Source organism: Rhodococcus sp. USK10 (genome assembly GCF_019378875.1).
Taxonomy (GTDB): Bacteria; Actinomycetota; Actinomycetes; order Mycobacteriales; family Mycobacteriaceae; genus Rhodococcus_F; species Rhodococcus_F pseudokoreensis.
Genome location: NZ_CP076048.1, coordinates 1803826 through 1861496, shown reverse-complemented (window position 1 = coordinate 1861496; position 57671 = coordinate 1803826). Strand labels below are relative to the sequence as shown.

Annotated in this window: 51 protein-coding genes and 2 pseudogenes (2 of these 53 only partly in view); 29 read left to right on the top strand and 24 right to left on the bottom strand. The window is 67.8% G+C overall.

Annotation, left to right across the window (positions count from 1 at the left end; translation table 11 throughout):
• Positions 1–780 carry the 3' portion of a M20 family metallopeptidase gene (locus I1A62_RS15630; RefSeq protein WP_219459080.1) on the top strand. 369 nt of this gene lie to the left of the window's left edge, so 780 of the gene's 1149 nt are visible here — the last part of the coding sequence; the start codon falls outside the window, past its left edge; it ends in the stop codon at positions 778–780.
• A 36-nt stretch (positions 781–816) separates the two neighbouring features.
• Positions 817–2217 (top strand): aspartate ammonia-lyase, encoded by a 1401-nt coding sequence (locus tag I1A62_RS15625; RefSeq protein ID WP_124389747.1) that lies wholly within the window; start codon positions 817–819, stop codon positions 2215–2217.
• A gap of 21 nt (positions 2218–2238) precedes the next feature.
• On the opposite strand, the gene I1A62_RS15620 is transcribed toward I1A62_RS15625, so the two are convergent.
• Complete coding sequence (locus I1A62_RS15620) at positions 2239–2652, bottom strand: VOC family protein (RefSeq protein WP_124389746.1); 414 nt, start codon at positions 2650–2652, stop codon at positions 2239–2241.
• 156 nt (positions 2653–2808) lie between these two features.
• Entirely contained in the window at positions 2809–4224 is a 1416-nt protein-coding gene (locus tag I1A62_RS15615; protein ID WP_219459079.1) for a cytosine permease, read from the bottom strand.
• Between the two features lie 215 nt (positions 4225–4439).
• Here I1A62_RS15615 and I1A62_RS15610 point away from each other — a divergent pair, with 215 nt between their 5' ends.
• The 3 genes from I1A62_RS15610 to I1A62_RS15600 all read left to right on the top strand — a co-directional run bounded on the left by I1A62_RS15610 (position 4440) and on the right by I1A62_RS15600 (position 6493).
• Positions 4440–5183, top strand: coding sequence for a DUF429 domain-containing protein (locus I1A62_RS15610; RefSeq protein WP_219459078.1), 744 nt, complete (start codon positions 4440–4442; stop codon positions 5181–5183).
• Between the two features lie 103 nt (positions 5184–5286).
• The gene (locus I1A62_RS15605; protein WP_219461214.1) at positions 5287–5931 is read left to right on the top strand and encodes a DNA alkylation repair protein; all 645 of its coding nucleotides are present in this window, start codon (positions 5287–5289) and stop codon (positions 5929–5931) included.
• Positions 5932–6037: 106 nt separating this feature from the next.
• Positions 6038–6493: a tellurite resistance TerB family protein gene (locus I1A62_RS15600; protein ID WP_072944086.1), complete on the top strand. Its 456-nt coding sequence runs from the start codon at positions 6038–6040 to the stop codon at positions 6491–6493.
• A 41-nt stretch (positions 6494–6534) separates the two neighbouring features.
• On the opposite strand, the gene I1A62_RS15595 is transcribed toward I1A62_RS15600, so the two are convergent.
• On the bottom strand, positions 6535–9807 hold the full coding sequence (locus tag I1A62_RS15595) for an arabinosyltransferase domain-containing protein (RefSeq protein WP_219461212.1): 3273 nt from the start codon (positions 9805–9807) through the stop codon (positions 6535–6537).
• A gap of 124 nt (positions 9808–9931) precedes the next feature.
• Between I1A62_RS15595 and I1A62_RS15590 the strand changes: the two genes are divergently transcribed.
• Entirely contained in the window at positions 9932–10102 is a 171-nt protein-coding gene (locus I1A62_RS15590; protein WP_192581710.1) for a hypothetical protein, read from the top strand.
• Positions 10103–10131: 29 nt separating this feature from the next.
• On the opposite strand, the gene I1A62_RS15585 is transcribed toward I1A62_RS15590, so the two are convergent.
• The gene (locus I1A62_RS15585) at positions 10132–10746 is read right to left on the bottom strand and encodes a DUF4232 domain-containing protein (protein ID WP_219459077.1); all 615 of its coding nucleotides are present in this window, start codon (positions 10744–10746) and stop codon (positions 10132–10134) included.
• Positions 10747–10908: 162 nt separating this feature from the next.
• Between I1A62_RS15585 and I1A62_RS15580 the strand changes: the two genes are divergently transcribed.
• The gene (locus tag I1A62_RS15580) at positions 10909–12333 is read left to right on the top strand and encodes an aldehyde dehydrogenase family protein (RefSeq protein ID WP_219459076.1); all 1425 of its coding nucleotides are present in this window, start codon (positions 10909–10911) and stop codon (positions 12331–12333) included.
• Positions 12334–12494: 161 nt separating this feature from the next.
• A complete protein-coding gene (locus I1A62_RS15575) occupies positions 12495–13292 on the top strand; it encodes an SDR family NAD(P)-dependent oxidoreductase (protein WP_206010293.1) in 798 nt (265 codons plus the stop codon).
• Here the strand turns inward: I1A62_RS15575 and I1A62_RS15570 are convergent.
• From I1A62_RS15570 to I1A62_RS15560, 3 genes are all read right to left on the bottom strand, one after another.
• The gene (locus tag I1A62_RS15570) at positions 13286–14668 is read right to left on the bottom strand and encodes an FAD-dependent oxidoreductase (protein ID WP_124389739.1); all 1383 of its coding nucleotides are present in this window, start codon (positions 14666–14668) and stop codon (positions 13286–13288) included. The two genes, I1A62_RS15575 and I1A62_RS15570, sit on opposite strands and share 7 nt — an antisense overlap.
• 76 nt (positions 14669–14744) lie before the next feature.
• Positions 14745–15815: an LLM class flavin-dependent oxidoreductase gene (locus I1A62_RS15565; RefSeq protein ID WP_219459075.1), complete on the bottom strand. Its 1071-nt coding sequence runs from the start codon at positions 15813–15815 to the stop codon at positions 14745–14747.
• A 1-nt stretch (position 15816) separates the two neighbouring features.
• Entirely contained in the window at positions 15817–17115 is a 1299-nt protein-coding gene (locus I1A62_RS15560) for an O-acetylhomoserine aminocarboxypropyltransferase/cysteine synthase family protein (protein WP_124389737.1), read from the bottom strand.
• A 197-nt stretch (positions 17116–17312) separates the two neighbouring features.
• On the opposite strand from I1A62_RS15560, the gene I1A62_RS15555 reads away from it, so the two are divergent.
• From I1A62_RS15555 to I1A62_RS15520, 8 genes are all read left to right on the top strand, one after another.
• Positions 17313–18011, top strand: a complete 699-nt coding sequence (locus I1A62_RS15555; RefSeq protein WP_219459074.1) for an alpha/beta hydrolase — start codon at positions 17313–17315, stop codon at positions 18009–18011.
• A 42-nt stretch (positions 18012–18053) separates the two neighbouring features.
• The gene (locus tag I1A62_RS15550; RefSeq protein ID WP_219459073.1) at positions 18054–19418 is read left to right on the top strand and encodes an aminotransferase class I/II-fold pyridoxal phosphate-dependent enzyme; all 1365 of its coding nucleotides are present in this window, start codon (positions 18054–18056) and stop codon (positions 19416–19418) included.
• Positions 19419–19568: 150 nt separating this feature from the next.
• Positions 19569–20960: an LLM class flavin-dependent oxidoreductase gene (locus I1A62_RS15545; RefSeq protein WP_124389734.1), complete on the top strand. Its 1392-nt coding sequence runs from the start codon at positions 19569–19571 to the stop codon at positions 20958–20960.
• 35 nt (positions 20961–20995) lie between these two features.
• Entirely contained in the window at positions 20996–22519 is a 1524-nt protein-coding gene (locus I1A62_RS15540) for an ABC transporter substrate-binding protein (protein ID WP_219459072.1), read from the top strand.
• Positions 22516–23541, top strand: coding sequence for an ABC transporter permease (locus I1A62_RS15535; RefSeq protein ID WP_219459071.1), 1026 nt, complete (start codon positions 22516–22518; stop codon positions 23539–23541). The genes I1A62_RS15540 and I1A62_RS15535 overlap by 4 nt, the downstream gene beginning before the upstream one ends.
• 6 nt (positions 23542–23547) lie before the next feature.
• Positions 23548–24405: an ABC transporter permease gene (locus I1A62_RS15530; protein WP_219459070.1), complete on the top strand. Its 858-nt coding sequence runs from the start codon at positions 23548–23550 to the stop codon at positions 24403–24405.
• Complete coding sequence (locus tag I1A62_RS15525) at positions 24395–25261, top strand: ABC transporter ATP-binding protein (protein WP_219459069.1); 867 nt, start codon at positions 24395–24397, stop codon at positions 25259–25261. The genes I1A62_RS15530 and I1A62_RS15525 overlap by 11 nt, the downstream gene beginning before the upstream one ends.
• A complete protein-coding gene (locus tag I1A62_RS15520; RefSeq protein ID WP_219459068.1) occupies positions 25254–26081 on the top strand; it encodes an ABC transporter ATP-binding protein in 828 nt (275 codons plus the stop codon). The genes I1A62_RS15525 and I1A62_RS15520 overlap by 8 nt, the downstream gene beginning before the upstream one ends.
• A gap of 41 nt (positions 26082–26122) precedes the next feature.
• On the opposite strand, the gene I1A62_RS15515 is transcribed toward I1A62_RS15520, so the two are convergent.
• The 3 genes and pseudogenes from I1A62_RS15515 to I1A62_RS15505 all read right to left on the bottom strand — a co-directional run.
• Positions 26123–26785 (bottom strand): methionine ABC transporter permease, encoded by a 663-nt coding sequence (locus I1A62_RS15515; protein ID WP_219459067.1) that lies wholly within the window; start codon positions 26783–26785, stop codon positions 26123–26125.
• Positions 26782–27804 carry a methionine ABC transporter ATP-binding protein gene (locus I1A62_RS15510; protein ID WP_219459066.1) on the bottom strand — a complete coding sequence of 341 codons (1023 nt, stop codon included), beginning with the start codon at positions 27802–27804 and terminating at the stop codon, positions 26782–26784. Before I1A62_RS15510 ends, I1A62_RS15515 begins: the two co-directional genes overlap by 4 nt.
• Positions 27805–28548 (bottom strand): annotated as a pseudogene (locus tag I1A62_RS15505) (MetQ/NlpA family ABC transporter substrate-binding protein); the annotation flags it as partial.
• A 184-nt stretch (positions 28549–28732) separates the two neighbouring features.
• Between I1A62_RS15505 and I1A62_RS15500 the strand changes: the two are divergent.
• Genes I1A62_RS15500 through I1A62_RS15490 form a run of 3 tightly spaced genes read left to right on the top strand, consistent with a single transcriptional unit; the run spans position 28733 to position 30486 of the window.
• Entirely contained in the window at positions 28733–29242 is a 510-nt protein-coding gene (locus tag I1A62_RS15500; protein WP_072944117.1) for an NADPH-dependent FMN reductase, read from the top strand.
• Complete coding sequence (locus I1A62_RS15495) at positions 29239–29739, top strand: flavin reductase family protein (protein ID WP_124389724.1); 501 nt, start codon at positions 29239–29241, stop codon at positions 29737–29739. Before I1A62_RS15500 ends, I1A62_RS15495 begins: the two co-directional genes overlap by 4 nt.
• A 9-nt stretch (positions 29740–29748) precedes the next feature.
• On the top strand, positions 29749–30486 hold the full coding sequence (locus I1A62_RS15490) for a GNAT family N-acetyltransferase (protein WP_219459065.1): 738 nt from the start codon (positions 29749–29751) through the stop codon (positions 30484–30486).
• 88 nt (positions 30487–30574) lie between these two features.
• Here the strand turns inward: I1A62_RS15490 and I1A62_RS15485 are convergent, their stop codons facing one another.
• Entirely contained in the window at positions 30575–31408 is an 834-nt protein-coding gene (locus I1A62_RS15485) for an LLM class flavin-dependent oxidoreductase (protein WP_219459064.1), read from the bottom strand.
• A 482-nt stretch (positions 31409–31890) separates the two neighbouring features.
• Here I1A62_RS15485 and I1A62_RS15480 point away from each other — a divergent pair, with 482 nt between their 5' ends.
• Both I1A62_RS15480 and I1A62_RS15475 read left to right on the top strand, forming a co-directional pair.
• Complete coding sequence (locus I1A62_RS15480) at positions 31891–32622, top strand: IclR family transcriptional regulator (RefSeq protein WP_124389714.1); 732 nt, start codon at positions 31891–31893, stop codon at positions 32620–32622.
• Between the two features lie 114 nt (positions 32623–32736).
• On the top strand, positions 32737–33693 hold the full coding sequence (locus tag I1A62_RS15475) for a TauD/TfdA family dioxygenase (protein ID WP_124389713.1): 957 nt from the start codon (positions 32737–32739) through the stop codon (positions 33691–33693).
• Between the two features lie 51 nt (positions 33694–33744).
• Here I1A62_RS15475 and I1A62_RS15470 read toward each other — a convergent pair whose 3' ends face one another.
• Entirely contained in the window at positions 33745–34572 is an 828-nt protein-coding gene (locus I1A62_RS15470) for an alpha/beta fold hydrolase (RefSeq protein WP_192581709.1), read from the bottom strand.
• Positions 34573–34814: 242 nt separating this feature from the next.
• Between I1A62_RS15470 and I1A62_RS15465 the strand changes: the two genes are divergently transcribed.
• Positions 34815–35408, top strand: a complete 594-nt coding sequence (locus tag I1A62_RS15465; protein ID WP_124389711.1) for a C40 family peptidase — start codon at positions 34815–34817, stop codon at positions 35406–35408.
• A gap of 70 nt (positions 35409–35478) precedes the next feature.
• On the opposite strand, the gene I1A62_RS15460 is transcribed toward I1A62_RS15465, so the two are convergent.
• Both I1A62_RS15460 and I1A62_RS15455 read right to left on the bottom strand, forming a co-directional pair.
• Positions 35479–37068: a GMC family oxidoreductase gene (locus I1A62_RS15460; protein ID WP_124389710.1), complete on the bottom strand. Its 1590-nt coding sequence runs from the start codon at positions 37066–37068 to the stop codon at positions 35479–35481.
• Between the two features lie 48 nt (positions 37069–37116).
• Positions 37117–38853, bottom strand: coding sequence for an aldehyde dehydrogenase family protein (locus I1A62_RS15455; RefSeq protein ID WP_124389709.1), 1737 nt, complete (start codon positions 38851–38853; stop codon positions 37117–37119).
• Between the two features lie 188 nt (positions 38854–39041).
• Between I1A62_RS15455 and I1A62_RS15450 the strand changes: the two genes are divergently transcribed.
• A complete protein-coding gene (locus I1A62_RS15450; RefSeq protein ID WP_124389708.1) occupies positions 39042–40223 on the top strand; it encodes a CdaR family transcriptional regulator in 1182 nt (393 codons plus the stop codon).
• 27 nt (positions 40224–40250) lie between these two features.
• On the opposite strand, the gene I1A62_RS15445 is transcribed toward I1A62_RS15450, so the two are convergent.
• A complete protein-coding gene (locus I1A62_RS15445; RefSeq protein WP_124389707.1) occupies positions 40251–41048 on the bottom strand; it encodes a carbon-nitrogen hydrolase family protein in 798 nt (265 codons plus the stop codon).
• A 43-nt stretch (positions 41049–41091) separates the two neighbouring features.
• Here I1A62_RS15445 and I1A62_RS15440 point away from each other — a divergent pair, with 43 nt between their 5' ends.
• Entirely contained in the window at positions 41092–41763 is a 672-nt protein-coding gene (locus I1A62_RS15440) for a GntR family transcriptional regulator (RefSeq protein ID WP_124389706.1), read from the top strand.
• On the opposite strand, the gene I1A62_RS15435 is transcribed toward I1A62_RS15440, so the two are convergent.
• Positions 41735–43105: an MFS transporter gene (locus I1A62_RS15435; protein WP_219459063.1), complete on the bottom strand. Its 1371-nt coding sequence runs from the start codon at positions 43103–43105 to the stop codon at positions 41735–41737. The genes I1A62_RS15440 and I1A62_RS15435 overlap by 29 nt on opposite strands.
• A 201-nt stretch (positions 43106–43306) precedes the next feature.
• Between I1A62_RS15435 and I1A62_RS15430 the strand changes: the two genes are divergently transcribed.
• Positions 43307–43996, top strand: a complete 690-nt coding sequence (locus tag I1A62_RS15430) for a DUF2848 domain-containing protein (protein ID WP_219459062.1) — start codon at positions 43307–43309, stop codon at positions 43994–43996.
• 102 nt (positions 43997–44098) lie between these two features.
• On the opposite strand, the gene I1A62_RS15425 is transcribed toward I1A62_RS15430, so the two are convergent.
• From I1A62_RS15425 to I1A62_RS15410, 4 genes are read right to left on the bottom strand one after another with little or no spacing between them, the layout of a single operon-like run.
• Positions 44099–45295 (bottom strand): acetyl-CoA C-acetyltransferase, encoded by a 1197-nt coding sequence (locus I1A62_RS15425; protein WP_219459061.1) that lies wholly within the window; start codon positions 45293–45295, stop codon positions 44099–44101.
• On the bottom strand, positions 45292–46086 hold the full coding sequence (locus I1A62_RS15420) for an enoyl-CoA hydratase/isomerase family protein (protein ID WP_219459060.1): 795 nt from the start codon (positions 46084–46086) through the stop codon (positions 45292–45294). Before I1A62_RS15420 ends, I1A62_RS15425 begins: the two co-directional genes overlap by 4 nt.
• Positions 46079–47473, bottom strand: coding sequence for an MFS transporter (locus I1A62_RS15415; protein WP_124389701.1), 1395 nt, complete (start codon positions 47471–47473; stop codon positions 46079–46081). The genes I1A62_RS15420 and I1A62_RS15415 overlap by 8 nt, the downstream gene beginning before the upstream one ends.
• A 58-nt stretch (positions 47474–47531) precedes the next feature.
• Positions 47532–49655, bottom strand: coding sequence for an acetate--CoA ligase family protein (locus I1A62_RS15410; protein WP_124389700.1), 2124 nt, complete (start codon positions 49653–49655; stop codon positions 47532–47534).
• A 130-nt stretch (positions 49656–49785) separates the two neighbouring features.
• Between I1A62_RS15410 and I1A62_RS15405 the strand changes: the two genes are divergently transcribed.
• The 3 genes and pseudogenes from I1A62_RS15405 to I1A62_RS15395 all read left to right on the top strand — a co-directional run bounded on the left by I1A62_RS15405 (position 49786) and on the right by I1A62_RS15395 (position 52347).
• Positions 49786–50676: a LysR substrate-binding domain-containing protein gene (locus I1A62_RS15405; RefSeq protein WP_124389699.1), complete on the top strand. Its 891-nt coding sequence runs from the start codon at positions 49786–49788 to the stop codon at positions 50674–50676.
• Positions 50677–50758: 82 nt separating this feature from the next.
• Positions 50759–50968 (top strand): annotated as a pseudogene (locus tag I1A62_RS46865) (acyl-CoA thioesterase); the annotation flags it as partial.
• 77 nt (positions 50969–51045) lie between these two features.
• On the top strand, positions 51046–52347 hold the full coding sequence (locus I1A62_RS15395; RefSeq protein WP_219459059.1) for a glutamine synthetase family protein: 1302 nt from the start codon (positions 51046–51048) through the stop codon (positions 52345–52347).
• A gap of 8 nt (positions 52348–52355) precedes the next feature.
• Here the strand turns inward: I1A62_RS15395 and I1A62_RS15390 are convergent, their stop codons facing one another.
• From I1A62_RS15390 to I1A62_RS15375, 4 genes are all read right to left on the bottom strand, one after another.
• A complete protein-coding gene (locus tag I1A62_RS15390; RefSeq protein WP_219459058.1) occupies positions 52356–53786 on the bottom strand; it encodes an NAD(P)(+) transhydrogenase (Re/Si-specific) subunit beta in 1431 nt (476 codons plus the stop codon).
• Complete coding sequence (locus tag I1A62_RS15385) at positions 53786–54109, bottom strand: NAD(P) transhydrogenase subunit alpha (RefSeq protein ID WP_072944158.1); 324 nt, start codon at positions 54107–54109, stop codon at positions 53786–53788. Before I1A62_RS15385 ends, I1A62_RS15390 begins: the two co-directional genes overlap by 1 nt.
• Positions 54109–55257, bottom strand: a complete 1149-nt coding sequence (locus tag I1A62_RS15380) for an NAD(P) transhydrogenase subunit alpha (protein ID WP_124389696.1) — start codon at positions 55255–55257, stop codon at positions 54109–54111. Before I1A62_RS15380 ends, I1A62_RS15385 begins: the two co-directional genes overlap by 1 nt.
• Positions 55258–55401: 144 nt before the next feature.
• Positions 55402–56232, bottom strand: a complete 831-nt coding sequence (locus I1A62_RS15375; RefSeq protein ID WP_219459057.1) for an SDR family NAD(P)-dependent oxidoreductase — start codon at positions 56230–56232, stop codon at positions 55402–55404.
• Positions 56233–56608: 376 nt separating this feature from the next.
• Between I1A62_RS15375 and I1A62_RS15370 the strand changes: the two genes are divergently transcribed.
• Positions 56609–57671, top strand: the 5' portion of a protein-coding gene (locus I1A62_RS15370) for an ABC transporter substrate-binding protein (protein ID WP_219459056.1). The gene runs 89 nt beyond the window's last position; only the first 1063 of its 1152 coding nucleotides appear in the window; the start codon lies at positions 56609–56611; its stop codon lies off the right edge, out of view.

Sequence of the window (57671 nt, the reverse complement as noted above, 5' to 3'; positions counted from 1 at the left end):
CCCGCCGAGGAGGGCGGGGGCGGCAAGATCGACATGCTGAAACGCGGGGCGTTCGAGGGCGTCCACGCCGCCGTCATGGCTCACCCCGGGCCGGTCGACGTCGCCCGCGCGGAGCCGTACGCGGTGTCCCACAGTCACATCCGATACGACGGCAAGGCCGCGCACGCCGCGGCCTATCCGGAGCGCGGCGTCAATGCGGCCGATGCGTTCACCGTCGCGCAGGTCGCCATCGGGCTGCTCCGGCAACAGCTTCCGGCGAGCACCCGCGTCCACGGGATGATGACCCGCGGGGGAGAAGCGCCCAACGCCATTCCCCAGCGCACCGAGGGCCGCTGGTACGTGCGCGCCGAGACCCTGGACGAACTGGCCCGCATAGAACCCCGGGTCGCCCGCTGCTTCGAGGCCGGCGCCGTCGCCACCGGCTGCGAACTGACCATCGCCCCGGAGAGCGAACCGTACTCGGAGTTCCGCACCGACGAAGCGCTGCTCGCGTCGTACGTCCGGAACGCGGAGGGACTGGGCCGGGTGTTCCGCACGGGCGCCGACTCGCTGATGAACCGCGCGTCCACCGACATGGGCAACGTCTCGCAGGTGCTTCCCGCGATCCACCCCTACATCGGCATCGACTCGGCGCCCGCCGTCAACCATCAGCCCGAGTTCGCCGCGGCCAGCGCCGCACCCGCCGCCGACCGAGCCGCCGTCGACGGCGCCCTCGCGCTGGCCCTGACCCTGTACGACGCGGCGACCGACCCCGGTCTCCGCATCCACCTGCTCGCCTAGCCACCCCGCTCGCCTAGCCACCTCGAAGGAAACCCGATGTCCCGCATCGCCCAGCCCGTCCGCACACGCGTCGAACACGACCTGCTGGGGGAGCGGGACGTCCCGCTCGACGCCCACTACGGCATCCACACCCTGCGGGCGCTGGAGAACTTCACCATCACCGGCACCCCGATCGGCCGCTACCCGGAGTTGGTGGCGGCCCTGGCGTGCGTCAAGCAGTCGGCCGCGGTCGCGAATCGGCGCCTCGGGTTGCTCGACGAGCGCCGCGCGGACGCCGTCGTCGCCGCCTGCGAGCAGATCCGCGGCGGCGCGCTGCACGACCAGTTCGTCGTCGACGTGATCCAGGGCGGGGCCGGAACGTCGACCAACATGAACGCCAACGAGGTGATCGCCAACCGCGGTCTCGAACTGCTCGGGCACCGGCCCGGCGACTACATGTTCCTGCATCCCCTCGAACACGTGAACCTGAGCCAGAGCACCAACGACGTATACCCCACCGCCCTGAAGGTGGCGCTGCAGTTCGCGATTCGCCGACTCCGTGTCGCGATGGACGGACTCGCGGAAGCGTTCTCCGCGAAGGCCGCCGAGTTCACCGACCACCTGAAGATGGGACGCACCCAGCTCCAGGACGCCGTCCCCATGACCCTCGGCCAGGAGTTCGGGGCGTTCGCGGTGATGGTCCGGGAAGACGCCGAACGGCTCGAGGAAGCCGCGCTGCTCGTCACCGAGATCAACCTCGGCGGCACCGCCATCGGCACCGGAATCAACGCCCACCCCGACTACGCCCGGCTCGTGTGCGAGGAACTACGCGCCGTCACCGGACTGCCGCTCGCGACCGCAACGGACCTCGTCGAGGCCACCCAGGACGTCGGGTCCTTCGTCCAGCTGTCGGGGGTGCTCAAACGCACCGCCGTGAAGCTGTCGAAGACGTGCAACGACCTGCGGCTGCTGTCGTCGGGACCCCGCGTCGGACTCGGCGAGATCAATCTCCCTGCGGTGCAGGCCGGGTCGTCCATCATGCCGGGCAAGGTCAACCCCGTCATCCCGGAGGTCGTCAACCAGGTGGCGTTCGAGGTCATCGGCAACGACGTCACCATCACCCTCGCCGCGGAAGGCGGCCAGTTGCAGCTGAACGCGTTCGAGCCGATCATCGCGCACAGCCTGTTCGCGTCGCTCAGCCACCTGACCGCGGCCTGCGAGGCCCTGTCGACCCGCTGCGTCGTCGGGATCACCGCCAACGTCGCGCACATGCGCGCCGGGGTGGAACGGTCGATCGGGCTGGTCACGGCGCTCAGCCCCCACATCGGCTACGAGGCGGCGACCCGGCTGGCTGCGGACGCCCTCGACTCGGACCGCAGCGTCACCGAACTGGTCCTCGAGCGCGGCCTCCTCAGCACGGAGGAGCTGGAAGGGATTATGCGGCTCCGCCGCCCGTGAGTACTTATCAACCGCCCGACGTTAAGAAGTACTCACGGGTGCCGGAGGCGCAAAGAACTCCAGCGCAATGTTGTCCGGGTCGCGGAACGAGATTCCGGACCCGTAGTGCGCCGTCTTGATGCCCCCGTGCGCGATGCCGAGTGCGTCGAGCCGCTCCACCCACCCGGGCAGTGCGTCGGGGGAACACTGGAACGCGATGTGGTCGAGCCCGACCTGCCGTTCGTCGAACCTGGCGGGGGCGCCGCTGTCGGGATGGGTGTGCAGTCCGAAGAGCATGCCCCCGTCGAGCGCGAACACCGTGTGGTGGAACGTCCCCGATTCCTCGTCCTCGTCCAGGACGGGTGCCGAACCGAACAATGTTGTGTACCAGGCGGTGCTGGCCGCCAGGTCGGACACGGTGATCGCGACGTGGGTGAGGCCCGGGAAACTGGACATCTGCGACTACTCTCTGCTCCGGTGAACGCGGGTGTGCCTCGACCCTAACGAGCCGCCGCCGTCCCGCGGTGGACAACGGCGAAACCCTGCCCGATCGGCCGGCACACGCAGACCGCCCGATCCTGTAACAGGATCGGGCGGTCTGCCGTTCGTGGTCTAGAGCCGTGCGGGCTCACGCGTACCGGGGGCGTACGCGCCGACGGAGCGGCCGGGACCGCGACGCGCCAGCAGCAGGTAGAGGGGCCCGGTCACCACCAGCCCGGCCACCCAGGACAGGTCGGCGCCGCCGAGGAACGCCGACACCGGCCCCGTGTAGAGGGACGTGGCCATGAACGGAATCTGGACGATGATGCCGAGCAGGTACGCGGTGATGGCCGTCCAGTTGAACCGGCCGTAGATGCCGCCGTCGAAACGGAAGATCGAGTCGAGGTCGTAGACGCCCTTGTGGATGATGTAGAAGTCGATGAGGTTGATCGCCGTCCACGGCACCAGGACCACCAGGAGCACGACCACCAGATCGACGAAGTGCGAGACGAAGTCGGCCGACAGCGCGATGGCGACGACGGACGCCGCGACGAGGATGATCGTCGAGAGGATCACCCGGGCGCGGGCGGTCGGAATCCAGCGCGCGCGGAACGTCTGGATCGACGTGATGATGGCGAGGACGGCGCCGTAGAGGTTCAGCGCGTTGTGGCTGATCACGCTGAGCAGGAACAGCACCAGCATGACGCTGCCGAGGCTTCCGGTCGTGGCCTTGACGCCGTCCATCGTGCCCAAGCCGACGGGTGCGGCGAGGGTGACGACCGCGCCGAACGCGAACGCGAGGAACGAGCCGAGGGTGCAGCCGAGGTACGTCGCCCAGAATGTCGACGGCACGCCCACGGTTTTGGGCAGGTACCGCGAGTAGTCGGAGACGTAGGGCGCGAACGCGATCTGCCAGAGCGCGCCGAGCGACACGGTGGCCAGCCACCCGGCGAAGTTGAAGTCGCCGCGCGTGAGGAAGTCCGACGGCAGGTCGCCGGTGAGGATGGCGAAGAACCCCACGAGGATCCCGATTCCGAGAACCCAGGTGCCGATGCGGTTGAGGATGTGGATCAACCGGTAGCCGATGATGCAGATGACGGCGGAGCCGAGAGCGCCGGCCACGATCCCGACGTCGACGGGGATGCCGTCGACGATCCCGTGCATCGACTGGCCGGCCAGGACGATGTTCGACGAGAAGAAACCGAGGTACATGACGGCGGCGATCACCACGATGATGAGCGCGCCGAAGGTGCCGAACTGTCCGCGGCTCTGGATCATCTGGGGGATCCCCATCTGGGGTCCCTGCGCCGAATGCAGCGCCATCAGCGCGCCGCCGGCGAGGTGCCCGACGACGAACGCGACGAGACTCCACCACAGCGAGAGTCCGAACAGGCTGGGCCCGAGTGCGCCGGTCACGATCGGGAGCGGCGCGAGGTTGCCGCCGAACCACAACGTGAACAGATCACGGACCTTGCCGTGGCGATCGGATTCCGGGACGAACCCGATGGTGTGCTTCTCCAGCATCGGGGCGGCGTGGGTGTCGGGCATCAATCCTCCGAACGGTGCGCATGTGCGCCCTGTGGTCGAGTAGTGCAGACCACAATGGTCGGAGGGGTTGAATCTGTACAGAACAACTAACTGATGCGTTGCATCACTTCTGCAGATTCAGCAGGTCGGAGCGGAAACCGCCGCGAGCGGTAACCCGAATGTAACCGTAACGCCAGGTCAGCACCGATTCCCGGGCCGCGGTCTAGCCTGGTCCGGTGCGCACCGTGGGAGTCGACCTGGCGGCCGAGCCGAAGAAGACGGCCCTGGCCGTCGTCGACTGGTCCGACGGCGTGGCCCGCGTCGAGTCCATCCGGCTGGGAGTCGGCAACGATGCGATCACCGAGGCCGTCCTGGCGTGCGACAGGACCGGTATCGACGCACCGTTCGGCTGGCCCGACGCGTTCGTCCGGATGGTGTCCGAGCACCACGCCGGCCGACTGCCCGCGACCGGCGGTCTCGCGAACCGCGAGGGACGTCGTCCGCTGACCAAGCGGCGCACCGATCTCGTGGTGCAGGCCGCGACGGGGATAGCGCCGCTCAGCGTGTCGGCGGACCTCATCGCCCACGTCGCCTTGCGCTGCGCCGGCATCCTCGCCGAACTCGGCGACCTGGGCGTCGACGTCGGACGCGTCGACGGCCGGGTGGTGGAGGCGTATCCGGCGGCGGCGCTGCGCACCTGGGGGCTGGTGTCCCGCGGATACAAGAGCGTGCAGAACCGGGTGACGCTGGGGGAGTTGGTCGACGCGTTCCTCGCGGCCGCGCACTGGATGGAACTCGGTGCATTCCAGACGATCTGCCGTGAATCGGACGACGCGCTCGACGCCGTGCTGGCCGCCGTCATCGCGCGGGCCGCGGCCCTCGGCTGCACGGAACTACCCGAGGGCGGCGACCGCGACGTCGCCGAGCGGGAGGGGTGGATTCACGTGCCGACGGCGGGGCTGCAGTCGCTGCGGCCCTAGACGGTCAGGGGCCCGACGTAAGCTGGGCGCGATATCGGGCGGAGAAGTAGAGGAGATCGGTGTGGCGACTCGTGCGGTACCGCAGGCCAGCGTCGGCGACGTGATGGCGGAACTGGCGGCCCTGGAAGATCCGAAGATCCGCGCCGTGAACGAGCGCCACGGCGACGACCACGGGGTCAACCTCACCAAGCTGCGCGCGGTCGCCAAGAGCCTCAAGACTCAGCACGACCTCGCCGGCGAGCTGTGGGTGACGGGCGACACCGCGGCCCGTCTCGTCGCGATCCTGATCTGCCGCCCCAAGGCGTTCAGCGCGTCCGAGTTGGACGCCATGCTCCGCGACGCCCGCGTCCCCAAGGTGCACGGCTGGCTCGTCAGCTACGTCGTGAAGAAGAGCCCGCACGTCGAGGAACTGCGCGTCGCGTGGTTCGCCGACTCCGACCCGGTCGTCGCGAGCGCCGGGTGGGCGCTGACCAGCGACCGCGTGGCGAAGGACTCCGGCGACCTCGATCTGCCCGAACTCCTCGACCTGATCGAGGCCAACATGAAGGACGCGCCGGACCGCCTGCAGTGGGCCATGAACGAATGCCTCGCCAACATCGGCATCCATCACCCCGATCTTCGTGCCCGCGCGATCGGCATCGGCGAACGCCTCGAAGTTCTGAAGGACTACCCGACCCCGCCCAATTGCACGTCCCCGTACGCGCCGATCTGGATCAGCGAGATCGTTCGCCGCCAGACGCAGAGCTAGCCGCGCGCGACTGCGCTGGTAGACCGACCGCGGCGACGTCCGCGCGCGAAACCTGGCAAATTGGACACCACACGCACCGTGCGTGGGTACGTGAAGAAGGAGTCCAATGGCTTTCTGGGATCAGCTGAAGGCAAAGGCGTTCGAGATGAACGGCCAGCTCAAGACCAAGACGGCGCAGTTCCAGAACAAGGAGTTCGCCAACGCCTCGATGGCCATGTGCGCCCTCATCGCCGCGGCGGACGGGACCATCGACCCGTCCGAGCGGCAGAAGACTGCGGGGCTGATCACCAGCAACGAGGCGCTCAGTGTGTTCCCGTCGGACGAGCTGAGCCAGAAGTTCGACTGGTACTGCAGCAAGCTGCAGTCCGATTTCGAGTTCGGCAAGATCGAGGCCACGGCCACCATCGCGAAGCTGAAGACCAAGCAGGACCAGGCTCGGGCCGTCATCCAGATCGGCATCGTCATCGGCGGCGCCGACGGCAACTTTGACCAGAACGAGCGAAACGTGGTGCGGGACGCCTGTTTCGCGGTCGGTATCGCGCCGGCCGAGTTCGAACTCTGAGGTGAGCGGTGACGCGCCCGGTGCGGGCGCGTCACCGACGCTCAATAGGCGGTGATGATCGGCGCCGGATTCCACAGTCCCGAACGCTGAGTCCGGGTGGTGTCGATCTCCGCGGCCGTCGCACGGGCGTCGAGGGGGGTGTATTGCTCCACGCCGCCCCAGTCGCGGTCCCAGTCGTTCTTCAGGTACGACGGTATGGTTCGGCTCGCCCGGGTCATCTCGATCCAGCCGAGGGGGCCGCCGCCGTACCGGTCCTGCCACAGGCTGGTCATGATCGCGCCGGGACGGTCCGGGAGGATCCGGTACTCGGGCGCTTCCGCGACACCGGCCCGGTGATCGAACGGCCGCTGGCACGGAAACGCAAGGCCCACAGCCCAGTCGATCATGACGGGCGATTCGGAGCCGATCACGTCGTTCAGTGTCTGCGTCCGCGGAACCCGCGGCGGTGTGACCGCCAGCCACTGCTGCGGATCGCTGTCCGTGTCCGACGCCACCAGCCGGATGACATCCGTATCGGCCGGCAGGGAATCGAGCGGAACACGCAGATTGCGCCACGACGGCGCCGGCCCGATGTCGATCGGCGTCACCCGTCCTGCCACCGCGACCGTGCCGTCCTGCTGCGCGGTGCCGTACTCCACCTCGAGGTTCTGGCCGTAGGTGACGACGCCGTCCGCGTCGACGGACCGGATGCGGCCCGCCGCGGCGATGGAGACGAGGTCACCCGCACCGGTATCCGATTCCGCACTCGGCAGTCGGTACCAACCGGTGGTCAGCGATGCGTCGCCGTCGCTGCCGTCACTGCCGAGGACCGGGGTGCTCGCGGGGTCGAGTCCGAACGGCAATGCCACGGCACTGCCGTTGACACCCACCGCGCCGGCGCCGCCACCGGTGCCCGCGGCGTTGCTCGACGCCGTCTGCTCGGTGTTGTCGGTCTTGACGGAGTTGGCGACACCCGCATCCGACGATTCCTCGTCGGCGCTCAGGTCTCCGGCGACACCGTTCGGGCTGAAGCCGGCGCTGCCGGTGCCCGCGAAAGTGGTCGCCGCGTCACCGGACAGCGGTTGCAGCAGTGACGCGTTGGGATCGGTTTCGAGCAGGACGTCGTTGGCCAGGCCGCACGGCGCGCCGGTGACGGCGTCGACGTTGGAGCGGGCGAGGGAGAACGCCGGGTACTGCGCAACCGCGCCCTTCGCCATCGACAGCACCTCGAACAGCACCATCGCGGCGGCCGCCACCGTCAGCGGCGGGAGCGCCCACAACCGGCGTCGTCGCACGGAGTCGCCCCGCGTGTAGGGCTCGCGGAAGTAGCACCACGCCGCGATCAGCAGCATCACCAGGGTGGCGCCGAGCAGGATCGTGCCCGCACCGAGGCCGCCGATCGACACCGGCTTGTCCCACCACGGGACGCTGTAACTGGACACGTACCACCACCCGTTGGTGCTGGTGAAACACATCGCCAGCAGGAACAGCACGGCGGCCGCGAACAGGGCGCGGTTGCGCGGCGAGCGCACCACGGAGGTGCTCACCGCCACCGACGCCAGCACGGCGAGCGACCCGGCGAGACCCGCGTAGATGCCGAAGTGGTGCGTCCACTTGGTGGGCGTGAACATCATCAGGCCCATCGCAGCGAGCGTGATGCCGATGAGCCGCCGCGACGGTCCCGTCGCCGTCCCGGGAATCCGGCCGCCCTTGCGCAGCATCACGAGCACCGTCACCGCCAGGCACAGCACCATCACGAACACACCGAACCGGCGCGACAGTGAACCGTCGACGGAGATGTTCAGCAGGTACTGGTAGCGGAGGTACTCGTCGAACCAGGGGACGTTGGGGCCGATGGCGTGCACGTGCTGCATCTCCATCACGGCGGCGAGGGTCTGATCGGCGAACACCGCCACCAGGATCACGGTCCCCGACGCGACGAGCGGCGCGAGCAGTGCCGGATAGCCCACAGTCTTGGCCCGCGCGATCACGATCTGCAGGATCGGCCGGGCGCCGGCGACGAGGGCGCCGAAGCAGATCAACCCGGACGGGCCCGCGGTCAGTGTGGCCGCACCGACCAGGATCGCCACCGCGGCGGGCAGCAGCCGACGGGTCGCGACGGCGCGTTCCACCGAACACCACGTGAGCAGCACGCCCACCGCGACGATCGGTTCGGGCCGCAGGCCGTTGTTGTAGGGGAGCCAGAACGCGAGGAACACCAGCCCGCCCGTCCACAGCGCGAGCCGGTTGCCCCGGACGGCGGCACCGAGTCGCGGTGCGACCTCCCGGCTGATCACCAGCCACGCGACGATGCCGGCGAGCAGCGCGGGCAGACGCACGAACGGGCTGGCCGGGGTGATGTTCGCCAGCACCGCGAGGAGGTCGTAATAGGGCGACCCGAACGGCGCCTCGGGGACGCCGTACCAGCGGAAGTAGTTGGCCATGTAGCCCGCGGCCTCGGACGTGCGGGCCATGTTGAACTGGTAGCCGTCGTCGGAGGTGGAGGCGCCGATGAAATGCCACAGCACCAGCGTGCCGAGGACGACGGCGTCGACGGCCCCGAACGACCACCAGCGGGTGGGCAGGAATCGCCGGGCCCGGCGACCGTCCACGTTGTCGAGACGGTGCAGCGCCACCAGCGCCAGAATCGTGGCCAGCGCACCCACCACCATCGCCACGAACTTGATCGTCGACGGCGTCGACGAGAACCGGCTGTCGATCTGCGCGGTCACCTGCAGTCCGTCGGGCACCGGCCCGTCGAGGTCGCTGAAGATGCCCACCATCTGCGGGCGGAGGTCACCGTCGACGACGGTCGGGGCGTCCTGGCCTGCCGTCACGAATCCGGCGGTGGTCCGCGTCGAATCCGAGGACACCACGAGCGTGCAATCGGCGGGTAGCCCGTCGAGCGGTGACGACAGCAGCACCTGGTTCCGCAGCACCACCTCGACGCCGGCGGGACCGTCCGCGGTCGCCGGATTCACCTTGGCGACCAGTCCGTACCTCGCGGCGTCGGCGGCGCCCGCGGGGGCGGTGGAGGTCAGTAGCCCGCCGCGGCCGGCGAGTTCGCCGACCGTCGAACAGGGGATTCGCACGTCGAGGCTCAGCGGAGCGTAGGAGACGAGCGGGGCCTCGACGCTTCCGGTGCTGCCGTTCTGCGGCCAGGTGAGGGTCGCGCTGTCCTGCTCGACCGGAAGGAACGGGAGCGACAACGTGAGCAGCACGCCGAAGAGGGACGCGACGATGGCGAGGAGACGGGCGGAGCGGACCGACTGACCGAGAGGAGACGACTGCGGCGGGGTCCCGATCGGCGACTCGTCCGAGTCGTCTCTGGACACATTCGCCGATTCCAGCCTGCTGTCAGTCACGACGTCGGATAGTACCCATCCGCGCCGATGGTGAGCGAAGGCAAGGAACAGCCCTGGTGGGAGGGTTTCCGGCTCCGGATGATCACATGAGGAGGTGTCTCATGATCCTCACCCGGCGCCCCGGCCGGGTGAGGAGATGATGGTGATGCCGCGGGCCGCGGCGGTGCCGAACCTCGGAATGCACTTCGCGGATGATCTCGAACATGCCTCCGCCCTCCTCCTGCGCGACCACGACTATCCCGACCGTAGGTCGGGCCCCGGGTGAGCCGATTCACCCGGCGCGGGTGAACAAGGTCACCCCGTGACGGGCTGCACCGACAGCTGCTTCACGCCGCTCTGCGAACAGCCGGTCGTGGGGTAGGGGAGGAAAACCGACCCGGTGTCGTTCGGCGGATACACCCGGAATCCGGCGACCGGTGTGGGGCCGCACGTGTCGGCGGGATAGTTCTGCACCACCGTGGCACGCACCGCGGCGGTGGCCCGCGCGCCCGGAGCGACCGTCACGGGAGTCTCCGTTCCGCCGTCCCTCTCGGCCGCCGCACCCACCTGCGGGCCGTCCGGTGCCGCGACGTACGACACCCCGGGGTATCCGTGGAGGATGCAGTCGCGGGTGCCGGTGTTGGTGAAGACGAGCGGGATCTCCTGCGATCCGGCGGCCCCGCTGGGCTCTCCGAGCGTCACCTGCAGTTCGCCGATCGGGCAGCGGTCGGGGTGCGGAGTGGTCGTCCCGGTCGGCGACGGCGCGGTGGTGATGGTCGTGGTGGCCGCCTCCGAAGTCGTCGAGGTGAGGCCGCCGGGCGAGGATTCGGCGGTCCCCGACTCGTCCGCCGAGCCACACGCCGAGGCGGTGAGTGCGACGGTGATCCCGAGTGCTCCGAGAAGGGTGCGTGCCGGTGACTGCGTGCGCATCTGATCGCTCCTCCTGCTGACTGTGCGGCGTACGTCGATGGTCCGCGATCGGTGCCGTCCCAGTGGGCGGTTCGGGGAGATCGCATTCGCCCCGAATCGGCGGGCTCCGGTCGTAGGCTGCGGGCGCAGCGTTTCCACGACACTTTCACTGGAGGCATACCGATGAGCGAAGTTCTGGACCGGACCAAGATCTACATCGACGGATCCTGGGTCGATTCGCAGGGGACGGGCCGGATCGATGTGGTCAACCCGGCCACGGAGGACGTCATCGCCGTGGTCGCCGAGGGCACCCCCGACGACGTCGATCGCGCCGCGAAGGCCGCGCGGGCAGCCTTCCCCGCATGGTCCGCGCTCAGCGGCACGGAACGCGGCGAGTACCTCCGGAAGGCGGCCGCCCTGATCAAGGAGCGCCTCGACGACTTCACCGCCCTGGTGTCCCGCGACATGGGCATGCCGCTGGGATTCGCGAAGCCCATCCAGATCGGGATGCCCCTCGCGAACCTCGCCGCGTTCGCCGAACTGGCTGCCACCTACGACTTCGACGCCCACGAGGTGGGCAACTCGCTGATCGTGCGCGAACCCATCGGTGTCGTCGGCGCGATCACCCCGTGGAACTTCCCGCTCCACCAGGTGGTGCTGAAGGTCGGCGGTGCGCTGGCCGCGGGCTGCACCGTGGTGCTCAAGCCGACCGAGGTCGCGCCGCTCGCCACCTACGCGCTCGCCGACATCTTCGACGAAATCGGTCTGCCCGCAGGCGTGTTCAACCTCGTCAGCGGATTCGGGCCAGTCGTGGGTGAGGCGATCGCCGGCCACCCCGAGGTGGACATGGTCTCGTTCACCGGCTCCACCCGGGCGGGCAAGAGGGTCGCGGTGGTCGCCGCCGAGACGGTGAAGAAGGTGGCACTCGAACTCGGCGGCAAGTCCGCCAACGTCATTCTCGACGACGCCGACCTGACGAAGGCGGTCACCGACGGGGTGGCCAAGTGTTTCCTCAACTCCGGCCAGACCTGTTCGGCGCTCACCCGGATGCTGGTCCCCGCGGACAAGGTGGACGAGGCCTCCGCCATCGCGGCGCAGGTCGCGCAGAACTACTCGGTCGGCGATCCGACGGCCGCGACGTCGGTGCTCGGGCCGCTGGTGAACTCGAACCAGCTCGAGCGGGTCCGCGGGTACATCGAACAGGGCATCGCGGAAGGTGCGCGCGCCGTCCTCGACGGCCGGGAGACCGGACAGGACTCCGGCTACTTCGTCGGCCCCACCGTGTTCTCCGGCGTCACCGAGGACATGACCATCGCCAAGGAGGAGATCTTCGGTCCCGTCCTGTCCATCATCGGATACCGCGACGAGGAGGACGCGGTGCGGATCGCCAACGCGACGGAGTACGGGCTCGCCGCCGGCGTCTGGTCCGGCGACCAGGAGCGGGCCGACCGCGTCGCACGGCAGCTGCGCGCGGGCCAGGTCGAGGTGAACGGCGGGGCGTTCAACACCAACGCCCCGTTCGGCGGGTACAAGCAGTCGGGCATCGGTCGCGAGGCCGGGGTCCTCGGTTTCGAGGAGTTCCTGGAGATCAAGTCGATCCAGCGGTAGGCGGCTTCGCCACCCGTGCGTGGTTAGCGAGTCTCTGGACTCGTCAACCACGCACGGGCGCGGAGCGCAATTGGCCTCACGCTGAACCGAATCCGTGACTCTGTAGCGTCGTGGTCCTACCCTCGAATCGAGGGGTGGACAGCGGAGATGAGGAGAACACAATGGATCTCGGTCTGAGCGGCAAGCGGGCCGTCGTCACCGGCGGCAGCCGCGGAATCGGTTTCGCGATCGCGCGCAGCCTCGCGTCGGAGGGGGTCGACGTGGTGCTCGCGGCCAGGGGCGCCGAGGCGCTGGAACTGGCGGCGAAGACGCTGTCGCAGCAGACCGGCCGTCGGGTCATCGGGGTACCCACCGACACCGGCGACGACAAGTCGGTGGGCGCCCTCGTCCAGCGAACCGTCGACGAACTCGGCGGCGTCGACATTCTGGTGAACGCCGCGGCCACACCGTGGAGTGCGGGCAAGCCGAGCGACTTCGCGTCCACCACCGACGACGTGGTCCGCGACGAGTTCGAGATCAAGGTGCTCGGCTATCTGCGCACCGCCCGCGCGGTGGCACCGCACCTGGTCGAGCAGGGGTGGGGGCGGATCATCAACATCAGCGGGCTCGGTGCACGCCAGGCCAACTCCATCGCGCAGACCGTCCGGAACGTCGGGGTGTCGGCGCTGACGAAGAACCTCGCCGACGAACTCGGACCGCACGGCGTCAACGTCACCGTGGTGCATCCGGGACTGACGCGGACCGAACGACTTGTCGATCGGCTGACGGAGCAGTCCGAGGCGGAAGGGGTGCCTGTTGCCGAACTGGAGTCGCGGCTGGCGACCAATTCGATCCACCGGCTGATCGACGCGAGCGAGGTCGCGGACGTCGTCACGTTCCTGGCGTCGCCGCGCAGTGTCGGGATCACCGGCGACGCGGTGGCCGTCGGCGGGGGTGCGCCGGGCGCCGTCTACTACTGAGCGCGGGCGGGGGACAGCACGCCGTCGCGCTGGGTCACTTCCAGCGCGGCGCGTTCGCCGGAGCGGACAGCGCCGTCGACCCATCCGCACATCACGGACGAACTCTCCGTGCCCGCCCAGTGAATGCGACCGCACGGTTCACGGAGGGCGTGGCCGAACTGGGTGAGTACTCCCGTCGGCGCATGACTGAGCATGCCGCCGCCGGAGTACCGCTCGACGCTCCAGTTCTGCTCGACGTAGTCGACGGGGGAGGCAGCCCGGGTTCCGAACCTCGCGGTCAACTCCCCGAGCACCGCCGTCTTCCGCTCCGCTTCCGGCAGCGTCCCCAACTTGCGGGCGATCGGCCCCTCGACGATCACGCACAGAACTCCGGGACGTCCGGTGTCGGTGCACGCGTCGATGGTGATCGTCGCGGGGGAGTCGGGTGCCGCCGACTGCCCCGACAATCCGTCGGCGCGCCAGAAGGGTTCGTCGTAGACGACGGCGATCTTCATGACGGCGCCGCTCGGCATCCTCTGGTGCAGGAACGACCGATCCATCGGGAGCAGGGGCTCGTAGAGGATCTGGCTCGCGATCGCGAGAGGCACCGCGACGATCGCTCGCCGCGCCCGCACGGCCAGGTCCGCGGAGCGGACGGTCACGCCGTCGCCGTCCTGCGCGATGTCCCGGACGGGTTGCGACAGGTGGAGTGCGTCGCCGATCTCGGCTGCCATCGGACGGTAGATCGCTCCCATCCCGCCGACCGGCCGCGCATCCTCGGCCGCGTCCTTCACGCCGAGAACGAAACCGGGACCGCCGCCGGACGCCATCTGATACAGCACGAACAGCATCGACACCTCGGACGCGGCGGACGTGTAGCAACCGGCGACGGCGGTCTCGAGAAGGTCGTGGGCAGGCTTGGACAACGTGTTGCCGCCGAGCCATTTCGCGAGACTGATCGCGTCCCACTTCGCGGCCTTCTTCGCCTCCCACGGCGCCTCGAGCGGGATCGTCTTGCACATCTGGCCGAGTTCGAAGAACACGGCGCCGAGATTCGCCGTGGCCCAGGGACTCATCGTCAGGGGAATCGTGCCCTTGTACCGGTATTGCTTGCCGTCGACGACCATCATGGCTTCGCCGTCGGTGTACTGCTTGTACGTCTCGACGCCGAATTCGTCGATCAGGGCGTAGATCCGGTCCTGTCCCGGCCCGATCCACGCGCCGCCCCGATCGATCCACGACCCGTCGTCGCGGGTCTCGGTGAACGTGCGCCCGCCGATCCGGTCACGGGCCTCCATCAGCGCGACCGTGTGGCCGGCCTGTTTCAGGCGCAGCGCCGCCGTCAGTCCGGCGAATCCGGCTCCTACGACGCAATAGTCGACTTCGATGTCTGCCATGACGAATCCCCTCGCGCTCTTTCGATCCTTACTCGCGGCGAGGGGTCCGGTCAAGGGCAACACCCGTGAGTACTTGTTAACCGCCGGCGGTTAACAAGTACTCACGGGTGGGGACCAGCGGGAACACCTGCTCGGCGATGCGCTCGAGTTCCTCGTGCGCGGGAGAGCACTGGATGAGCAGCAGGGTGAGGCCGGCGTCCTGGTAGGCGCGGATCTTCTCGGCGACCTGTTCGGGTGTGCCGACGAGGTCGGGGCGCAGACCACGCGTGCCGACGGAGTATTCGCGCCGGGACAGTTCGACGTCGAGTTCGGAGTTCTTCACGAACTCCTCGAACGACGCGTACCCGGGCGAGTGGGGGTCGACGGTGGTGATGCGTTCGAGTTCGGCGCGGGCCTCGGCTTCGGTGTCGCGCACGATGATATAGGTGGACATGCCGAATTCGGCCATGTCCCGCTGGTGGATTCGCTGCGACCGTGCGTTCATGTCGGCGATCTTCGTGCGCACCTCGTCGACGGTGCCGCCGTGCAGGACGTACGAGTCGGCGAAGGTCGCGATGGATTCGCGGCCGCTCTCGCTCTCCCCGCCCGCGAAGACCGGTGGATGGACTGCGGGTTTCGGCGACAGGATCGAGTCGCGCACGCTGAAGTGCTCGCCCTGGTAGGTGAACGGGGTGTGTTCCCAGAGTCCGCGGAGGACGTCGACGAATTCGGTGGCCTGCCGGTATCGCTCGTCGTGCCGGGTGAACGCGCCGCCGTACTGCCGGGCTTCTTCCTCCCACCATGCGGCGACGACGTTGAGCGCGAACCGTGCCGCACCGGCGTCGGTGGTGCCGGCGATGTCGGTGATGGTGGCGGATTCCTTCGCGGTGACGGCCGGCAGGTGGAATCCGGGTCGCACCGCCGTCATCACCCGGAGCTGTTCGGTGACCGCGAGGATCGCCGACGACAGCGACCAGGCCTCGAGGCTGGGCGCGTCGACGCCCTTGCGATCGTTGAGGTAGAGCTCGGGGACGAGGGTGGTGTGGTATCCGAGCCGGTCGGCGAGTTGCGACAGCTGTTTGACGTAGTCCCAGGTGGCGGGCATGCCTTCGTCGCCGAGGTTGCGCAGGAAGCCGCCGTAGATGGGCGTCCAGTAGCCGAAATGCATGTCATTCCTCCGTGATGGCGTCGAGCGACGCGCGCAGATCGTCGACGAGATCTTCCAGGTTTTCCAGTCCGACGGACAGTCGGACGGTGCGGTAGCCGAATCCGGCGTCGCGGAGTTGCGTGTCGTCGAGGTGGCTGTGCGTGGTGGTGGCGGGGTGCACCACCAGCGAGCGGGCGTCGCCGATGTTGGCGACGATGGCGAACAGTTGCAGCGAGTCGACGAACTTCGCGACCTTCGAGTCGTCGACGGCGAGATCGAAGGAGAACACCGAGCCGGCGCCCCGCGGTAGATACCGGCGGGCGGCGTCGTGCCACCGGTTGTGCGGCAGGCCCGGGTAGTTGACCTTCGCGACCGCGGGATGACCGTCCAGGAATTGGGCGATGGCCAGCGCCGAGCCGACCTGCCGCTCGAGCCGCAGGTCCAGCGTCTCCAGCCCCTGCAGCAGCTGGAACGAATTGAACGGCGACAGTGCGGGTCCGAGGTCGTGGACGACCTTCGTCTTCGCGTACACCAGGTACGCGCTCCGGTCGCGACCGAACTCGTCCCACAGCACGAGGTCGCCGATCCGCGGGTACGGCTCGGTGAACTGGGTCCACCGCCGCGGCTCCGCGCCGAAGTCGAACGTGCCGAGGTCGACGATCACCCCGCCCAGCGACGTTCCGTGCCCGCCGATGAATTTGGTGGCCGAGTACACGGCGATGTCGGCGCCGAAGTCTTTGGGGCGGAGCAGGTACGGGGTGGCGATCGTGTTGTCGACGATCAGCGGGACCCCGGCCTGATGTGCGATGTCGGCGACGGCCCGGACGTCGAGGACGGAGGCGACGGGGTTGCCGATCGTCTCGGCGAAGAAGGCCCGGGTCTCGGGGCGGGCGGCCGCACGCCAGGCGTCGAGGTCGTCCTGGTCGACGAGGGTGACGTCGATCCCGAAGTCCGCGAACGTGTCGGTGAGCAGGTCGACCGTGCCGCCGTACAGTTGCCGCGCCGCGACGATGTGCTGCCCCGACTTGGCGAGCGTGAGGAGGGCGACCGCGACGGCGGACTGCCCGGACCCGGTGGCCAGCGCGGCGACGCCGCCGTCGAGGTCGGCGAGGCGCTGCTCGAGCACGGCCTGGGTGGGGTTCCCGGTGCGGCTGTACAGATTTCCCTTGCGGCGCAGGGAAAAGATGTCCCGCGCCTGGTCGAAGCTGCCGAAGTCGTAGGCAACCGATTGGTAGATCGGGGGGATCGCGGTGTTCTGCGGCGTGCCGGGCTGATAGCCGGTGCGGACCTGCCGGGTCGCGAACCCTGTGGTCTCGGGCATCGGTGTGCCTGTCCCTTCGTCGATACTCTTGTTTGGCCGGGGTCGATCACAAACGAATATGTTCGGAACAAAACACGAAGTGCGACGAGAAGACACGCGTTTTGTTCTGCTCGAGCATTACTCTTGTTCCACCGCGCGCGGGTGAGTCAGGGTGACGCAGTCAATCCTGCGAACAACCACCCCGAGTGAGGTAATCAGTGGACATCGACTGGCTGGAACCCGAAGCGACCGCGCGTGGCTCGGTGATCGTCGTCGCCGGCCGAGGTGAGCATGCTCACGTGTACCGCAGGTTCGCCCGGCGGATCGCGTTCGACGGTTACCGCGTCGCGGTGGTGGAGAACGATCCCGCCGCGGCCGCTCGGGTGATCGCCGACGCCGAGTCCGGTCTCCCGCTCACCGTCGTCGGGTCGGACAGTGGCGCGCTCACCGCGCTCGACCTCGCCGCCACCCAATCGGCCGTGTCCGGGGTCGTGGCCGCCGGTCTCCTCGTCGCGGGCACCGACGCCGTCACCGGAGGGTGGGACGGCGAACTCGAGATCCGCTCCGCGTGTCCGGTGCACCGGAGTGTCCTGGCCGCGGACGGCGCGCTCGACCGCGGCACGCTCGGCGCGGAGGCGCCGGTCGCCACGGCGGATTCGCTGACCCACGTGCAGGTTCCCGTCCTCGTCGTCCACGGCGGCGCCGACGTCCTGAGCCCGGTGGCGGACGTCCTCGCCGTCACGTCCGCGTTGCCGGGCGCCCGCGTGGTCGTCGTCAACGACGGTAGGCACGACATTCTCAACGACGTGTCCCACCGGTCCGTCGCCGCCGAGATCGTGCAGTTCCTCGAGCGTCTGCGACTGCCCGGCACGCCCGACGTCCTCCTCCGCGACCCGGCGGGCGCACTCGCGCAATGACCCGGGCGGGGCCGGTGGTGATTGTCGATCGAAGGGGTGTGGATGTCAGCGGTGCTGGAGTCGGAGACGATTGCTCCGGAGTGGTTGCTCGAACGAATCGACGGCCGCACCACGGAACTCGCCGATGCCGTCGCCGACCTCATCCGGTCGGGTGAGCTGAGCCCCGGCGACCGCCTGCCGACCGTCCGCGCACTCGCGAAAGCGACCCACCTCAGCGTCGGTGCGATCGTCACCGCGTGGGGCCGGTTGCAGGAGCAGGGTTTCGTGCAGACCCGCCGCCGCGGCGGCACCGTGGTTCTCCCGCCGCTCGACAGTGTGCCCGAGCGCGGCATCCCCGACTGGCGCGGCGTCGACCTGGCGCAGAACGCGCCCGACCTGGCGCTGCAGCCGTCCCTGTCCGACGCTTTGTTGTCCAGCCTGGACGCCGAGACGTTGAATGTGTTCGGGCGGGAACTGATGACCGAGCGGCTGCGCAACGCCGTCGCTCCGGGGTGGCCGTTCGAACCGGAGGCCTGGGCGACCGCGGGTGGTGGCACCGAGGCGCTGCTGCTGGCGGTGGAGGCGGCGGCGCCGCCCGGGTCCCGGGTGGCGGTCGACGAGCCCCTCGGCCCGGGGGTGCTCGACACCCTCCGCGATCTGGGTCTGGACGCGGTCGGCGTCGGCGCCGACCGCGCCGGTCCCCGGCCGGACGCGCTCGACGAGGCCCTGACGGCCGGTGCGGTCGCGTTCGTGTTCCAGCCCGGGGCGCCGTTCGCCGTCGACCACGCGGTCAGCGCGCAGCGCACCCGCGAACTCGCCGACGTGCTGCGACGGCATCCGGCGGTGTGGGTGGTCGAGGACGACTCGATCGGACCGCTCGAACCGGAGCAACCGCCGTCGCTGGGATGTGAACTGCCGCAACGTGTCGTCCGGATCCGCAGCTACTGCAAGGCGTACGGGATCGATGTGCGGACCTCCGTCCTCGGCGGCTCCCGTGAATTGATCGAGAAGGCCATGAAGGTGCGCAGTCACGGCGTCGGCTCGAACAGCCGGATCCTGCAGAACGCCCTCGCCCACCTGATCGGCAGCGCCGACGCCGAACACGCGGTCACGGCGGCACACGAACGCTACGCCGCGCGGCGCACGACGCTGCTCGAGGCCCTGATCGACCGTGGTATCGAGGCTTTCGCGGGCCCGCACAGTCTGGTCGTGTGGGTGACGGTGTCGGACGAGACAGCGGCGCTGGTCGCGTTGGCGCGGCAGGGCATCTCGGTGGGGGCGGGATCGCGGTCGTTCGTGCGGTCACCCGCACGCCAGCTCCTGCGCCTGTCGGCCACCCAGTTGCCCGACGACGCCGAGCTGATCGGGCAGCTCGCCGACGTCGTCGCGGCGGCTGTCGCGGAGTCGTCGCGGGAGTTCTTCGACTGATCGGACTTTGTTCGGCAGCACTGCGGGACATACGAAATATGTTTTGAAACATCGAGAATTTAATACTCTGCACGCGTCTGTTTGCTCCATACACTTCAACGCGGCGTGCCGAGGCAGGTGCCTGACGGCGGACGACGAAGGAGCGAGAACATGACGAGACGGCAACTGAAATTGGGAGCTGTCCTCACCCCCACGGGTGGTCCCGGGCACCCGTACACCTGGCTGGATCCGGAGATCCCCGGCGACGCCAGCGTCGACATCGACTGGTACATCGAGTACGCGCGTCTCGCGGAGCAGGCGCGGTTCGACCTCGTGTTCATCGTCGACAGCCAGTTCATCACCCCTGACTCGCCCCCGCACTACCTGAACCGGCTCGAGCCGCTGACGCTGCTCTCGGCGCTCGCCGTGGCCACCGAGCACATCGGACTCGTCGGCACCCTGACCACGTCGTTCAACCAGCCGTTCAACCTCGCGCGACGGTTCGCGTCCCTCGACCTGATCAGCCGCGGCCGCGCAGGCTGGAACGTCGTCACCAGTGGCGACTCCGGCACCGCCGGAAACTACGGCCTCGAGGAGCATTACGACTACGCCACCCGCTACGGCCGGGCACTCGAACACGTCGAGATCGTCAAGGCGCTGTGGGATTCGTACGAGGACGACGCGTTTCCGCGCGACCGGGACGCCCGCCGCTTCCTCGATTCGGACAAGCTGCACACCCTCGACCACCGGGGCGAGCATTTCTCGGTGGTCGGCCCGCTCAACATCGAACGCTCACCGCAGGGACAGCCGGTGATCTTCCAGGCCGGCGACTCCGACCAGGGCCGCGACCTCGGAGCGCGCATCGCAGACGGGATCTTCACCCACGCACCAAGTTTCGAGGCGGGAGCGGCGTTCTACGCGGACATCAAGACCCGCGCCGCGGCGTACGGGCGCGCCCCCGAGGACATCGTGGTCCTGCCGGGCGTCACCGTCACCGTGGGCGACACCGACGCCGACGCCCGTGAGATCGAACGCACGACCCAGCTGGCGGACAACGACTTCGGCAGGTCCCTGCGGGAACTCGGCCGCCCCTTCGGCTGGCACGACTTCCAGCAGTACGACCTCGACGCGCCGTTCCCCACCGAGGCCTTGCAGCACGCCGAGCGGAGTTTCTACACGCAGGCGAAGAAGATCACCGACCTCGCCGTCGGCCGCGGGCTGACGCTGCGGCAGACCGTCGAGGCGCTCAGCGCGCCGAAGACGTCGCCGTTCACCGGCAGCGCCGAGACCGTCGCGAACGAACTGCAGCGCTGGCTCGACGGTCACGCCCTCGACGGCATCAACATCCACATCGGGCACCCGGCGCAGTTCCGCCGATTCGTCGACGAGGTGCTGCCGATCCTGCGCGAGCGCGGGGTGGTCCGGGAGGACTACGAGCAGGACACCCTGCGCGGCAACCTCGGTCTGCCCTTCGCGGAGAACCGGTACACCCGTGCGCGGCGTGAGGGAATCGATCCCGCCCCGCTGCCCGGCACCACCGCGTCGCTGTCCGCGAGCGTCTGAATCACCACCCCCCTTTGCATGGTCAGGAGCACCCAGTGAGCAAGAAGAGCCGGCGGATCGCCGGCGCCGTAGTACTCGGAGTGATCGTCGGTCTCGTCGCCACAGCATGCGGCGGTGGCAGCAGCTCGAACGGCGCCGAGGTCAAGTGGGCGTTCAACCTCCCCACATCCTGGGACCCGGTGACGAGCCGGACCGGAAACGACATCAATACCATCAGCCTCGCGTATGCGTCGCTGACCCGGCTCGACGCAGAGGGCAACGTCGAACCGTCGCTCGCCGAGAGCTGGAAGTACAACGCCGACGGCACCGCGGTGACATTCAGCCTGCGTGACGGTCTTACCTTCTCCGACGGGACCACCCTCGACTCGCAGGCGGTGAAGGCGTTCTTCGACCGGGGCAAGACCCAGGACGATTCGTTCCTGCGCGATCAGCTCGCCGGCGTCACGGAGGTCACGGCCGACAGCGCCACCGACGTCACGCTGCACCTGGCCGACGCCGACTACCAGATCCCGTACCTGGTGGCCGGGCGCACCGGCGCGATCGCCAGCCCGACGGCGGCCGCCGACCCGCAGAAGCTCAGCGTGTGGCCGGTCGGGGCCGGTCCGTTCACGATCACCGATTTCGTCGCCGAGGATCACGCCTACTTCGAGAAGAACCCGAACTACTGGGACGCCGAGAACATCCACATCGACCACTTCGAACTCAGCGTCGCCCCGGACCCGGCCACCCTCGTCGCCGGTGTCCAGTCCGGCTCCATCGACTTCGCGACGCTGCCTGCGTTGCAGTCCAAGGAAGCCGAGGCCGCCGGTCTCGACGTGACCGTGAAGCCGTCGCTCGCCGCGAACGACGTGTCCATCAACCTCAACAAGGCGCCATTCGACAACCCGAAGATCGTCGAGGCGTTCCGCTACGCATTCGACCGCCAGGCGTTCGTCGACGTCGTCACGAACGGGCTGGGGAGCACCACCAGCCAGCCGTTCCCCGACGGGTACCTCGCGTTCAACCCGGAGATCGAGAAGCTCTGGAACTACGACCCCGACAGGGCATCTCGTCTCCTCACCGAGGCGGGCTACGCACCCGGACAGTTGTCGATCGAGATCACGGCGCAATCGGCGGCCACCAACCGCGCGGAACTCGTGCAGTCGCAGTTGAAGAAGATCGGCGTCGAGTCCACGATCAAGGTGGTCCCGCCCGGTTCGTCGACGTGGCAGAGCGAGGTCTACATCGCGAAGAACCCGCAACTGGCCACGGACGGCACCATCGGACGTGAATCCCCGGTGCAGAACCTGCTCGCCGTCTACGGTCCGGAAGGCATCATGAACCTCAGCGGCCCGCACGCGTCGCCGGAGTTCACCGCCGCACTCGACGCCGTGCGCCGCACCCCGCTCGAGGACCCGGAATACAAGCCGCGGTTGTGGCAGGCCGTCAAGGTCGGTGTCGAGCAGTCGCCGACGAACTACCTCTTCAGCAACCCGTGGATCATCGTGTCCAACCCGGATCTGAAGAACCTCAACATCCTGCCGTCCCAGGTTCGCTGGGAAGGCGTCACGGTCTCGTGACCACCGCAGACATCGAGGCCGCAGGCACCGGGAGGGCATTCGCTCTCCCGGTGCCTGCGGGCGCGCTCGGCACGGCGGCGCGGGTCGTGCTCGGCACCGTGCTGATCGTGGTCCCGGTCTTCCTGTTCTCCACCCTGATCACGTTCCTGCTCGGTGCGGCCAGCGGGCTGAATCCGGCCGCCGGCATCGCCGGTGACGCCGCGACCCCTGAGACGATCGCCCGGATCAACGCCGAGTTCGGGCTGGACAAGCCGGTCTGGCAGCAGTACGTCGACTGGATGTCGAGCATGCTGAGCGGCGACCTCGGTGTCTCGTGGTTCAGCAAGATCCCGGTCAGCGAGTTGATCGGTGAGCGGCTCGCCGTCAGCGCCTCCATCGCCGGTGTCGCGCTGGTGATCGGACTCGTCCTCGGTGTCGGGCTCGGGGTGCTCGCCGCCGTCTACAAGGGCAGCCTGCTCGACCGGGCGATCACCGCCTACACGTCGGTGGCCTCGACGCTGCCGCCGTTCGTCGTCTCCATCGGGCTGATCCTCGTCTTGAGCGTCGGGTTGCACTGGCTGCCGTCGGCCGGGTACGTCCCGCCGGACGAGAACTTCGGCCGCTGGCTGTCGCTGATCATCATGCCCGCGATCGCGCTGAGCATGGACGTCGTCGCCGACATCGCGCGGCAACTCCGCACCGGACTGGTCGCGGAACTGGATCAGAACTACGTCACCGGCGCGGTGGTGCGGGGCATCGGTCCGTCACGGATCTTGTTCGTGCACGCCCTGCGCAACGGCAGCGGCCCCGCGCTGTCGATCCTGGGCATGAAGATCCCCACGCTCATCGGTGGCGCCGTCGTGATGGAGACCATGTTCTCGATGCCCGGCTTCGGTCGCCTCGCCGCCGATTCCGCGCTGCGGGGGGACGTTCCGATCGTTCAGGGAACGCTCGTCGTGGCGATCGTGTTCGTGCTGTTCTGCAACATCGTCGTCAACATCGCCCAGAGCGTCCTGCAGCCGGCCACCCAGCGGAGAGACTGACATCCCATGCTCACAGCAATTCTGCGCTATCACTCTGCTCGCGCCGCGGTGATCGTCCTCGGGCTGATCGTGGTGCTCGCGGTCTTCGGGCCCGTTCTCGCGCCGTTCGACCCGCTCGCGCAGGACACGGCGGCAATCCTGCAGGGCCCGAGTGGAACTCATTGGCTCGGCACGGACAACGTCGGGCGGGACGTGTTCAGCCGGTTGCTGGCCGGTTCGACCGTGTCGGTGCTGTCCGCGCTGCAATGCGTCGTGGTCGGATTCCTCCTCGGCGTGATCCCGGGCTTCCTGTCGGTGTATCTCGGGCGCAGCGTGGAATGGTTCACGCTCCGGCTGATGGATGCTCTCATCACGCTGCCGTTCCTCGTGTTCGCCGTCGCGATGACCGCGCTGCTCGGAAACGGACTCGCGCAGGCGATGTTCGCCGTCGGCATCCTCATCGCGCCCGCGTTCTACCGGGTCACGCGCGCCGCGGCGCTGACCGTGGCCAACTCCCAGTTCGTCGAGGCCGCCGAACTGATGGGCGCCGACACGTCCTGGATCATCCGCCGTCACGCGGTGCGCAAGGTGCTGCCCGCGGTCGGGGTGACGTTCGCCGCGATGACCGGGGCCAGCCTCGTCATCGTGTCTTCGCTGACCTTCCTCGGGATCGGCGTCGTCCCGCCGGACCCCACCTGGGGCGGACTCCTCGCCAGCGGATTGCAGTACCTCTACCAGGTTCCGTTCGGTCCCGTCGTCCCCGCGCTGCTGATCGTGGCGACCGTGTGGGCGCTCAATGCCATCGCCGACGCACTGCGGGACGCGACCGGCCGACCCACACGACGCGCCCCCAGGAAAGAGGAGGTCACCTCGGATGTCCACTGACACAATCGATGCCACTTCGGCGCGGGAGACCACGCGCCCCCGCAGGCCGGTGCTCACCGTCAGCGATCTACGGATCGCCCTCGACGACGGAACCGAACTGGTCCGCGGCGTCGACTTCTCCCTCGCACCCGGGGAAGCGCTCGGGATCGTCGGCGAATCGGGAAGCGGAAAATCGCTGACCTGCCGCGCCATCCTCGGAATCCTGCCCGGCGGAATCGACGTCACCGCAGGCTCGATCGACTTCGACGGCATCGAACTCACCGACCTCGGGCGCAAACAGTGGCGACCCCTGCGCGGCACCCGCGTCGCCGCCGTGTTCCAGGACCCGGCGTCCTACCTGAACCCGTCCATCCGCGTGGGCGAACAACTCGCCGAGGCACTCCGGTCCACACTCGGGCTGTCCCGCGCCGACGCCCGGCGGCGCGGGCTCGAACTGTTCCGGAAGATGGGGCTGACCGACGCGGACACCGTGTACCGCCAGTACCCGCACGAATTGTCCGGGGGAATGCTTCAGCGGGTGCTCATCGCGATCGCGGTGTCCGCGGAACCGGAACTCCTGATCGCGGACGAGGCGACCACCGCCCTGGACGTCACCGTTCAAGCCGAGGTCCTCGACCTGCTCGAGGACCTGCGCGAAGAACTGGGCCTCGCCCTCGTCCTGGTCTCGCACGACCTGGCCGTCGTCGCTCAGGTCTGCGATAGCGTGATCGTGATGCGGGACGGCGCCGTCGTCGAGTCCGGGCGAGCAGAGGACCTGCTCACCGCGCCGCGGCACGAGTACACCCGCCAACTCGTCGACAACCATCGCGAATACGGCCTCGAGTCGTTCACCGGGCAGGAGGCCGCTCGTGTCTGAGCCGTTGCTGCGCATGACCGATGTCCGGGTGGAGCGGGGGCCCCGCGGTGCCCGCAAGCAAATTCTGCACTGCGTCGACCTGACGATCGACGCCGGCGAGAAGGTCGGTCTGATCGGCGAAAGCGGCTCCGGGAAAACGACACTGGCCCGCACGGTTCTCGGGCTGATCACCCCGACGGCCGGATCGATCGAGATCGGTGACCAGCGCGTCGACGACCTGCCCGCCGCGCAACGCCGGGCGCACCGGCGGACGGGGACCGTCCAGTACGTGTTCCAGGACCCGCTGCTGAGCCTCGACCCGGACATTCCGGTGGGCGAGTCGATCGCCGAGGGGCTGATCGTGCGCGGCGGGCTGGACCGCGACGTCGTGCGGTCGAAGGTCGCGGCGGTGCTGAGCAGTGTCGGACTCGACGCCGGCATCGCGGTCCGGATCCCCGCGGAACTGTCGGGTGGGCAGCGTCAGCGGATCGCGATCGCACGGGCCCTGGTGCTGGATCCGGCGCTGCTGCTGCTCGACGAACCGGTGAGCGCCCTCGACTCGGTCAACCGCATCCAGATCCTGAAACTGCTCACCGAACTCGGGCATTCGCGGCAACTCGCTCAGCTGTTCATCTCCCACGACCTGGGAGCCGTTGCCGCGCTGGTCGACCGGATCGTCGTGCTGTACCGCGGCAACATCGTCGAGGACGGACCGACCTACCAGGTGATCTCCGATCCTCAGCACCCCTACACCGCGCTCCTCGTCGGATCGGCGCCCAAGTTGAGTGGTGGCGCCGTGACTCGTGAGCGTCGCCGGGAGTTGAGGCTCCGCCTCCCGTGAGTACTTGTTAACCGCCGGCGGTTAACAAGTACTCACGGGGGCTAGCGGCGCAACGCCTTTCGCGCCTCCCAGTTGCCGAAGAACTGGGAGGCCTGGACGAGCAGGATGATGACGAGTGTGGCGACGAGGGTCACCTGCCAGTCGAAGCGCTGGTAGCCGTAGACGAGCGCGAAGTCGCCGAGCCCGCCGCCGCCGATGGTGCCCGCCATCGCGGACATGTCGACGATGCCGATGAAGACGAACGTATAGCCGAGGATCAGCGGGCCCAGGGCTTCCGGGATCAGCAGGGTGACGATGATCCGCAGGGGACCGGCACCCATCGCGCGGGCCGCCTCGATCACCCCGGGATCGACGGTCACCAGGTTCTGTTCCACGATGCGGGCGATGGCGAACGACGACGCGATGATCATCACGAAGATCGCCGCCTCGGTGCCGATGGTCCGGCCGACGACGGCGAGGGTGACGGGCCCCAGCGCGGCGAGCAGGATGATGAACGGAATCGGCCGCACGATGTTCACCAGGACGTTCAGCACCGTGTGGGCGACCGTGTTCTGGAGGATCCCGCCCTTCCGGGTGGCGTACAGCAGCGTGCCCACCACGAGCCCGATCAGCCCGCCGACCACCAGTGTGATCAGCACCATGTAGATGGTGGTGCCGATGGATTCGAACAGCACGGGGCGCAGTTTGTCCCAGTTCGTGGTCATGCCGGTACTTCCTCGACGTCGGTGACGGCCCGCAACCGGCGGATCACGTCGCCGACGCCGTCGTCCGGGCCGACGAGTTCGAGCGTGAGACTGCCGAACGAGCGGTCCTGCAGGGTGGTGATGCCGCCGTAGACGATCTCGAAGCGGACGCCGTGCCCGCCGGCGTCGGAGAGGACGTCGCCGATGCGGCTGCCGTCCCGCACGTCGGCGGTGACGATCCGGCCGCCGAAGCGTGCGCGGAGCCGGCCCAGGTCGGCGGCGTCGGGGCGGTTGCGCAGGATCGTGCTGACGAAACTCTTCGACGCCGGCGTCTGCGGTTCCGAGAAGACGTCGAACACGGTGCCGAGTTCCACGACGCGGCCCTCCGCGAGGACGGCGACGCGATCGGCGACGGTCCGCACGACGTCCATTTCGTGCGTGATCACCACGATCGTGACGCCGAGTTCCCGGTTGACCTTGCGGAGTAGGCGGAGGACGTCCCGCGTGGTCTCCGGGTCCAGGGCGCTGGTGGACTCGTCGGCGAGCAGCAGGTCCGGCGACGTCGCGAGCGCCCGGGCGATCCCGACTCGCTGCTTCTGCCCGACGGACAGCTGGTCGGGGTAGGCCCGCGCCTTGTCGGACAGGCCGACGAACGCGAGCAGTTCGGCGACGCGTTCGCGGCGCTTCTGCCGCGGCCAGCCCGCCACGACGAGAGGGTAGGCCACGTTCCCGGCGACGGTGCGGGAGCGGAACAGGTTGAACTGCTGGAAGATCATGCCGATCTTCGCGCGCACGTGCCGGAGTTTCGATTCCGGCAGCGCGGTGATGTCGACGTCGTCGACGACGATGCGCCCACCGGTGGGTCGTTCCAGGCCGTTGATCAGCCGGACCAGCGTGCTCTTCCCGGCGCCCGAGTAGCCGATGACGCCGAAGATCTCACCTCGTTCGATGGTGAGATCGACGTCGTCGACGGCGGTGTGGGTCTGCTTTCCGGCTTGGAAGGTCTTGGTGACGGATTCGAATCGGACGATCGGTGCCATCTACTTCGCCGAACGAAATCCCTCTTCGACCCGCGACAGGATCTGCTCGAGCTGGGCACCGTCGCGCTCGACCTCGACGGACGTTCCCTTCGACTCCTCCCGCACGGCGGCCTGGATCTCGGGGTCGTGCCAGATCTTCACGAGTTCGAGGTACGTCGCGTTGTCCTTGTCCTCCGCGCGGGTGACGAACGTGTTGATGTACGGCTCGGCGGCGGGGCTCGACGGGTCGTCCTTGTAGAGAGCCGATGCGGGGTCGATGCCCGAACGCTCGAGGAACGTGTTGTTGACGATCGCGCCGTCGACGGAGGCGAGCGACAGCGCCGTCTGAGCGGCGTCGACGGGGGTCACCTTCACCTTGGACGCGTTCGCGTCGATGTCGGCCGGGGTGGGGGACGGGTTGTCGCCGGTCAGCGTGAGCAGGCCTGCGCCCTTCAGCACGAACAGGGCCCGGGCCTGGTTGCTGGGGTCGTTGGGGATGGTGATCTCCCCGCCCCGGGGAATGTCGGCCCGGCTCTGGTGCTTCTGCGAGTACAGGCCGAGGGGCACGATCTGGGTGGCGCCGATCGGGGTGAGGTCGTCGTCGGCGCCGGTGTTGTACTCGCCGAGGAACTCCAGGTGCTGGAAGTGGTTGGCGTCGATCTGACCCTGCGACAGGGCGATGTTCGGCTGCGAGTAGTCGGAGAAGTTCACGACGTCGAGCGTGATGCCCGCGTCCTTCGCCTTGTCCTCGAAGATCTCCCACGATCGATCGACTGACCACGGAGTGTGGCCGCTGACAACCTAGCCCGTTCCGTCGTCGCGGGGAATGGTTTCGATCGGTGTGATTCGAATACGGCTCTGCCGACTTGTGTTCCTGCCCTGCATTATTCGACCGCGACCGCAGAGTGCTCTAGGGTGGCGGGGTACGCATGCGAGAGGTGATGAAGCAATGAAGGTAACGGTAGTGGCCGGCAACCCCAAGCCCGGTTCACGGACGCTGGACGCGGCCGGTCTGGTCGCGGCCGCTGTCACGGGCGCCGCCGTGGATTCCACGGTCGACGTGATCGAGCTCGGCCCGGGACTGCTCGGGTGGGGCGACGAGAAGGTCGCTGCGGCGGTGGAGACCGTCGCGTCGTCGGATCTCGTGGTGTTCGCCAGCCCCACGTTCAAGGCGTCGTACACGGGCGTGCTGAAACTGTTCCTCGACCAGTTCGCGACCGGCGACGGACTGAAGGACGTCGTGGTGGTGCCGCTGATGCTCGGGGCCGGGCCCGCGCACGCCATGGCACCGGACCTGCTGCTCAAGCCGGTGCTCGTCGAACTGGGCGCGACGGCCCCCGCGCCGGGCCTTTACCTCATCGATACCGCGTACACGACCGACACACGCATCGCCGACTACGCCGAGCGGTGGGGTTCGATCCTCACCGCGGCGGCCCGGACACGGACGGAACTCTCATGACACAGGCTGACGGCACGGTGGACAAGGCTTCGCTGCGGGAGGCGTTCGGGCATTTCCCGAGCGGTGTCGTCGCCGTCTGCGCCGAGGTCGACGGTGAGCGCATCGGGATGGCGGCGAGCACGTTCGTTCCCGTGTCGCTGGAGCCGCCGCTGGTCGCGTTCTGCGTGCAGAACACGTCCACGACGTGGCCGAAGCTCGCGGACCTCGAGCATGTCGGGATCAGCGTCCTCGGGGAGGCGCACGACGCGGCCGCCCGGGTCCTCGCCGCGAAGACCGGTGACCGGTTCGCCGGCCTCGACACCGAGACCACCGACGGCGGTGCGTTGTTCATCGACGGCGCGTCGGTGTGGCTCGACACCACCGTCACCCAGCAGGTGCCCGCGGGCGATCACGCGATCGTGGTCCTGCGGATCAACGAGCTGCGGGTGCAATCGGAGATCGAACCGATCGTGTTCCACCGCAGCCGGTTCCGCTGGCTCCGCACCGTCGCGTCGTAACCGAGTGCGATGACCACGGAATTGACGGCCCCGGCCGAGACGGACGTCCATCCTCTGGACGACGCGATTCGTGAATCCCTGCGCGGCGAGCACGCGCACTTCGCCCGGTGGGCGGGCAGGATGGCGCGGTACCACCCGGACGTCGCGCCGCACGTCGGCCACCCGGACACCCTGGTGGACGAGGACTGGACGGACCTGGCGGCACTGCTCGGCCCGTCGGCGACGGCCGCGCTCCGCGGATTCGGTCACACGCCGCCGCCTGGCTGGGAGGTCCTGGACACGTTCGGCCTGGTCCAGATGGACGGCACCGCGCTGGACGTCGCGCCGGACCCGGACACCGAAGTCCTCGGCGCAGAAAATGTTCCGGAGATCCTCGGTCTGATCGGCCGCACCCGGCCCGGACCGTACCTGCCGCGGACCATCGAAATGGGGACCTACCTCGGGTTCCGGGTCGATGGCGAACTCGTCGCCATGGCGGGAGAGCGGCTGCACCCGCCCGGCTGGACCGAGATCAGCGCGGTCTGCACCGACGAGCGTTTCCGGGGCCGCGGATTCGGTGCCCGGCTCGTCCGCGCCGTCGGAGCCGGCATCCGCGCCCGCGGGGAGACGCCGTTCCTGCATGCCGCGCAGTCGAACACGACGGCGATCCGGCTGTACGAGAGCCTGGGCTTCACCCTCCGTCGGCAATCCGCCCTCACCGTCGTCCGGACACCCGCGCAGGCGGCTCCGCCGCCCGTGCGTGGTTAACGAGTCTCTGGACTCGCTAACCACTCACGGGGCGCGAAGCGCCCTCCGCGCAATCGACTTGATCAGAAGGTACGGCTCACTATCCGGGCTACACCGGACGGCGGTGGGCTGGGGAAGGCGCCGGATCGGGCAGCCGCAGCGTCGCCCGGAGCGACCGCTGCCGGTACCCGCGGGGCCTGGACGGCTTCGACCATGCGGAGAAGCCTGCGTCGAGGTCGGTGACGGTCGCGATGTGACCGTCCACCCCGGTGGCGTCGGGATCGTCGACGACGAACAGCAGGGCGCGCTCACGCACGGCCGGGCCGTACCGGTCGACGTCGCCGCCGGCCAGCACGATGATGTCGGAAACCTCGGCGGCGGAGACGATGTCGTCACCCTCCTGCGCCCACCACGCGACGGGAATCTTCTGCTGCGGCGGTGTAGGAACCTTGAGGGGGCCGGCGAGGTCGAAGATTCCCTTGTGGTCCGCGTACGCGATGCGGCCGGAATCGGCGAAGCCCGCGTCGCCCGGGCGTCCACGGATCGTGTCGGCCGGCCAGTGCTCCCGCAGCAGGTTGCCCGGCGCCGTCCGGTCCTCCACCCCGGTGAGCCAGCCGACGCGGCCGCGGCTGGTGTGATCGAGCGAGGCCAGGCGGCGGGCCAGGTTGTACGGGTGGTCGAGGTGGGGAACGGCGGTGACGAACACGCCGACGTCGGCCGTCGCTGCGATCAGCGCCGCGGCGGACACGCTGGGGGACAGGGCCGCGGTGGGCGGGGGAGCCGTCCGCGACACCCGTTCGACGCCGACGAGGACGAAGTCCGCCCCGGTACGGTCGACGAACGCGGCGAGTTCGTCGACCCGGCCACGGCGGATGGCGTCGACGAGCACGTGCTCAACGAGCGCGAGTCCGTGGAAGGTCCTGCTCCGCTGGATCACACTCATCGGGGGTCTCCCGTTCTCGGTTCGAGGGTCGGCTGTCGTGGTGTCAAGGGATATTTCCTGAGAAGACGGGGGAGGATACGGGTCGTACGTCCACGACCGAGCATCCGACCCCGGTCCACGACCGGGACCGCCGCAACGCGACGACGCCCGGAACCCCACGGTGCAGGAGGAACGCACCCGCGGCGAACCAGACGGTGACCACACGAGCGACGTTACGGTCGCGACCGTGGGGCCGTACAGCCTTCCCCGCAGCGTGAGCGGAACACCGTTATGCGACACCTGGACCGAGCTCAAGTCAGTGGCGCTGTGGAGCGGAATGTTTCGACTGCTCACGATTCGCAATCAGACTGAGCGCAATGCTCGTCCCAGGCTCGACGCTCTGAGAAGGTAAAGGCAGCATCGATGCGACGGTGAGCGCCACCGTCCCTGCCCGGCACACGAGTGCAGTCGGCCTGACTGCGTCCAGACGGTAAGGAGGCCTGGTGAATTCACCGCGGTCGGGGTCGCAGGCGGTCGAGCGGGCGATCGCGGTCCTCGCCTGCTTCGAGGGCGGCGCCACCGACCTGACGGTCAGCGCGCTCGCCGCCCGCACCGGATTGGCCGTCAGCACCGCGTACCGCATCGTGCAGGCCCTCGTCCGCGGCGGATTGCTCGAACGCGACGAGCACACCGATTGCTACCGGGTGGGGCCGAGCCTGATCTCCCTCGCCGTGCCGTCGCTGGGGCGGCACGACGCCGAAGCGTTCGCCCCGCACCTGTATTCGCTCGCCGCGCGGGTGAAACTGACCGCCTCGCTCTCCGTCGCCAAGGACGATGTCGCGGTCACCGTCTTCTCCGCGCGCCCACCCGAACGGTTCTGCACGCATCAGCTGCCCGGGGCGCGTCAGCCACTGCAGACCAGCGCGATGGGCATGGCGATTCTGGCGTTCGGCACGGCGTCCGCCCGGCGAGGCAGTTCGGTGCCGGTGCCCTCGGACCTCGAACGGGTCCGGCGGCGGGGGTACGCCGCAGCCTTCTTCGCCGAGAACCGGGACGTGCTCGCCGTCGCGGTTCCCGTTCTCGACGCCGACGGACGGCCCCGCGGCGCGCTCGGAGTCCAGGCGCTCCGCCGGCGACTCACCGACGATCTCGTGCGGGAGATCGTGCCGCCGATGCGGGGCGTCGCGGCGCGGATCGGTGCGGGCGCCGGAACCGCATTTCCCGCGTTCCGGTAGGGAAAAACTCAGGGTGAACCTTTTTCGCATTGTGAAAAAATCGTTGTAGCAACGTGGTTCGGGATTCGATGATGATCGCGACGTATCGATTCAGCCCGAAACCCAGGAGTACCCATGACCGTCACCACCGCAGCGCCCACCGACTCGGATCGGTCCGCCGACACCGCGCTCGAGGTCCGTCCCGTCGCCGGGCACATCGGCGCCGAGATCTCCGGGCTCGACCTCCGGAAAGAACTGGCCGACAACGAGGTAACACAGGTTCGCGACGCCCTGCATCGCTACAAGGTGCTGTTCTTCCGCGACCAGGAGATCGGGCACGCCGAACAGATCGCGTTCTCCCGCAGGTTCGGTGACGTGACGCCGTCGCACCCGTACGACGACGAAGCACCCGAGGGCTTCCCGCAGATCCTCGCCGTCGACAGCCGCAAGTACGAGAAGCGGTTCGGGCGCAAGAAGTACAGCTACGACAACAAGTGGCACACCGACGTCACCGCGCTGATCAACCCGCCGGCAGGCACGATCCTGCGCGCGCACCTCGTCCCGGAGCAGGGTGGCGACACCCAGTGGACCAACCTCGTCGCCGCCTACGAGGGTCTGCCCGACTCACTGAAGCGCCTCGTCGACGGCCTCCGCGCCGAGCACCGGTTCGGCGGACGGCACCCGCAGTGGGCCGAGGACAGCAGCTACGCCCAGAAGACGCGGGAGAACCCGCTGGTCACCGAACACCCGGTGGTCCGGGTTCACCCGGTGACGGGGGAGCGGGCCCTGTTCGTCACCCCCGGGTTCACCGCTCGGATCGTCGGCGTCTCGCCGTCGCAGAGCGACCGCCTGCTGGACCTGCTGTTCGCCGAGGTGACCAATCCGGCCTACACGGTGCGCTTCCGCTGGGCGCCGGGCAGCCTCGCGTTCTGGGACAACCGTGCCACCGCCCACCTCGCCCCCACCGACCTCGACCACCTCGATGTCACCCGGGTCCTGTACCGCACCACCCTCGAGGGCGACGTTCCCGTCGGCCCCGACGGCAAGGAATCCACGTCCATCGCCGGCGCGGCGTTCCGCGGCGAGAAGTAGGCGGCTTCGCCGCCCGTGCGTGGTTAGCGAGTCCCTACACTCGCCGGCCACTCACGGGCTGTGGAGTGCCCGGCGGACGGCGTCGGCGAACGCGGCGTGGTCGTGGATCAGCCAGCCGTGACCGCCGGTGACGGTGTGGACCGGCGGATTGCGCAGTGCGTGCCGCAGCGACTCGAAACTGGCGAGCGGGATCATCCGGTCGCCGCGACCCCAGACGAGGGACACCGGTAGGCCGCGGTCGGCGAGGACGCCGAGTTCCCGGCGCAGGTCCGCCCGCCTGGCCAGGTGCGCGGTGCGCCAGACCGCCCCCGGATCCCGCACCGTGTTGGGCAGGAAACCGTTGACCAGCGACGCCGTCGTGTGGGCGATCGACCGGATCGACAGCGCCTCGCCCAGCATCGACGCGCCCCAGTCCCACAGTGGTCGCTCGCCGATGGGCCGGGTGTGCCAGCCGTCGGACGACCACGCGCCGCCGCCGACGGAATTGACCAGGACCAGGCGCGCGACCCGCTCCGGAAGGTCGTGAGCGGCCTGGATGGCGACGCCGCCGCCGAAGGAGTGTCCGACCAGGGTGACCGGTTCGCTGATTCCCGCGTCGTCGAGGAACCGCCCGAGCCAGGCCGCGTAACCGGCGAAGGTGCGGTCCTCGGGCGCGTGGTCGGGGGTGCCGCCGAAGCCGGGGAGCGTCGGCGTGACGATGCGATGCCCCTGCTGGGCGAGCGTCGCGAGGCTGCGGCCGTACACCTGCGGGGTGAGTCCCCATCCGTGCAGGAAGACGACGGGCGCGCCTGCACCCACGACGGTGAGGGTCGTGACGTCCGCAACTGCGGGTTCCCCGAAGATCTCGGGTTCTGAGTTCTGGGTCAGTGACACGCACACAGCGTGGACGACGGGGATGCCGTCGGTAACGGGCCGATTTACCCGAATGCATACCTGTTTCCGGTGTTTGGTGCCGGACCGGTCGGTTCGATATCGAATCGTTATCTACCTGTATTGCAAAAACAGGTATGTGTATGGGCCATTCGGCCGTTGTTCGCTGAGTTCGTGACCGGGATGTTATCTAACGTCTCGTCCGAACGGCACGGATGCCGCCGGACTCTCAAATTGAAGGACTCAGCTCAATGGCCAAGCATAGATTGCGTCGGGGCAATCGTCTGCAGTTTTCGACCGGCGGTCTTCTGATCGCCGCCGGTGTGGGAGTGGGAGCGTTCCTGCTTCCCGTCGCTCCCGCTGCAGCGGAGCCGATCACCATCCCAGGAATTGGGACGTTCGAGGTACCGGGTGTACCGCCCGTACCTCCGGTTCCATCCGCTCCGGCTCCGAACCCCGGGCCCCTGCCGGGACCGCTCCCGGCCCCGCCGGCGATGCCGTCCACCCACGGTGCGCAGGCTCTCGCCGCCGCCGAGTCGAAGATCGGCTCGCCGTACGTCTGGGGTGCCACCGGGCCGAACTCCTTCGACTGCTCAGGCCTCGTGCAGTGGGCGTACAAGCAGGCGGGCATCTCGGTGCCGCGTACCACCTACGACCAGTTGAACGGGGGATCGCCGGTAGGCAAGGGCAGCCTGCAGCCGGGTGATCTGGTCCTGTTCAACGGGGCGGAGCACGTCGGGCTCTACGCCGGGAACGGCACGGTCGTCCACGCGCCCACCGCCGGGCAGCCCGTCAAGCAGTCGCCCCTCGATTCGATGCCGTTCTACGCGGCGCGCCGCTACTAGGCGGCTCCGCCGCCCGTGCGTGGTTGACGAGTCTCTGGACTCGCAAACCACGCACGGGGCGCGCAGCGCCCTACGAGTTGCGGATCAGATCCGACGCCCGCTCGCCGATGAGGACCGACGGTGCGTGGGTGTGCCCGCGGATGATGGCGGGCATGATCGACGCGTCCGCGACCCGCAGTTTGTCGACCCCGCGAACCCGCAGGTCGGGTGTGACGACACTCGCGTCGTCGTTGCCCATGCGGCACGTCCCGACCGGGTGGTAGAGCGTGTGCGCGTTCTCCTGCAGTGCCCGTTCGAGGATCTCGTCGATCGGGGTGCTCGGCTCCACGGCCGGGCGAATCAGATTGCCCAGCCGCGACTTCAGCGCGGGCGCCGACGCGAGGGCGTCGCACAGGCGCAGTCCCTCGAGCATCGCCCGCCGGTCGACTCCGCCGCTGTCGCTGAGATAGCGGGGATCGATGATCGGTTTGGCGACGGGATCCGCCGACTTCAGCGAGATCTCGCCGCGACTCTCGGGTTTGACGAGGATGGTGCCGATCACCGCGGCGTGCCCGGTCGCCGGGATGAGACCCTCGTCGAAGAACGGCGCCGGCCCGAAGATCATCTCGAGATCGGGCAGCGTCAGATCGTCCCGGCTGCGCGTGAAACCGTACGCCTCACCGACATTCGACGTCAGCATGCCGCGGCGCCGGGTCAGGTAGTTCAGCAGCTCCGGGATCTTCTCCGCTGCGAACAGCGAGTCCGAGTCGACGCGGTAGCCGAGGAACGACACCAGGTGGTCGAGCAGGTTCTTCCCGACTTCCGGCAGGTGCTGCTGCACCGCGATGCCGTGCGCCCGCAGTTGCCGCTCGTCGCCGATGCCCGACAGCATGAGGAGTTGCGGGGTGTTGATCGCCCCGCCGGCGAGGATCACTTCCTTCGCGGCGCGGACGGTGCGCCGCACCCCGTCCTTCTCGTACTCGACGCCGACGGCGGCGGAGCCCTCGAACAGCACCCGGGTGGCCTGGGCGCCGGTGAGGACGGTCAGGTTCTTCCGCTTCAGTGCCGGCCGCAGGTAGGCGTCGGCCGTGCTCCACCGCGCGCCCCGTTTCTGCGTGACCATGGTCTGTGAGAAACCTTCGGGCCGAGTGGTGTTCGCCCGTTCGACGGGGTAGCCGGTCTCCTCGGCGGCCGCGAGGAACGATGCGGTGAGGGCGCGGGGGCTCCGCTGGTGCGAGACGACGATCGGTCCGCCCGTGCCGCTGTCGGCGTCCGATGCGTCCTGCACGTTCTCGATGCGGCGGAAGTATTTGACCACTTCCCGGAACGACCACGTGTCGTCGGCGAGTTCGGCCCACTCGTCGTAGTCGGCGGCGAATCCGCGCACCCACATCATCGCGTTCATCGACGACGAGCCGCCGAGCATCTTGCCGCGCGGCCAGTAGATCGTGCGCCCGCCGAGCCCGGGTTGCGGCTCCGTCAGGTAGTCCCAATCCAGTTCACTGCGAAACAGTTTCGAGAAGGCGGCGGGGATGTGCGCGAACTTGTCCTTGTCCTCACCGCCGGCCTCGAGGACCACGACCTCGCTGCCGGAGTCGGCGCTGAGCCGGTCGGCGAGCACCGCACCTGCCGAACCCGACCCCACGATCACGTAGTCGGCCACAGACAGTTCCTGATTCATCGTTCATCTCCACTTCGACGGGGGTGACGGGACGTGGACTCGCAGCCCTCACCCACGCAGCGCGGACGCGAAGATCGCGGGCAGTCGGGTCCATGAGGGTGCACCGGCAAATCCTGTCAGTAATCGGCCAGTCGTGGCGGCGGTTCGGTTGGTGACGAACCACGGGGGTTTGGGCGAGATGGACATCTCGCGGTTCAGGATGGACCGCGGCGACGGCCGGAACGGGCCGCGGACGACGGTGCGTTCCGGCCGGTCGATGAGGAGCGCGTTGTGCACCACGCCGATGCCGCTCTGCACGTCGTTCAGGGTGTGGCCGGGGAAGGCTCCCCAGGTGGCGGTGGCGGTGAGGTAGCCGACGCCGGTCCACGCGTTGACTGCGATGGTCCCGTAGCGGAGGCTCTCGAGCAGCGAGTCGAATTCCGCACCCATCTCGTGGATGGTCTGCGGCGCCGCGACGATGTTGATCCCGAGTGTTCCGACGAAGTCCGCGTTGACGAGGTCGGCGGCGTGGGCCGCGAACTCGGCGCCGCCGTGGGGAAGGTCGATCACGCCGAGCACCGGCGCGAAGTACTCGGTCTGCAGGAGCGGGGCGTAGGCGCCGGGCTCGAGATCGGCGACCAGGACGCGTCCGCCGTTCTCGCCGAGGCGGGCCGCGGTGGGGAACGACGCGACGGCGCCGGCGACCCGGGCGTCGCTGCCGGGGTAGTACGCGGCGCGTTCCGGCGCCGTGTCGAGCGCCTCCTTCAGGGCGGCCACGAACTCGTCCCGCTGCTTCCACTCGGACGACACGACCACCGCCTGCGCCGCGACGCAGTTGTAGCCGCCGTTGTGCAGCCGTTGCGTCGCAATGTGTTCGGCCTGGAACTTGATGTCGGCGCGGCTCCATTCGCCGGGCAGCACGATGGTGGGGGACACGCCGCCGAGTTCGCTCGAGATGGCCTTGCCGAGGAGGGGGTCGTTCGCCGCCTTGCGCCGCGCACCGTCCTCGCCGGTCCCGAACACGATCGCGTCGTGGGTCAGCGCGCTCCCGGTCATGTGCACGTGGTCGACCAGGTCGTGGTGCACCAGGTACGTTCCGACGTCCGCGCCGCCGGTCAGCAACCGGACCGCGCCGATCGAGATGAACGGTTCGAGGACCCGCGTCAGCACGGGCAGCAGGCGGTCGGTGACGGGGTTGAGCTTGAGGGCGACGACGCGGTTGTGCGCGATCAGTTCGTACAGGGTGTCGAGCGGGGCGATCGAGGTGATGTTGCCGGCGCCCAGGACCACGCCGATGCCCTGCGTCCGCGACGGGTCCCGCTGGGCGAGTCCGGCGTCGCGCTGTGCCGTCGCACGATCGACTCCCGGCTGCAGCCACACGTCCGCGCTGAATCCGCTGAGCAGCAACCTGTCGAAGATGTTCAGGGGCAACGCCTTGACGGTGGTCCGGCCGCCCGGCGCGGTGCCGAACGTGGCGCCGTCCAGCGGGCTGGTGCCGGCGTCGAGTTTCGCCAGGCTCGCGGACAGTGCCGCGGTGCCGGTGGCCAGGGGGTACGGCCCCGACATCCATTCCTCGCCGACCAGCGGCGACTGCGGGTCCAGGCCCTTGATCGCGACCGCGGCGTCCACCCAGTCGGCGGCATGCTGCACGGTGAGGTCGTGCACCTTGTCGAGGAGCGTCCTGCGGTCGGTGAGGGAGAGGTCGGCCCAGGTCTTCTCGCCCTCGGCGAGGTCGGCGAGGGCCGCGTCGACCTCCGGGTGCGGCGAGGTGGTGTTGGAGGTGGCCTCGGGTTCTGAAGTGCTCACGGTGGACAGCTCCGCTCGGGTCGAGTACATGGTGGGCCGCGCCACGAAACTGTGGCGTAGAACACCGATTCTCGTCCCCGTTGCGGGCGCCGCGCCATAGGCAGCGGCTGTGAATGTGGCCCACCGGGGCTATGCCGTCGCACAAAAGAGGGATGGCGCGGACTTCGTCCTGTCGATAGTCTTGCCGGATGACTGTCAGCCCCGATGTCGCGCCGTCGCCCACCGACCTTCTGGGCTCGATGCTGGAGTCGGTGGACCAGCTGTCCGAGGAACTCGTCTCGCGCATCCTGTCGGCCGAGCACGGCTACGTGGAGGCGACACTCCTCACCCCGGAGCAGTTGTACGCGGCGTGCGTCGACAACCTCACGGCGATGCTGGGCAACCTCGCGGGCAGTGCGCCGATCCGGCTGGAGGCGGCGCGTGCGGCTGGACAGTTGAAGGCCGAACAGGGGGTGCCGCTCGCGGCGCTGCTCCACGCGTTCCGGCTCGGTGGTCGCCTGATCTGGGACGAACTGATGAACCGCTCGGACGGCCGCGCCACCAACGCGCTGCTCGACATGGCCGCCCAGGTGTGGGCGCTGGTGGACGTCTACTCGGACAGCGCCGCGGAGGCCTACCGGGAGACCGCCGACCTGCGCGCCCGCGAGGACGCCGAGTCGCGGGGCCGGCTGATCCGCACCCTCTTCGGTGACCATGCCGCCAACCCGGCCGGCGCCGCCGACGCGCTCCGCACGTTCCGGATTCCGGAGAACAGCACGTTCCTCGTCGTGTCCGCCGAGGCGGCGGCGTCCCCGTCCGCAGCGGACGTCGTCCAGTCGGACCTTCGCGGTGCGGGGGTCGATTCGGTGTGGGACTCGGAGGTCGACGGCCGGGTCGGGCTGCTGTGGGCCGCCACCGCCGAGGTCCTCGATTCGGCGCTGGACGTCCTCGGCCGCACCGGTCACGGACGGATCGGCGTCAGCTCGGCGTTCGGACGTCCGGGTGGGACGAGCCGGGCCGTGGAGCAGGCGCGGATCGCCCGCCGCTGCGCGGGGCACGGCGGGTGCACCGTCACCCGCTACGAGTCGGTGCCGGTGTCGCTGCTGCTGGTCAGTGTTCCCGACGCGGGGAAGCTCGCGTCGAACCAGATACTCGGACCGGTGCTGGCTCTGCCCGCGGAGGAACAGGAAAGCCTGCTCGCCACTCTCGACGCCTGGTTCTCCTGCCGCGGCTCCACGACGGCGGCGGCCACCCAGTTGCATTACCACCGCAACACCGTCCTGTACCGGCTGCGCCGAATTCACACCCTCACGGGACGCGATTTCTCCGACCCCATCGACGCCGCCGAACTGTACGTCGGACTGCGGGCGCACCAGTTGCTCGGTTCGTAGACGCCGTCGGGCTGCGGCGCGCGGACATCAGAATTGCCGGTTGACGAGGACCGGCAGTGTCTTGCGGACCTGCGTCACCAGTGTGGTGTCGATATCGACCGTCAGTAGTCCGGGTCCGGAATCGAGTTGTCCGAGAATGGTTCCCGTGGGGGAGCTGACGATGCTGTGGCCGACGCCGAGCGGCGTGGTTCCCTGGACGTTTTCGCCGGACGCTGCAGGGTCGGCTTGGTCGCAGGCGGCGACGAAGGTGGTCGAGTCCAGTGCCCGGGCGCGGGCGAGGAGCGTCCACTGGTCGATCTTGCCTGGCCCTGCACCCCAGGACGCGGCGACCACGGTCAGCGCCGCCCCGCGGTCGGCGAGCGTCTGGAACAGGCCGGGAAATCGGATGTCGTAGCAGGTGGCGAAGCCGACGCCGACTCCGTCCACGGAGACCACCAGCGGGTCGGCGCCCGGTGCCACGGTGTCGGATTCGGCAAAGCCGAAGGCGTCGTAGAGGTGGATCTTGTCGTAGTGGGTGTCGACGCCGCCTCCGGTGACGAGGAGTGTGTTCCGCACCCGCCCGTCGCCGGACGGCGTGAACATCCCGGCGACGACGGTGATTCCGGCCCGGGCGGCGCACCCGCGGACGGCGTCGGCCCACGGGCCGTCGAGCGGTTGCGCGACGCTTGCGAGCGGTCCGCCGAACCGCTGCATGGTTGCCTCCGGGAACACGACGAGCCGGGCGCCCGCGTCGACGGCCGCTGACACCTGCTTCTCCACGGATTCGAGGTTGGCCTCGGGGTCGATGGAACTGGTGATCTGGGCAAGGCTGAGGCGGAGCATCATATTATTTCTCCTAGCTGCGAGAACATTGGTGTATACATACTGTATGCAACAAATGGATGGGGTCGACGGTCCAGCTGCCGAGTTGTCGGGTCGGGAGAAGGCGTACCTGTATGTCCGGGACCAGGTGCTGACGTCACCGGCGGCGACGGGTTCGTTCCTCAGCGAACAGGATCTCGCGACGAAGGTCGGGGTCTCCCGCACTCCGGTCCGCGAAGCCCTGCTGATGCTGCAGGCCGAGGGCCTCGTCGAGATGGTGCCCAAGCGGGGCGCGCACGTACCCGCGATGTCGGGCCGCCAGATCACCGAGTTGATGGAGCTGCGCGGTGTCCTCGAACGACATGCCGCGAGTCGGGCACTGACCTCCGGGCGAGTTCCCCTCGAATCGATGCGCGCCGCGCTCGCCGAGCAGGAAACCTTCGCGACCGGCGCGAGCGTCGATGCTGCTCGCGCGTTCATCGACTGGGACGGCCGTTTTCATCAGGTCCTCATCGATTCGGCAGGCAGTGAGTTGCTGTCCACCACCTATGCCGGACTGCGTGCGCGTCAGCTCCGCGTCGGTTTGACGGCCCTGTTCAGTGCCTCGGACCGTCAGCACAATGTGTGCGCCGAGCACCAGGCGATCATCGACGCACTCGAGGTCGGCGATGAAGGCCTGGTACACGAGAAGATCAACAGTCATCTCGAGGTTACTCTGCAGATCCTGTTGCGCGCCTAGCGTTCTCGGCCGACAGCAACGCGTAGTGCTCGTCTTCGGTGGGGTCGGGGTTGCGTCCGAGTGCGAGGCCGAGCAGGGTCAGCGCTCCGACGATCAGCACGTAGATCGCGATCGGCACCCAGCTGTCCGTCTTGCTCAACAGATATGTGAAGATCAGCGGTGCCATGGCGCCGCCGAACACGCCGGCGATGGTGTAGGCGAGCGAGCTGCCGGTCGAGCGCAACGGGACCGTGAACTGTTCGGTCACGAATGCCGCCTGGGGTCCGTACATGAACGAATGGAATCCGAGTCCGACGACGACACCGAGGATGAGCAGCGGAAACGAGCTGCCGCCGATGACGACGAAGAACAGGGCGCTCCAGGCGACGCCGCCGACGGCGGCGATTGCGTAGACCAGGCGCCGGTTGATGCGGTCCGAGATTGCGCCGGCGAGCGGGATCAGGCCGAGTTGGAATGCCGAGCCGATCAGGATGGCCGCGAGAACTTCGCCGCGGTCGAAGCCGAGTTTCCTGGTGCCGTAAGTGATCGCGAAGACGGTGAACAGGGCGTAGATCACGTCCGGGGCGATGCGAGACAGGATGGCGGCGATCAATGGCCTGGCCTGCGTCTTGAACACGTCGCTGATGGGAGCCTCGGCGCGCTCGCCGGATTCTTGCAGGGCCTTGAAAACGGGGGTGTCTTCGAGCTTCAGCCGAATCCAGAGGCCGAAGCCGACCAGGAGGGCCGACATCAGGAAGGCGAGACGCCATCCCCAGGATTCGAACTGGGCCTCGGTCATCGAGATCGTGAGGAGGGCGAGCACGCCGTTGGCCATCAAGTTGCCTGCAGGAGGGCCGATCTGGGCCGCTGAGGACCAGAAGCCGCGTTGGCGTGGGTTGCCGTACTCGCTCGACAGCAGTACCGCACCACCCCACTCGCCGCCGACGGCCACGCCCTGTGCGAATCGGAGCACGACGAGAATGGCGGGCGCCGCGATGCCGATGCGGTCGTAGCCGGGCAGCAACCCGATCGCGAATGTGGTCACGCCGATCAGGAGCAGGGTGATGACGAGCAGTTGTTTGCGTCCGATGACGTCCCCGAGTCGTCCGAAGACGAAGTCGCCGATCGGTCTCGCCACGTAGCCGACCGCGTAGGTGGAGAACGCGAGCAGGGTTCCCGTCAGGGGATCACTGTCGGGGAAGAAGATCTGCGGGAAGATCAGTGCGGCCGCCGCCGAGTAGACCGCGAAGTCGTACCACTCCAGCGCGGTGCCGGTGAGGCTGGCGGCAAACGCTTTCGCCAGCCCCTTCTTGTCGACGGGTGCGGATCTGTCGGCATCGACGGAGGTGGACTCTCCGATCATGGCAACTCCTTGTGGGTTGAATTCTTGTCCCGCGCGGCGCGGATGTCCCGTGTTCCAGGTCACCGTCGCCGTTGTACGCAACATATACTTGCTGTATACAAGACGTATGCGCAACCCCTCGGGCGCAGAAAGAACGAGAAAGTAACAATCTGCCCTGATCGTCAGACGGGATCAGGGCCCGGAATACAGGAGTTTCCTCCCATGTCGCAGCTCACGTTCACCCTGCCGGACGGCACTGTCGAAAACGTCGCGGTCACCACCCTCCTCAACGCCGGTTATGCCGGACGGAACCAGGAAGAGGTCGCGTCCCACATCGCCGAGCTCGCAGAACTGGGCGTACCGGCACCGACCACGATCCCGGCGTTGTACCCCATCTCGCCCTACCTCGCCCAGCAGGCGACGACGGTGTCCGTTCAACACGGACGAACCTCGGGCGAAGCCGAGTGGGCGCTGGTCATCACCGACGACGACGTGCTGCTGACCGTCGCATGCGACCACACCGACCGCGACCTCGAGGTGCACAGTGTGGCGTGGAGCAAGAATGCGGCACCCGACGTTCTCGGGTCACGCGCATGGCGGCTGTCCGAGATCGCCGACCGCCTCGACGACATCACCCTCTCGGCATGGGTCGGCCAGGGCGACGGCGAACCCTCCACCCTCATCCAGAGCGGAACCCTGGCCGACCTGCTCGCCCCGAAGTACTGGCTCGACGTCCTTCGCGAGCGGGGCTTGCACAAGGCGGGCACCGTCCTCGTGTCGGGGACGATCTCGATGCGGCACGGTGTGGATCAATTCGCCGACGCATGGAAGGTCGAAATGCGGGACCCGTCCACCGGAGACACACTGACCTGCAGCTACCGCACACTGCGGATGCCTGCGCCGATCGGCTGATCCACACCGCGCACAGGAGAAGGCCGGGCCTGGGCACGGGGTCCGGCCTTCTCTAGTGCGGAAATCGCAGCTCGTCGCGAACGCCGTGCGAGCGGCGTCTGCTCATGCGGATTCGACGACGGCTGCGATGCCCTGGCCGCCGCCGATGCACATCGTTTCCAGCCCGTAGCGTCCACCGCGACGCTTCAGTTCGTGGAGAAGTGTCGTCATGATCCGGGATCCGGTGGCACCGACGGGGTGACCGAGGGAGATTCCGGAACCGTTGACGTTGACCTTCGACTGGTCCTCGTATCCGAAGCCCCGGAGCACGGCCAGGACCTGGACGGCGAAGGCCTCGTTGACCTCGATGAGGTCCATGTCGTCGAATCCCAGTCCGAGTTTGCCGAACAGCTTCCGCACCGCCGGGACCGGGCCGATTCCCATTTCGGCGGGGTCGCATCCGACGGCGGCCCACCCGTGCAGGAAGCCGAGAGGGTCGAGACCGAGCCGGCCCAGCTGATCCTCCGCGACCACGAGGCACGCCGCGGCGGCATCGTTCTGCTGGCAGGCGTTTCCTGCGGTGACGGTGCCGTTCGGCATGACGGTGCGCAGCTTCGTGAGTTTCTCGACGCTCGAATCGGCCCGGACTCCCTCGTCTCGGTCGAAGATCACGGGCTCGGCTCTGCGCTGCGGAACCTCGATCGGCACGACCTCGTCCGTGAACCGTCCCTCGCTCCACGCAGCGGCGGCGCGGTGATGACTCTGGACGGCGAAGGCGTCGGCAGACTCGCGGGAGATGCCGTAGCGCGCCGCGAGGTTCTCCGCGGTCTCGATCATCCCGGAGATGTAGCCGAATCGTTCGACGGGCTGCGAACGCTCCCGGCCGCGGTCGAGGCGGTCGTGCAGTGCCACCGTCCCCTGACGGGAACCCCAGCGCATGTCCGTGGTGTAAAACTCGACGTTGCTCATGCTTTCGACGCCGCCGGCCATCACGACGTCTGCGGCGCCGCTCTGCACCATCATGGCCGCGATGGCGATCGACTGCAGGCCGCCGCCGCAGCGGCGGTCCAGCTGCATTCCGGCGACGTCGATGGGGAAGCCCGCCTGCAGCGCGATCCAGCGTCCGACGCACGGTGTCTCACTGTTCGCATACGACTGCGCGAACACCATGTCCTCGATCCGTGCGGGGTCGATGCCGCTGCGCTCGACGACGGCCGCAGCGACGGCGGCGCCGAGTTCCTCGACGGCGACGTTCTTCAGGCCACCGCCGAAGGCGCCGATGGCGGTCCGGGACGGGGCGACGATCGCCGCTCTTCTCATGAATGCTCCTGAACTCGGAAATCGGGGGCTGTCTTGGCGAAGAACGCGCGCACCCCTTCACGGCATTCGGGTGAACTGAACGCGCGGCCGCTTGCCGTCAGGGATTTCTGGACAAGCTGATCCTCGTCCAGATCGTCGGCCGCGTTGATCACCGATTTGCACAGCTCCAGGGCGAAAGCCGGTCGACGGGTGAGGATCCCGGCCCAGCGCCGCGCCTCGGCAAGTGCGGTGCCCCGGGGAACCACGGCGTCGATCAGACCCCAGTCGAGTGCGGTCCGGGCATCGATCGGGTCACCGAAGAACATCATCCGCTTGGCGCGGCCGATCCCGATCCGCCGCGTGGTGCGGAACGTTCCGCCGCTGCTGGGGAAGACTCCGAGTTTGATCTCCGGTAGCCCCAGCGAGACATGTTCCTCGGCGATAAGTAGGTCACAGCAGCAGGCGATTTCGAGTCCACCGCCGAGGGTGAGGCCGCCCAGGGCGGCCACGGTGGGCTTCGGAAAGTGCGCGAGGAACTGGAAGATCTCGTTCTGCCGTCGAAGCTTCTTCTCCACCACCTGACCCGGTTCCATCATCTCGGGGAACTCGGAGATGTCGGACCCGGCGCAGAACGCCCGGCTTCCGGCACCGGTCACGACGACGGCACGCACCGTGTCGTCGATTGCGAGGGCGTCGAGGCGTTCGGAGAGTTGCCGCGTCAATTCGAGGGTCACCACGTTGAGCGGTGGATTGTCGAGTGTCAGTATCGCGACACCGTTCTCGATCGTGAGATGCACGTTCACGTCAGGCATGGCGGACATCGTTCCGATCCGGTTTCAGTTCGACACGGCTGATCCTGCCCATGATGAACAGGAAGCTGCAGACCGCCAGTGCCGCACTGGCACCGACGAAGATCAGTGCTCCGTCGTAGGAACCGGTGGCGTCGACGATGTAGCCGATAGCGATCGGGGTGGTGATACCTGCGGCGTTCGCGAACGTGTTGAACAGGCCGCCCGACAGTCCGGCCGCCTCCTTCGGGGAGGTGTCCGAGACGATGGTCCAGCCAAGGCTGCCGAGTCCCTTGCCGAAGAACGCGAGAACCATGAAGAGGATGACGACGGTCTGCGAAGTGGTGAAGTTGCACAGGACGATGACAGTCGACAACGTGAGTCCGGCGATGATCGGAATCTTGCGCGCCCACGTGAGGGACACACCCCGTGTGAGCAGCCGGTCCGACAGGACTCCGCCGAGGATCCCGCCGAGGAAGCCGAAGATCGCGGGGATGGACGCCGCGAGTCCGGCATCGAGCAGGGGCATTCCGAGTTCTTCGATGAGGTAGATCGGGAACCAGGTGAGGAAGAAGTACACGATGGTCGTGATGAAGAATTGGCCGGCGTACAGCCCGAGCATCATCCGGCTGCCGAGCAGCTGTCGAATCGCCCCCCAGGTGTTGATTTTCGGGGCGTCCGGTGCCGAATTCGCCTCCTCGATGTCGACCAATGCACCACCTTCGGCGATGTACTCGATTTCGGCGTCGTTGGCCATTCTGTGCTTGCGTGGCTGGTCGTAGAACTTCAGCCACCCCGCGCTCAGCGCCATGCCGATGGCGCCCATCACGAGGTACGCGGAGTGCCAGCCGTGCGCGTGCGTGAGCCACGCCATGAACGGGGTGAATATCACCGCCGCCGCGTACTGGGACGCGTTGAAGATGGCGGAGGCGGTGGCACGTTCCGACGAGGGGAACCACGTGGCCACCACGCGCCCGTTGGTCGGGTAGGCGGGTCCCTCCGCGATGCCGACGCCGATGCGCAGGGCGAACAGTGCAGCGACTGCAGCACCGAGCCCCAAGAGCGGGACGAAGCCCTGCAGGAGGGTGAACAGTGACCAGACGAAGATGCTGATGGCATACATCCGCTTGGCGCCGAAGCGGTCGACGAGCCGGCCGCCGGGGATCTGGGCCAGCATGTACGCCCACGCGAACGCGGAGAACAGGTAACCGAGGGTGATGGCGCTGATGCCGAGATCGGCCTTGATCTCGGTGCCGGTGATGGACAGGATCGCACGGTCGGCGTTGTTGAGCGTCGACACGATGAAGAGCAGTGCGACGATCAGGAAGCGGATCCTGGTGCGTCGGGGTGGGGGCGCGCCGGTGTGGCGTGTGCGGCTCGATGAGCTGGGGTGGGTCTCCGAGAGGGGCATGGTGTCTCCGAGGTCGAGGGGTGGGGGAGGGCGTCGAGTGTCAGGGTGATGCCTGTGATCACGGGGCGGTTCGCACCGTGATCAATGCGTCGAGGGCGAGCGCTCCGCGGCCCTCCTCGAGGACCAGCACGGGGTTGAGGTCGAGGGAGTCGAGTTGGTCGGCGTGAGTGACGGCGAACCTCGACACCGCGACGAGGAGGTCCCCGAGCGCGTCGACATCAGAGGGGGCCGCACCGCGAAAACCCGCGAGGAGCGGATGACCCTTGATCTCCCGGACCAGATTCACGGCTTCGGCGTGGTCGAGTTCGCCGACACGGAACGCGATGTCGCGGAACAATTCGGCGTGCACGCCACCCAGTCCGAACATGACGGTAGGGCCGAAGACGGGATCGTTGGTCACCCCGACGATGGTTTCGACACCCTTCGGGCACATCGCGCCGACGAATACTCCTTCGATGCGGGCACCGGGCACCGCTGCGTCCGCGCGCTCGAGGAGCGTTGAATACGCCGCTGCAGCCTGTGCTTCGTTCTCGACGTCGAGAATGACACCGCCGATCTCCGTCTTGTGCGCGATGTCGGGCGAGACGATCTTCATGACCAGGGGGAATCCGATATCGGCCGCTGCTTTCGCGACGTCGTCGGGGTGGGTGACCACGGTCGAGCGGGGGAAGGGGATGCCCGCATCGGCCAGGATCTGCTGGGCGGCGTGTTCCGACAACGGGTCGCTGCCGAGATCGTATCGCGCGGTTCGTGTTCGGTGACGGCGTGCGATCGGGGTGTCGAAGTGCTCGGCGAAGTACGCGAGGGCGCCGAGCGCGGTGACGGCTCGTTCGGAATCGTCGAAGACGAGGAATCCGTCGCTCTCATACGCCCGGACCACCTCTGGGCGAGCCTCCATGCACAGTGCCGTCGGACGGTCGAGGAATTCTCTCGTTCCGGCGCCGATGGCCTTGCGGATCTCCTCGCCGTAGGTGGGGGAGTCGGGGAGCATCGTGAACGATCCGACGATGCTGTCGTAGCCGCCGTCGGAGTACATGACGTCGAACGTCTTGGTGATCAGGCTCATGTCGTTGAGCCAGCCGGCGGTCGTGTCACACGGATTGTTGTCGCTGCCCATCGGATTGAGCGCGCGGAGTTTCGCCCGCCCGGGTTCGGCGAGGGGAGTGACGTCGAGCCCGCCGCGTTCGGCGGCGTCGCAGAGTTGCACGCCGAAACCACCTGACACGGTGATGATCCCGAGGTTGCGCCCCTTCGGGAAGCGTCCGCGAGCGGCGGCATAGGCGACATCCACCTGCTCCTGCGTCGTGCGCGCCCGGTAGACGCCGTATTGCGCGCAAAGTCCGTCGAACACCGCGTCGGCTCCCGCGAGGCTCGCCGTGTGAGACTGTGCGGCGGTTGCGCCTGCCGCGGACTGCCCCACCTTCATGAACACGACGGGCTTGCGGTGATCGTGTGCGGCTTGTAAGGCGGCCCTGAACGTGTCGCCGTCGCGGATGCCTTCGGCGTAGGCCAGGATCACGCTGACGTCGTCCTGGAGGGCGAGCCAGTGGATGCAGTCGGCGACGTCGGTGCCTGCCTCGTTGCCGGTGGACGCCCAGTATCCGACACCGATTCCGCGTTTCTCACACAGGTAGGCGAGATGCCCACCGTACGCACCGCTTTGGCTGACGATGGCCGCGCCGCCGGGGGTCGGCAGAGCTTTGTCGAACGCGCTGCTGAACGTGCCCGCGAATCCGCTGTCGGTGTGGAGCAGCCCGAGGCAGTTGGGTCCGAACAGTCGGATGTTGCCCGCCGCCGCTATCGCGGCGAGCAGGTCCTGGAGTGTACCGCCGTCCGACCCGGTCTCGGCGAAGCCCGCCGCGTAGATGATTGCCGCGCCGACGCCGTGTTCAGCGCAGTCGGTAAGGGCGCCCTCGAGCAGCCGCGATGGTAGGGCAATCAAGGCGATGTCCGGTGTCTCGGGGACGTCGGCGAGGCTGGGGTAGGCGCGCAGACCCTGCACTGTCTCGCGACGGTTGTTGACCGGATAGATCGCGCCGCGGTATCCGGCGCGGATCAGATAGTGAAGGGCGCGCCCGGAGATGCGCGTCGCGTCGTCGGAAGCGCCGATGACCGCTACGGATGTGGGGCGGAACGCCTTCTCGAAGTTGGTGAGTGCGAACACTGGGCTCTCAGGTGGCATGGATGGCCTCCGCGGTGAGGTGGGGACGATTGCTCGAAGACTGTTGTCTGAGTCACAGTGCCGACGGCGGCGGGTTTAATACAAGGGAAGCGCATTGATTGGCATCACTTGATTCGAACGGGATATCACCATGGATTTACGTCAACTGCAGCAATTCGTCGCGGTCGCCGACACCCTGAACTTCCGCGCGGCCGCAGAACGCCTGCATATGACGCAGCCGCCGCTGTCCGTGTCGATCCGTAGGCTCGAAGAGGAGATCGGTGCGGAACTGTTCGTCCGGTCCACACACCGGGTGCGGCTGACCAAGGCGGGCGAGGCGGCGCTGACCGATGCCCGGGCCGCGCTCTTCCACGCCGAGGAAGTGTCCAGGGTCGCGCGATCCACCGCGCACGGATTCAGCGGAGGACTGCGCGTGGGTTTCGTCGGCTCCGCCAAGAACATCCTGCTCCCGCGACTGCTGCCCGCCTTTCAGAAGCAGTACCCCGACATCGTGTTGAAGTTTTCGGAGCTCGCCAACGCCGAATTGATCGACTCGCTCGAACAGAATCACCTCGACGTCGGGATCGTGCGGGTGCCGTTGTCCCGCCGCAGCGACATCCGCTACATCACGGTGGAACGCGATCATTTCGTCGTCGCGCTGCCCGTGCGGCACCGGTTGGCGGCCAGGGAGGGTGTCTCGCTCGACGACCTGCGCGAGGAGCCGTTCATCGACTACACGACGTCGGGACTGCCCGGGCTGCACGCGCTGACCTCGATTCTGTTCGAGGAGGCGAAGTTCTCGCCGCGAGTCACCCAGGAGGCTGTGCAGGTGCAGACGGTGCTGTTTCTGGTGGAGAGTGGCTTCGGCTGGGCGCTGGTTCCATCGAGTTCGTCGAGGCGGGCCGGCGCCGGTGTGAGGTTCCGGCCGCTCGTGCCGGCAGCGCTGCGCCCGGCGATCGGATTGGCGGTGGCATACAACCCGACGTTCGCGGGGGTCACGGTGCAGCGATTCTGCGAATTGGCGGAATCGCTCGCACAGTGATCCGCGCCGACCTTCGGTGAATCGGCCCCCCGCGCCCCCTCGAGGACCGACAATATGGTGAGTCGAGCAGTGGGGCAGGGCAATGGGTTTCATCATCGGATTCGCGCCGTGGATCGTCTACTGGATCCTGGTGGGCAACATGCTGGTCGCGGCACTCACCCTGGACGACGCAGTCCTCGAGCGCTGGCTTCAGCAGCTGAGTAATTTCGGGTTGTTCGCGATCGCGGCGGTGGGTGTGCTGATCGGGCGGCCGTTTGTGCGCGACGACCACCGAACGTTAGCCGGCGCCGGACAGGGCCGGGCGCACCGCGAAGCGGTGCACAGCGTGCTCGTCTTCCTCGTGCGGACCGCCGCGGTGGCGAGGGCCTGATGCGCGGCGCAGGGAACGACTTCGGCCCCACCGACCGCATCGTCGGCTCGATCGTCGACATGGCCGGGATCTCGCGGGCGAAGGTGCTGCCCGCCCCGAGGCTGTCCACATTCGTCGACGCCGGTGCGGGCGCCTCCCCGAGCTGGAGTGTGTTCTGTGTCGACGACCACCTCGCGTTCACGCCGTCCTTCTCCGTGGTGGGCGACCTTCGGCTGCGGATCGACGCCGGCGACGTGAGAAATCTGGGCGACGGCACGTACTGGGCGCCGGCGTGTCTCACCGAGCAGGACGGGACGCCGGCGCTCGCGTGCACCCGGGATGCGCTGCGGCGGGTGACGACGCGGCTGGCGGAGTCCGGGTTGAGCGCGCGGATCGGCCACGAGATCGAGTTCACGTTGTTCGACGCGGCGACGGCCGAGGAATGGTCCGCGTACGGCCTGAATGCCGTTCTCGCGCACGATGAATTCTTCGCACGACTGCTCGCCGCGGCGGCGACGGCCGAGCTGCCGATCGAACAGGTCCACGCCGAGGCCGGGCTCAACCAGTTCGAGGTGTCGCTCGCACCCGCCGATCCCGTCACGGCGGCCGACGACGCCGTGCTGGCCCGCGCACTGATCAGCCGGACCGCGCGGGCCCAGGGGCTGCGGGCGTCGTTATCACCCATGCCCGTCGCGGGCGGTGCGGGAAACGGCGCCCACCAGCACGTGTCGTTTGCCGAGGGCGACCAGCCGATCCTGTCCGGAGGTCCGGGCCCACACGGGCTGACGGCCGCCGGTGGCGCCGCGGTCGCCGGGATCCTGCGGGCGCTACCCGAGTTCACGGCGGTTCTCGCCGGGTCGGCGCTGTCGCATCTGCGGTTGCGCCCGGGGATGTGGTCGGGGGTATCGCGCTGCTGGGGGCTGGAGAACCGCGAGGCAGCGGTCCGCCTGTGCACGGACACCGCCGGGAACCCGCACGGCGCGAACCTCGAGATCAAACCCGTCGACCCCTCCGCGAACCCGTACCTGAGCGGCGCCGCCATTCTCGGCGCCGCCCACGACGGGATCGTCGGTGCGTTTCCACTTCCGGACGAGGTGTCGGTCGACCCGGCGAACCTGGCAGGCGCGCACGCCGTCGACCTCCTCCCGACCCTGCCGTCCGACGTGCTCGGGGCATTCGAGTCCTCGGCACTCGCGCGGGACCTGTTCGGTCCGCTCATCGTGGAAGCGCTGGCGGCGGTCAAGCGCTACGAGCAGGCCGAGTACCGGGACAAACCGGTCGACGAGGTCGCGCAACGCTTCCGGTACGCGTGGACGTCCTAGGTCGAGCGCTACAGCGCCTTGAGTTCTTCGGTCACTTCGGCGACCGACTTCTTGGCATCACCGAAGAGCATCGACGTGCCCTCGGCGAAGAAGAGCGGGTTCTCGATACCGGCGAAACCGGAGTTCATCGAACGCTTGAGCACGACGACGGACTTCGACTGGTCAACGTTGAGGATCGGCATCCCGTGAATCGGTGAACTCGGATCGTTGCGCGCTGCCGGGTTGGTGACGTCGTTCGCGCCGATCACCAGGGTGACATCGGTGCGAGCGAACTCGTCGTTGATGTCGTCCATTTCCTTCATCGCGTCGTAGGAGACATCTGCCTCGGCGAGAAGAACGTTCATGTGACCGGGCATACGCCCGGCGACGGGGTGAATGGCGTATTTGACCTCGACGCCCCTCGTTTCGAGCAACTTCGCCATGTCCTTGACGGCGTGCTGGGCCTGCGCGACGGCCAATCCGTATCCGGGTACGACGATGACCTGGTTGGCGTAGGCCATCTGGATTGCGGCGTCGGCGGCCGACGTCGCCTTGGCCGTGCGCACGACGCCGTCCGATGCTGCCACGTCACCGCCGCCGCCACCGAATCCACCGGCGACGATGGCGGGGATGGACCGGTTCATGGCCTTGGCCATGAGGTTGGTCAGGATGGTGCCCGAAGCGCCGACGATCATGCCGGCGACGATCATCGCCTGGTTGTTCAGTGCCAAACCTGCTGCAGCGGCGGACAACCCGGTCAGCGCGTTGAGCAGAGAGATGACGACGGGCATGTCGGCGCCGCCGATGGGCAGGACGACCATCAGGCCGAGGATGCCCGACAGCACCAGAACCCCCACGATCCACAGCGAGCCGGTCGGGCCTTCCGGCGAGATCGCCCTGATGCCGATGACCACCGAGAACGCGACCGCGGAGATGAGCAGCAGAGCATTGAGCGGCTGCTGGAGCCTACCGATTCCGATCGGACGACCGGGCAGGGTCTCCTGCAGCTTCAGGAAGGCGATCACACTGCCCCAGAACGAGATCGAGCCGATCACCGCGGCGAAGAGCGATGCGACGACGATGTGGACCGTCGGCGATTCCCCGTGCTGGAATGCGGTGAACCCGTCCGAGTCCAGGAATTCCGCGTACGCGATCAACGCGACCGTGCCGCCGCCGACACCGTTGAACAGTGCGACCAACTGCGGCATCGCCGTCATCTTCGTGCGCAGCGCCGGCGGAACACCCAGACAGACACCGATCAGGAGGCCGGAGGCGATCAGGATCCAGTTCCCCATCTGCGCATCGCGAATGGAGATCAGCGTCGCGACGACAGCGACGACCATGCCGACCGCGGCGATCTGGTTGCCGCGCACCGCGGTCTTCGGGCCCGTCAGGCCCATGAGACCGTAGATGAACATCGCGAACGCGACGATGTACAAACCATTGACCAGGTATTCCATTACCGGTCACCATCCTTCGACACAGACGCGGCGGCCGGCTTGGCCTTGAACATCGCCAACATGCGGTCGGTGACCACGAAGCCACCGACAACGTTCACGGTTCCGAAGACGAGCGCGACGAACAAGATGATCTGCAACCCGAGCGACGGATCGTGCACCTTGCCCAGGACGACCAACGCACCCAGCACGACGATGCCGTGGATGGCGTTCGTACCCGACATCAGCGGAGTGTGCAGGGTGTTCGGAACCTTGGAGATCACAGCGAAACCGACGAACCCGGACAGCACCAGGATCGCGATGTTCGCCAGAAGCGATGTGTACATCAGGCGCCCCTCTCTTCACGGGTGACGCACGCGCCGGCCAGAACCTCATCGGAGAAGTCCGGAGCCAGGACGGCGACCTTCCCCGTTCCTTCGCCGGCACCGCCGTCGAGGAGCATCAATTCGATCAGCGCGGAGATGTTCTTCGCGTACAACTCGGACCCGTGCTCGGGCATGGACGCCGGCAGATTCAGCGGCGAGCAGATGGTCACGCCGTGTTTGACGACGGTCTGACCCGGTTCGGTGAGCTCGCAGTTGCCACCGGTTTCACCCGCGAGGTCGACGACGACACTGCCGGGCGTCATTCCTTCGACGGCGGCAGCAGTCACCAGACGCGGGGCGGGACGACCCGGCACCAGGGCCGTGGTGATCACGACGTCGAAGCCTTTGATTGCATCTTCGAGAGCCCGCTGCTGCTTCGTGCGCTCGTCCTCGGTCAGCTCGCGGGCGTATCCACCCTCACCGGCCGCGTCGATTCCGAGGTCGAGCCATTGCGCGCCCACCGACCGCACCTGGTCCGCGACCTCGGGACGCACGTCGTATCCGGTTGCGCGGCCACCGAGACGCTTCGCCGTCGCCAACGCCTGCAGACCTGCGACACCGACACCGAGCACCAGGACCGTCGCAGGCTTCACCGTGCCCGCAGCCGTGGTGAGCATCGGGAAGAACCGTGTCGACTCCGACGCCGCCAACAGAACAGCCTTGTAGCCGGACACGTTCGCCTGCGAGGACAGCGCATCCATCACCTGGGCGCGCGAAATACGTGGAATCGCCTCCATGGCGTATCCCTCGATTCCGGCGGCCTCGAGCTCGGCAATCCGATTATCCGCACTGCGCGGATTCAAGAAGCCGATCAGCCTCGTCCCCGCGCTGATCCGGCTGATCTCGTCCGTGGACGGCGGTGCAACCTTCACCACTACATCAGCGGTCCACGGATCGCCGATCTTCGCCCCGGCAGCGGTGTACAGCTCGTCGGGAATCAACGCCCCCATACCGGCCCCGGACTCGACTACCACATCGACGCCCTTGCCGATCAGAGCGGACACAATTTTCGGCACCAGAGCCACCCGGCGCTCACCGTCGCTCGATTCTCGAGGGACACCGACCAGGCACCTCTGACTATTGCCGCTCGATACTTCATTCGATTTCAAATCTGCACCTCGATAGGTCTGGAAAGCTGACTGGGAAAACTGGTTTCGCTCGGCCTCGGTCGAGGCAGTGGAATCGGGTGCACCGCCGTCGACGTGACGTCGACGACGGTGCACTTGGTTGAAGTGGTTATGCTGCTGTCGATTTCACTCGCGCCGAGCGAACCCGAGCGGGTCTCGGGAGGTCGCACCGCCCTCGACCGGAATCAGGCTGCCGGTGATGTAACCGGCCGCCGGGGACAGCAGGAATCCGATGGCGCCTGCCACCTCGTACGCCTGCCCCAAGCGCTCGAGCAGAGCCTGGTTGACGATCGATTCTGCTGCTGTCCGGCCGATCCGGTCGAGCGTCTCGACCATGCGGGCGGTCAGGAAGAACCCCGGGGTAACGCCGTTGACTCGGACGCCCGCCGGACCGTATGCGGCCGCGAGTTGCTTGATCCAGGTGTTCAGCGCCGCCTTTGCGGGACCGTAACCGGGGGCGGCCGGGCTGGCGTACTGGGACCACGAGCTGGAGACGAAGACAATGGATCCGCCGCCGCTGCGGGCGATCAGCGGACAAAGCGCTTGCCCGAGAAGAAACGCGTGCCGGGTATTGACACGGAAGTCGTCTTCCCAGTCGGCCAAGGTGAACTCCGCCAACGGCTTCGGAGTCGTCCTGCCGACGACGTCGACAAATCCGTGGATCTCCCCGACTTCGTCTTCGATGAACTTCACGAGTTCCGCGACGCCGGACTCGGACGTCACGTCGGCACAGAGCGAAGGGCAGTTCAGGGTTCGGCTGATCGACTCCGCGCCCGCGGGGTCGACGTCGACGCATACCAATTCGGCGCCCATGGAGGCCAACATGCGACTGGTGTGTTCCCCGATGCCACTTCCGGCCCCGAGTACGACAATCCGCTGTCCGTCCAACCGGAGAAGTCGGCCGTACTCGACATCAGCGGCGGCGACAGGCACATTGGATCTCAGTGCTTGGTGCATTGTCAGTTCCTTTACGGATCAGTTCGGGGGAGCGGAGGAACTGTGCGCGAACTATCGGGTCCGACGAAGAAGGCGCATGAAACTCCGAGTTGGATGCCGTTGCAACACAGAATCTCTCATGAGGTGAGAATCGCATCCCGGGGGTATACGAGCAACCGAAAATGTCTATCGGGGTGATAGTTCCCGGGTATGTCGATCGACCTTGACACCTCGGTGCGCTGCTGGTCCACTAGTGGCCAGCCGATTTGGGTGAGTGAACGTCCTGTGATATCGCGTGCGGGAACTTCTGTGGTTTGTACGATTCGGGATCGGCTGTCCACTTTCAGGCGAAACGATCGATTTTGCCTGCCCTGATGTTGTGAGCTTAGGGAGAGCGATGAGCAAGGATTTCCACCGCGTCGAATCCGCCGGGCGAATTCGTGGCGCGGCGCCCGGGTCTGCAATCAGCCGGCGCAATGTGTTCAAGTTCGCCGGCGCTGGAGCGCTGGCCGTCGGTGTCGGTTCCCTACTCGCCGCATGCGGGGGAGGCGGCGGAGCAGCCGGCACGCAGGGGCCGAAAGCCGCTGGTGCGCTCGCCAGGCCGACTCCGTTCGTAGTGGGATCGTCCTCCGGTGACAACTTCCTGATCGATGCGATCAATGTCGCTCAAAACCAGTTCTCACTCTTCAACCTGGAAGTTCCGAAGCTCATCTACCCCCAGAGCGGCGTGCAAGGTTTGCAGATGGTCAGTGCGGGCGCGATCGATGGCGCTGCGATGGACACGATGGGCGCGATGCTCGCCTTCGCCAAGAGCCAGACCGGCAAACGGCCGGTGATCGTCGGCATGCGCATGCCCGTCAACACCTACAACCTGATCGTGGGACCGGGTGACTGGCCCGGTGAGAACGCCACTTTCGCCGAAAAGATGGCTTCCTTGAAGGGGAAGACGATCGGTGTCACCGCGATCGGTGCAGGTACCGACAACATTTTGAATCTGGCGCTCGAGGCGGCAGGGATGAAGCGCGATGACATTACTGTCCTCGGGGTGGGGCAGCTGTCGGCCGCAATCGCCCAGATGAAGAACGACCGGCTCGACGCCTATGTGGGATTCACGTACGGCGCGGGTCTGTCCGTTGCCACGCAAGCCGGTGGCCGGATGCTGATCGACTTCAGTGCCGCCGGTACCCCGCAGCTGCTGAGTGATCTGCAAGTGTGCCCCCTGGTCATGCGTGAAGACAAGGTCGACGCGAGTCAGGACACTGCCGACGCGTGGCTTGCTGCCCAGTGGGAGGCCAAGACGTGGATCACCGACAATCGCGCTGCTGCGGCACAACTCCTCAACGAGGGAACCTTCAACAACGAGGCACCGGGCGACGCGGTCAGGACAATCGATTTCATGGTCGATCGCGTCTTCCCGAAGGTCAGTCCGAACTGGAAGGTCACTCGTAGCGGGATCGAGC

Bases quoted from the DNA above. Each gene is read 5' to 3' on its own strand.
- I1A62_RS15550 (WP_219459073.1), top strand. From the start codon at position 18,054: ATGTCAGCGGTGCTGGAGTCGGAGACGATTGCTCCGGAGTGGTTGCTC.
- I1A62_RS15495 (WP_124389724.1), top strand. From the start codon at position 29,239: ATGACACAGGCTGACGGCACGGTGGACAAGGCTTCGCTGCGGGAGGCG.
- I1A62_RS15415 (WP_124389701.1), bottom strand. From the start codon at position 47,473: ATGCCCCTCTCGGAGACCCACCCCAGCTCATCGAGCCGCACACGCCAC.
- I1A62_RS15425 (WP_219459061.1), bottom strand. From the start codon at position 45,295: ATGAGAAGAGCGGCGATCGTCGCCCCGTCCCGGACCGCCATCGGCGCC.
- I1A62_RS15530 (WP_219459070.1), top strand. From the start codon at position 23,548: ATGCTCACAGCAATTCTGCGCTATCACTCTGCTCGCGCCGCGGTGATC.
- I1A62_RS15600 (WP_072944086.1), top strand. From the start codon at position 6,038: ATGGCTTTCTGGGATCAGCTGAAGGCAAAGGCGTTCGAGATGAACGGC.
- I1A62_RS15450 (WP_124389708.1), top strand. From the start codon at position 39,042: ATGACTGTCAGCCCCGATGTCGCGCCGTCGCCCACCGACCTTCTGGGC.
- I1A62_RS15580 (WP_219459076.1), top strand. From the start codon at position 10,909: ATGAGCGAAGTTCTGGACCGGACCAAGATCTACATCGACGGATCCTGG.
- I1A62_RS15605 (WP_219461214.1), top strand. From the start codon at position 5,287: ATGGCGGAACTGGCGGCCCTGGAAGATCCGAAGATCCGCGCCGTGAAC.
- I1A62_RS15420 (WP_219459060.1), bottom strand. From the start codon at position 46,086: ATGCCTGACGTGAACGTGCATCTCACGATCGAGAACGGTGTCGCGATA.
- I1A62_RS15615 (WP_219459079.1), bottom strand. From the start codon at position 4,224: ATGCCCGACACCCACGCCGCCCCGATGCTGGAGAAGCACACCATCGGG.
- I1A62_RS15490 (WP_219459065.1), top strand. From the start codon at position 29,749: ATGACCACGGAATTGACGGCCCCGGCCGAGACGGACGTCCATCCTCTG.
- I1A62_RS15430 (WP_219459062.1), top strand. From the start codon at position 43,307: ATGTCGCAGCTCACGTTCACCCTGCCGGACGGCACTGTCGAAAACGTC.
- I1A62_RS15475 (WP_124389713.1), top strand. From the start codon at position 32,737: ATGACCGTCACCACCGCAGCGCCCACCGACTCGGATCGGTCCGCCGAC.
- I1A62_RS15565 (WP_219459075.1), bottom strand. From the start codon at position 15,815: ATGCATTTCGGCTACTGGACGCCCATCTACGGCGGCTTCCTGCGCAAC.
- I1A62_RS15525 (WP_219459069.1), top strand. From the start codon at position 24,395: ATGTCCACTGACACAATCGATGCCACTTCGGCGCGGGAGACCACGCGC.
- I1A62_RS15460 (WP_124389710.1), bottom strand. From the start codon at position 37,068: ATGAATCAGGAACTGTCTGTGGCCGACTACGTGATCGTGGGGTCGGGT.
- I1A62_RS15500 (WP_072944117.1), top strand. From the start codon at position 28,733: ATGAAGGTAACGGTAGTGGCCGGCAACCCCAAGCCCGGTTCACGGACG.
- I1A62_RS15625 (WP_124389747.1), top strand. From the start codon at position 817: ATGTCCCGCATCGCCCAGCCCGTCCGCACACGCGTCGAACACGACCTG.
- I1A62_RS15405 (WP_124389699.1), top strand. From the start codon at position 49,786: ATGGATTTACGTCAACTGCAGCAATTCGTCGCGGTCGCCGACACCCTG.
- I1A62_RS15545 (WP_124389734.1), top strand. From the start codon at position 19,569: ATGACGAGACGGCAACTGAAATTGGGAGCTGTCCTCACCCCCACGGGT.
- I1A62_RS15385 (WP_072944158.1), bottom strand. From the start codon at position 54,109: ATGTACACATCGCTTCTGGCGAACATCGCGATCCTGGTGCTGTCCGGG.
- I1A62_RS15575 (WP_206010293.1), top strand. From the start codon at position 12,495: ATGGATCTCGGTCTGAGCGGCAAGCGGGCCGTCGTCACCGGCGGCAGC.
- I1A62_RS15485 (WP_219459064.1), bottom strand. From the start codon at position 31,408: ATGAGTGTGATCCAGCGGAGCAGGACCTTCCACGGACTCGCGCTCGTT.
- I1A62_RS15560 (WP_124389737.1), bottom strand. From the start codon at position 17,115: ATGCCCGAGACCACAGGGTTCGCGACCCGGCAGGTCCGCACCGGCTAT.
- I1A62_RS15570 (WP_124389739.1), bottom strand. From the start codon at position 14,668: ATGGCAGACATCGAAGTCGACTATTGCGTCGTAGGAGCCGGATTCGCC.
- I1A62_RS15390 (WP_219459058.1), bottom strand. From the start codon at position 53,786: ATGGAATACCTGGTCAATGGTTTGTACATCGTCGCGTTCGCGATGTTC.
- I1A62_RS15445 (WP_124389707.1), bottom strand. From the start codon at position 41,048: ATGATGCTCCGCCTCAGCCTTGCCCAGATCACCAGTTCCATCGACCCC.
- I1A62_RS15410 (WP_124389700.1), bottom strand. From the start codon at position 49,655: ATGCCACCTGAGAGCCCAGTGTTCGCACTCACCAACTTCGAGAAGGCG.
- I1A62_RS15440 (WP_124389706.1), top strand. From the start codon at position 41,092: ATGCAACAAATGGATGGGGTCGACGGTCCAGCTGCCGAGTTGTCGGGT.
- I1A62_RS15515 (WP_219459067.1), bottom strand. From the start codon at position 26,785: ATGACCACGAACTGGGACAAACTGCGCCCCGTGCTGTTCGAATCCATC.
- I1A62_RS15395 (WP_219459059.1), top strand. From the start codon at position 51,046: ATGCGCGGCGCAGGGAACGACTTCGGCCCCACCGACCGCATCGTCGGC.
- I1A62_RS15510 (WP_219459066.1), bottom strand. From the start codon at position 27,804: ATGGCACCGATCGTCCGATTCGAATCCGTCACCAAGACCTTCCAAGCC.
- I1A62_RS15435 (WP_219459063.1), bottom strand. From the start codon at position 43,105: ATGATCGGAGAGTCCACCTCCGTCGATGCCGACAGATCCGCACCCGTC.
- I1A62_RS15375 (WP_219459057.1), bottom strand. From the start codon at position 56,232: ATGCACCAAGCACTGAGATCCAATGTGCCTGTCGCCGCCGCTGATGTC.
- I1A62_RS15465 (WP_124389711.1), top strand. From the start codon at position 34,815: ATGGCCAAGCATAGATTGCGTCGGGGCAATCGTCTGCAGTTTTCGACC.
- I1A62_RS15585 (WP_219459077.1), bottom strand. From the start codon at position 10,746: ATGCGCACGCAGTCACCGGCACGCACCCTTCTCGGAGCACTCGGGATC.
- I1A62_RS15620 (WP_124389746.1), bottom strand. From the start codon at position 2,652: ATGTCCAGTTTCCCGGGCCTCACCCACGTCGCGATCACCGTGTCCGAC.